This window comes from Streptomyces parvus (assembly GCF_014648875.1).
Lineage (GTDB): Bacteria > Actinomycetota > Actinomycetes > Streptomycetales > Streptomycetaceae > Streptomyces > Streptomyces parvus.
In genome coordinates, this window is sequence record NZ_BMRY01000016.1 from 56,797 (window position 1) to 112,790 (window position 55,994).

Sequence of the window (55,994 nt, forward strand, 5' to 3'; positions counted from 1 at the left end):
CCTCAGCGGCGGACCGGCCGAGGAGGGCAACGCGCTGGGCCCGCTGGTGGGCCAGCTGGTCGTCGCGACGAACGTGTTCCGGCGCACCGCCGACGGCTGGAAGCTCTGGTCCCACCACGGGTCGCCGGTCCTCACGGAGTCCGACGAGGACGACGACGAGGAATCCCCCTCCTGAAGAATCCCCCTCGTGAGGAATCCCGCCGCCCGAGGAATCCCCTTCCCGAGGGGGAAACACCCTCCCGAGTGGGTACGGGACCGATAGGGATTCGAACCGATCACCAAGGGGTAGGGGCGGCTACCAGCCCGGTGAGGCGCTGTCCATGGCCCCCACGGGCGAGCACTGTCGGTGCTCGCAGGTAGATTCGAAAGCAGGCACCTCGCCGCCCGCACGCGGCCGGGTGCCTCTCGACCAACGACAGCAGGAGTGATTCGCGTGGATCGTGTCGCGCTGCGCGGCCTCAAGGCCCGTGGGCACCACGGCGTCTTCCCCCGGGAGCGGGAAGAGGGCCAGACCTTCATCGTCGACCTGGTGCTCGGCCTCGACACCCGCCCCGCGGCAGCCACCGACGACCTGGCCCGCACCGTGCACTACGGCGTGGTGGCCGAGGAGGTCGTCGACGTGGTGACGGGCGAACCGGTGGATCTGATCGAGACGCTCGCCGAGCGCATCGCCCAGCAGTGCCTGAAGCACGAAGGCGTCCAAGAGGTCGAGGTCGTGGTGCACAAGCCGGACGCGCCGATCACCGTCCCCTTCGACGACGTGACCATCACCATCACCCGGAGCCGAGCATGACCGCATTTTCGACCGAGGGGCAGAGCGACCCGACCGTACAGCCGGTTCCGACCGCCGTCGTCCGGCAGGTGGACGCCGCCGACATCACCCTCTCCAACCCCAAGATGGCCGTGATCTCCCTCGGCTCCAACCTGGGCAACCGCCTGGAGACCCTCCAGGGGGCCGTCGACGCCCTGGAGGACACCCCGGGCCTGCGGGTCAAGGCCGTCTCCCCGGTGTACGAGACGGAGCCCTGGGGCGTCGAGGCGAACTCGCAGCCCTCCTACTTCAACGCGGTCATCCTCGTGAAGACGACGCTGCCGCCCGCCTCGCTGCTGGAGCGCGGCCAGGCCGTCGAGGAGGCCTTCGACCGGGTCCGCGAGGAGCGCTGGGGGCCGCGCACGATCGACGTCGACATCGTGTCGTACGCCGACGTCCTCTCCGACGACCCGGTGCTCACGCTCCCCCACCCGCGCGCCCACGAGCGGGCCTTCGTCCTCGCCCCCTGGCACGACATGGACCCCGAGGCCCAGCTGCCCGGCGCCGGACCGGTGGCCCAGCTCCTCGCGCAGGTCGGCCGCGACAGCGTGCTGCCCCGCGCCGACCTGGAACTGCGTCTGCCGGAGTAATCGTTAGGCTCGACGGACGGTGGTCCGGCGCACGGCCGGACCGGGCACAGGCGGCGCGAAGGGCGGCTCACGCGGTGAAGCAACTACGGCTCGGGGTACTGGCGGGCCTCTTCGCCGCCGCCGGTGTCCTCTCCTGGGGCGGGGCCCGTCTCTGGGACTCCTTCGGCACTCTGCCGAGCGTCCCGCTGGCCGCGTCGATCGTGCTCGCCGTGATCGCGGTGATCCTCCTCGCGACCGCCCTCTCCACCCGCACCCGCCTCCGCGCCCAGCGCGAACGCCGCCCCGGCGCCAAGGGCGTCGAGCCCCTGTTCGCGGCCCGCGCGGTCGTCTTCGGCCAGGCGAGCGCCCTGGTGGCCGCCCTGGTCGCCGGCATGTACGGCGGCACGGGCGTCTTCCTCCTGAGCTACCTCGACATCCCGCCCCGCCGCGACCAGGCCATCTACGCGGGCGCGGCGGTGATCGCCGGCATCGGCGTCATCGCCGCCGCCCTCTTCCTGGAACGCGTCTGCCGCCTCCCGGAGGACGGCAACGACCACGACGGCACGGGCACGGCGGCGGCGTAACGCACGACGAGGGCCCGGCTGCCGCCGCTTCCACGGCAGCCGGGCCGGTCATGCCGCCACGCGGACCAGATGTCCGTTGACCAGGAACGTGGGATGCGGCTGGAGCCGGTATCCGTACAGGGTGAACGGCTTGCCGGGCGCGGGACGGGGTCGCACGGACTCGACGGTCACCCAGCTCGACTCCACGGGGTCGGCGTCGTGATGCTCCGGCCGGAAGGTCCCGCGGGCCGCCCAGCGGTCCACCACGACCAGGTGCGACGCGAGGCCGTTCCTCGCGGGGGTGAACCGTGCGCCGATGATCCCGGCGAGGTCGACGAGGAACGGCACATTGGCGCTGACCGGGGTCCGGCCGGCCCAGTGCTTGGCACGGCACCCGTCACCGTCCGCGTACCCGTCGAGGAAACCGTCGAAGACCTCACGGTCCCGCAGCACGACCCGCGGAAACGCCTGTCTCATGTGGTGCGCGTCGCCACCGGCGTACTGGCGCAGGGCGTCGGCGAGGTAGGAGGACACCACCCGGACCCGGAAGCCCGGTACGTCCCGCCCCAGATACCCGGAGGGCCGGACGACGGGCTGAAGCCGTGCTTCCAGGCCGGTCGCCTCCGTGAGGCACCTCGCGTAGCGGGTGGCGAACGCCTCGTCGTTCACGACGAGCGACACGTAGTTCTTGCCCACCGTGCCGTCGCCACAGGTGGCCCCCACGAAATAGCCGAACGCGTGTCCCATGCGGAACGTGAGCCGTTCACGGCAGAGCTTGCGCGCGTGGGTCCACTCGATGGTTCTGCCCGCCGCGTCCTCGGCACGGATCCAGCCACCCGGTGTGGCCAGGAGAAGATCCCCGGAGACCGTGAAGGCCGCATGACTCGTGGCGACCTCCACGGCCGTTCTGACCTTGACGGCCGTCACGTCCGTGACCGTCGTCCGTACCGCGCGGTGCCCGTGCAGCGTCCACAGCCTGGTGCCGACAGCGATCTCCCGGGCCCGGAGACGCCCTCCCACCGCGTTCACGGTCTGCCTGCTCGGTAACCCGTCGCTCATGCGGCGCTCCTCGGCCTGTCCACCCTCACAGGCCGAGGAGCGTATCGGGCACCACTGACAGGGCTAGCGCGCCAGTATGAGGCTCATCGCCTCGGCGCGGGTCGAGGCATCGCGCAGCTGTCCGCGTACGGCCGACGTCGTGGTCTTCGCCCCGGGCTTGCGGATGCCCCGCACCGACATGCACATGTGCTCGGCCTCGATCACCACGATCGCGCCCCGCGCCTCCAGGATCCGCATGAGCGAGTCCGCCACCTGCGTGGTGAGCCGTTCCTGCACCTGGGGCCTGCGGGCGAAGACGTCCACCAGCCGGGCCAGCTTCGACAGGCCGGTGATCTTGCCGGAGTCGGCCGGTATGTAGCCGACGTGCGCGACGCCGTGGAAGGGCAGGAGGTGGTGCTCGCAGAGAGACATGATCTCGATGTCCTTCACCAGGACCATCTCGTCGTGCCCGAGATCGAACGTCGTGGTGAGCACGTCCTCGGGTTCCTGCCGCAGACCGGCCAGAATCTCCTTGTACGCCCGCGCCACCCGCCCCGGCGTCTCCCGCAGGCCCTCGCGGTCCGGGTCCTCTCCGACGGCGAGCAGCAGTTCGCGTACGGCCGCCTCGGCCCGCTTCTCGTCGAATTCGCCGATCGAACCCTGGCCGTCCAGCGTCACCGGGTCGGTCATCTGTGCCTCGTTCCTCTGTGCCGTTCCGTGCGCGGGTTCGCGATCGGACATCGCTGGCATACGGAAAAGCCGCGCCCCCACAGGCTAGAACCTGGGGGGCGCGGCATGCATTCCGGAACCGGTGCGGTGGCCCGTGACGGGCGTCTCACCTGCTGTGGAGCGCGGACTAGCTGTTGTTCTCCGGACGGTCCTCGGGGATCGCCTCGGTGGACGGGGCGATGTCCTTGGTCAGGTCCGCCGTCGGGGCGATCTCCGGCGGGGTGGCCGAGCCGTTGGCGCTGCCGTTGGTGAGGGCGAGCTCCTTGGGCGAGAGGACCGGGGGCCGCGTCGACGGGGTGCGCCGGGCGGATCCGGTCCAGGCCGGGCGGGCCGGGCGCTTGACGATCGGGGCGAAGATCTCGGCGATCTCGTCCTTGCCCAGCGTCTCCTTCTCCAGCAGTTCGAGCACCAGGGCGTCGAGGATGTCGCGGTTCTCGACGAGGATCTCCCACGCGTCGTTGTGGGCGGTCTCGATGAGCTTCTTGACCTCCTCGTCGACCAGGGCCGCGACCTCTTCCGAGTAGTCGCGCTGGTGGCCCATCTCGCGGCCCAGGAAGGGCTCCGAGTTGTCGCCGCCGAACTTGATCGCGCCGAGACGCTCCGTCATGCCGTACTGCGTGACCATCGCGCGGGCCGTCGCCGTGGCCTTCTCGATGTCGTTCGCCGCACCGGTGGTCGGGTCGTGGAAGACCAGCTCCTCGGCCGCGCGCCCGCCCAGCATGTACGCCAGCTGGTCGAGCATCTCGTTGCGGGTCGTGGAGTACTTGTCCTCCTCCGGGAGCACCATCGTGTAACCGAGGGCGCGGCCGCGGGAGAGGATCGTGATCTTGTGGACCGGGTCCGACTGGGGGGAGGCCGCCGCGACCAGGGCGTGTCCGCCCTCGTGGTACGCGGTGATCTTCTTCTCCTTCTCGGACATGATCCGGGTCCGCTTCTGCGGGCCCGCCACGACGCGGTCGATCGCCTCGTCGAGGCTCTCGTTGTCGATGAGCTTCTTGTCGCTGCGCGCCGTCAGGAGCGCCGCTTCGTTGAGCACGTTCGACAGGTCGGCGCCGGTGAAGCCGGGCGTGCGCCGGGCGACGGCGCCGAGGTCGACGCCCTCCGCGACGGGCTTGCCCTTCTGGTGCACCTTGAGGATCTCCAGGCGGCCCTGCATGTCGGGGCGGTCGACCGCGATCTGCCGGTCGAAGCGGCCCGGACGCAGGAGCGCCGGGTCGAGGATGTCCGGGCGGTTCGTGGCGGCGATCAGGATGACGCCGCCCTTCACGTCGAACCCGTCCATCTCGACGAGCAGCTGGTTGAGCGTCTGCTCGCGCTCGTCGTGACCGCCGCCCATGCCGGCCCCGCGGTGGCGGCCGACGGCGTCGATCTCGTCGACGAAGACGATCGCCGGGGCGTTCGCCTTGGCCTGCTCGAAGAGGTCACGCACGCGGGAGGCGCCGACACCGACGAACATCTCGACGAAGTCGGAACCGGAGATCGAGTAGAACGGGACGCCCGCCTCGCCGGCGACGGCGCGGGCGAGCAGCGTCTTGCCCGTACCGGGCGGGCCGTAGAGCAGGACGCCCTTGGGGATCTTGGCGCCGACGGCCTGGAACTTCGCCGGCTCCTGGAGGAACTCCTTGATCTCGTGGAGCTCCTCGACGGCCTCGTCGGACCCCGCCACGTCGGCGAAGGTCGTCTTGGGGGTGTCCTTGGTGATCAGCTTGGCCTTGGACTTGCCGAACTGCATGACCTTGGAACCGCCGCCCTGCATCTGGTTCATCAGAAACAGGAAGACGACCACGATGAGGACGAAGGGCAGCAGCGAGAGGAGGATCGAGACGAACGGGGACTGCTTCGACGGCGAGACGGTGTAACCCTTCTCGATGTCACCCGCCTCGAACTTCTGCTGGAGCGTGTCGGCGAGCTCGACGCCCTGGTTGCCGATGTAGCTCGCCTGGAACTTGCTGCCGGACTCGCCCGGCAGCTTCTGGCCGTCCTTCAGCTCGACCTTGAGGATTTGTTCGTCACCGGTGGTCAGCTTGGCCTGCTCCACCTGGTTCTTACTGATCGCCTGGACCACCTTGGCGGTGTCCACCGTCTTGTAGCCGCCCGACGAGCCGACGACCTGCATCAACACGACCACGGCGAGGACGGCCAGCACGATCCACATGACCGGCCCACGGAAGTATCGCTTCACGTCCATCCACACGGAGCGAAGACGCCCCGTCCCTCCTGCCCGTAGGTAAATGCTGCTGTTTGAAAAGAGTGTTCTTCGGACGGTACCTCAGCATGGGCACCCGCGACCGCTGGGTGCAGCGGAGAAACCTGCTTTCGAAGCTCCAACGGCCCGGAGGCGGTGAGGGTTCCCCGGCGGCCTGCCCGGGGGTCAGCCGCCGTAGACGTGCGGGGCCAGCGTGCCGACGAAGGGCAGGTTGCGGTACTTCTCCGCGTAGTCCAGCCCGTAGCCGACGACGAACTCGTTGGGGATGTCGAAACCGATCCACTTCACATCGATCGCGACCTTTGCGGCATCCGGCTTGCGCAGCAGGGTGCAGACCTCCAGCGAGGCCGGCTCCCGGGAGCCCAGGTTGGACAGCAGCCAGGACAGCGTCAGTCCGGAGTCGATGATGTCCTCGACGATCAGGACGTGCTTGCCTTTGATGTCGGTGTCGAGGTCCTTGAGGATCCGCACGACGCCGGAGGACTGGGTGCCCGCCCCGTACGAGGAGACGGCCATCCAGTCCATCGTGACGGGGGTGGACAGCGCACGCGCCAGGTCCGCCATGACCATCACCGCGCCCTTGAGGACGCCGACGATCAGCAGGTCCTTGCCCGCGTACTCCGCGTCGATCTTCGCGGCCAGCTCGACGAGCTTCGCGTCGATCTCTTCCTTGGTGAGGAGCACCGACTGAAGGTCGGTACCCATGTCCTTCTCGTTCACCCACGTCTCTTTCTGTGCTGCCGACGGCCCGTTCCGCCGGTCCGGGTGCGCCCGGGCCGGCGGCGGTTCGTCTGCACTTCAGCCGCTCGCGCGTCAGCTCTGCCGAATGACCAGTCTGCCACCCTGCCGCAGCGCCTCGACGCGGCCGGGCAGGTTGATGGCCCGCTGGCCGCGCCAGCCGGTGATCAGGCGGTCGACTTCTTCGAGGTGCCGGGCGAAGAGGGAGCCGGCGGGCGCCCCGGCCTCGATCAGGGCGCGGCGCAGCACCCGGCGGCGTACCGCGGGGGGCAGGGCGTGGAGCCCCGCGCACTCCAGGCGGCCGGTCTCGTCGCGCACGGTCAGCTCGGCCTCGGCGGCCCAGGTGTCCAGGGCGTCGGCGTCGTCGCGGGAGAGCTGGGCGGTACGGGCGAGGGCTTCGACTACGCCTTTGCCGAGCGCCTTCTCCAGGGCGGGCAGCCCTTCGTGGCGGAGCCGGGAGCGGGTGTAGGCGGGGTCGATGTTGTGCGGGTCGTCCCAGACGGGGATCGACTGGACCAGGCAGGCCTTGCGGGCGGTCTGCCGGTCGAGCTGGAGGAAGGGGCGGCGGTAGCGGCCGGCCGGTCCGGAGGCGGCGGCCATGCCGGAGAGCGAGCGGATGCCGGAGCCGCGGGCGAGGCCGAGGAGGACGGTCTCGGCCTGGTCGTCGCGGGTGTGGCCGAGGAGGACGGCGGCGGCGCCGTGGCGTTCGGCGGCGGCGTCCAGCGCGGCGTAGCGGGCGTCGCGGGCGGCGGCTTCGGGGCCGCCCTCGCGTCCGACGTGCACGGCGACGGCCTCGACGGGGTCGAGGTCCATGGCGGTGAGCCGGGTGACGACCTCGGCGGCGCGGAGGCCGGAGCCCGGCTGGAGGTTGTGGTCGACGGTGATGCCGCCGGCCCGGACGTCGAGCTTGCGGGCCTCGAAGGCGAGCGCGGAGGCGAGCGCCATGGAGTCGGCGCCGCCGGAGCAGGCGACGAGGACGAGCGGGGTGTCGGGCCGTTCGGGGAGGGCGGTCAGGGAGCCGCCCGCGGCGGCGGCCTCGGCGTAGGGGGAGCCGGCGGCGTGTGCGGGGCGCCTGGCCGCTTCGGCGGGCCGGTCGGGGCCGGCGTACCGGTGGAATTCGGTGATGACGTCGTGGAGTACGCGGCGGACCGCCAGGCGTATCGCCGCGACCGCAGGATGGGGACCCATGTCCGGTGCCCTTCGTGGAGTTCGGGAGGAGCGTCGAGCGCCGGAACGCGTGAGTCCCGTCACTCAGAGTGCGTCGATGGTGACAGAGGCAAGCTGTTCATCGAGCATTGCACGCCTTCCCGGGCCTCCATGGTCCCTCGGATGGGTGATTGGGGGGCGAATATCGGTCCCTCGGGACTGCCCGGGGCGTCCGATGGTCAGGATTCGGCCTTACGGTGCACGCGCGCGACCCAGTCGGCGGGCTTGGCGATCTCGGCCTTCGTCGGGAGGGTGTTGGGCGAGGTCCAGACGCGGTTGAAGCCGTCCATGCCGGCCTCGTCGACGACCGACCGTACGAACTTCTCGCCGTCCTTGTACTGGCGGAGCTTGGCGTCGAGGCCGAGGAGCTTGCGCAGGGCCTGGTCGAGGCGGCCGGCGCCCTGGGCGCGGCGCTGCTGGAACTTCTCGCGGATCTCGGAGACGGAGCCGACGACGTCGGGGCCGACGCCGTCCATGACGTAGTCCGCGTGTCCTTCGAGGAGGGACATGACGGCGGTGAGGCGGCCGAGGACCTCGCGCTGGGCGGGGGTCTGGACGATGTCGACGAGGCTGCGGGTGTCGCTCTCGCCCTGTTCGCCCTCGGGGCGGCCGCCGGAGAGGGACTGGGCGGCCTCCCGGAGGCGTTCCAGGAAGGTCATCGGGTCGACGTCGGTCTCGTCGAGGAACGTCTGGATCTCGCCCTGGAGGTGGTCGCGGAGCCAGGGCACGCCGGTGAACTGGGTGCGGTGGGTCTCCTCGTGGAGGGCGACCCAGAGCCGGAAGTCGTGCGGGTCGACGTCCAGCTCGCGTTCGACGTGGACGATGTTGGGGGCGACGAGCAGGAGCCGGCCGCCGCCGTTCGCGGAGGCGGGCAGCTCGCGGGTGGCCGGGGCGAACGTCTCGTACTGGCCGAGCACCCGGGAGGCGAGGAACGAGAGCAGCATGCCCAGCTCGACGCCGGTGACCTTGCCGCCGACCGCGCCGAGGACGGCGCCGCCGGGTCCGCCGGAGCGGCGGCTCTCCATCTTGGCGAGCAGGGGCTGGAGGAGTTCGCGGAATCCGGCGACGTTGGCCTTGATCCAGCCGGGGCGGTCGACGACGAGGACGGGGGTGTCCTCGGGTTCGGTCCCCTCGGGGATCATCCGGGTGAAGAGCCGGACGTGTTCCTCCGAGGCCTTGGCGTGCCGCCGGAGCTCCGCGACGACGGCGCGGGCCTCCTCGCGGCTGATGTCGGGCCCGGGCCGTACGAGCCGGGTCGCGGTCGCCACCGCGAGATTCCAGTCGACCATCTGGGCACCACCGATGCTCGTCATGCGTCAACCGTACGTGAGGCTGTCGTCCCTTGGTGGGGTGTTGCGCCGCTCTTCGGGGACGGCCCCGGGCTCAGCCGCCCGTTCCGGCGAGTGCGGTGGCCAGGGCGTCGAGGGCGGGTTCGGCCTGGCCCGCGTCGATGCTGCCGGAGGCGAGGAAGGCGAAGGCGAGCAGCCGGCCCTGCCGGTCGACGACGGTGCCGGCGAGGGAGTTGACGCCCCGAAGGGTGCCGGTCTTGGCGCGGATCAGGCCGGTGCCCGCCGCGTCCGGCGCGTACCGGCCGCCGAGGGTGCCGCTGAAGCCGGCGATCGGGAGGCCGGTGAGGACCGGGCGGAGTCCGGGGCGGTCGGGGTCGGCGGCGCGGGCGAGGAGCGCGGTGAGGAGGGCGGGGGTGGCCCGGTCCCTGCGGTCCAGGCCGCTGCCGTCGGCGAAGTGGGCGCCGGCCGTCGGGACCTTGAGCTTCTTCAGCTCGTTGGTGACGGCGCGGCGGGCCCCGGCGAACGAGGCGCTCTCGCCCTTGGCGATGGCGGTCTGCCGGGCGAGGGCCTCGGCGATGTCGTTGTCGCTGTTGGTGAGGGTGCGCTCGACGAGGGCGTCGAGCGGGGCGGAGCGGTGGGTGGCGACGGTGCGGGCGTCCTCGGCGGCGCGGGCCTCGCGGGGGGCGCCGGAGACCTTGACGCCGGCCTTCTTCAGCGCGGCGGCGAAGGTGCGGGCGGCGTCGCCCGCGGGGTCCTCGCTGCGCTCGGCGGTGCCGCGGTCCGTGTCGTCGAGGCGGCCCTCGTTGACCATCAGAGCCGTGACGGGCGCGATGTTCTCGTTGGGGCTGATCGGGTGGAGCACGGGGCCGGTGTAGCGGGAGATGTCGTAGGCCAGCCGTACGGAGTCCCGGTCCTCCTCGCGCAGGGCGTCGGCGGTGTCGGCGGCCATCGCGCGCAGGGCCGCCCTGCTGAGCGTGGGGTCGCCGCCGCCGACGAGGGTGACGGTGCGGGAGTCGGGGGACAGCGCGGCGGTCGTGGCGATGCGGTGGTCGGGGCCGAGGACCGAGAGGGCCGCGGTGGCGGTGGCGATCTTGATGGTGGAGGCCGGGGTCATCGGGGTGGTGGCGCCCTGCTCGTACAACTGCTCGCCGGTGGCGGTGTCGATGACGGAGGCGGCGACCTCGTCCCCGAGTCCGGGTTCTCCGATGAGCGGGGCGAGGGTGTCGCGGAGTGCGGCGGCGTCCTGGGGGGCGTCGTGGGTGGTGGTGCCGAGGGCGGGCAGGACGGCCGGGGCGCTGGGGGCCGGGCGGGGGCCGTCGGGCGTCGGGCGGCCGTGATGTGCGCCACCTGTGCGGTCACCGGCGGCTGCGAGTGCCCGCTCGGCCTTACGCTGACCGTTGTCCCAGGGGCCGGCGGCGAGGACGGCGCCGGCGGCGACGACCAGGCCGAGCGCTGCGGAGCCTGCGATCACCTGCCAGGTGTACGTCCCGTTGCGCTTCTTCGTCAGGATCTTCGGCCCGCCCCACGGGTCCGAGGGGCGCATCGACGGTTCTTCCACCTGCTCGGCCACCGCTGACCAGCCCCTTTCGCGAGCACACTTCTGCGTGGGGGACACTTAATCACCAGTCGTATGTGTTGATCATGGAGGAGCCACCCGTGGAGTTCGACGTCACCATCGAGATCCCGAAGGGTTCGCGGAACAAGTACGAGGTGGACCACGAGACCGGTCGGATCCGCCTGGACCGTCGACTCTTCACCTCGACCAGCTACCCGGCCGACTACGGCTTCGTCGAGAACACCCTCGGCGAGGACGGCGACCCGCTGGACGCGCTGGTCATCCTGGACGAGCCGACCTTCCCCGGTTGCCTCATCAAGTGCCGCGCCATCGGCATGTTCCGGATGACCGACGAGGCGGGCGGCGACGACAAGCTGCTCTGCGTCCCGGCATCCGACCCGCGCGTGGAGCACCTGCGGGACATCCACCACGTGTCGGAGTTCGACCGCCTGGAGATCCAGCACTTCTTCGAGGTCTACAAGGACCTGGAGCCGGGTAAGTCCGTCGAGGGCGCCGACTGGGTCGGCCGCGCCGAGGCGGAGGCCGAGATCGAGGCCTCCTACAAGCGCCTTGAGGCGCAGGGCGGCGCGCACTGACGTCCCTCTTCCGGTTCCGTTTGTGAGCCGGACGGCCGTCTTCGAACGGGCGGTACACCTTCGCGGGTGTGCCGCCCGTTTCGCTGTCCGTTTCGCTGTCCGCACTTCCGCGCGTGCGGGGCCCATGCCGGTGGCCATACTGGGCACACGTGCGGCGGGGCGACCCCCAATGACGTGCAGTCGAGCAGGAACGAGGTCGAGTGGTGGCGGAATCGGGCGGTCCTGAGGACCAGAAGCCCCAGTCCGACGAGGCGCGGAGCGCTTTCGCTCCGCCCGCCGGGACGATGCATCCGGTGTCGCCGCCCGAGGAGGACCATCCGACGTCGGAGTTCGCGCTCCCGACCGGGGTGCAGCCGGAACCGAGCGGTCCGGCCGGCCCGGGCGGCGGCCCCGGGGGCGGTTCGAACTCCGACACGCTGAGTTCCGCTTTCACGCCGCCGAGCACGTACCGGGCCCAGCAGTCGCCGCCCGCCTTCACCCCGGCGCAGGGCATTCCGATGGTCAAGCTGACCAAGGAGGCGCCCTGGCAGGACCGGATGCGCACGATGCTGCGGATGCCGGTGACGGAGCGTCCGGCGGCCGAGTCGATCCAGCGCACCGACGACGACACGGGTCCGGCCGTGCCGCGCGTGCTCGACCTGACGCTGCGTATCGGGGAGCTGCTGCTGGCGGGCGGCGAGGGCGCCGAGGACGTCGAGGCGGCGATGTTCGCGGTGACCCGGTCCTACGGCCTGGACCGCAGCGAGCCCACGGTCACCTTCACGCTGCTGTCCATCTCGCACCAGCCGTCGCTGGTCGACGACCCGGTGACGGCGAGCCGTACCGTACGCCGCCGGGGCACCGACTACACGCGTCTTGCGGCGGTGTTCCGGCTGGTCGACGACATCACCAGTACGGACGCCGAGGTGTCGCTGGAGGAGGCCTACCGGCGGCTCGCGGAGATCCGCCGTAACCGTCACCCGTATCCGGGCTGGGTGCTGACGGCGGCCGCCGGGCTGCTGGCCGGTTCGGCCTCCGTGCTGGTCGGCGGTGGGTTCCTGGTGTTCATGGTGGCGGCGGCGGGCGCGATGCTCGGCGACCGGCTGGCGTGGTTGTGCGCCGGGCGCGGGCTGCCGGAGTTCTACCAGTTCACGGTGGCCGCGATGCCGCCCGCCGCGTTGGGGGTGGCGCTGACGCTGACCCATTCGACGGATGTCCGCCCGTCCGCGGTGATCACCGGTGGGCTGTTCGCGCTGCTGCCGGGGCGGGCGCTGGTGGCGGGGGTGCAGGACGGGCTGACCGGTTACTACATCACCGCCTCGGCCCGGCTGCTCGAAGTCATGTACTTCTTCATCGGGATCGTCGCGGGCGTGCTGATCGTCCTCTATCTGGGGCTCCAGCTGGGGGCGCAGCTCAACCCCGAGGCCCGGTTCACGCCGTACGACGAGCCGGTGGTCCAGATCCTGGCGTCGATGGCGCTGAGCCTGGCCTTCGCCGTGCTGCTCCAGCAGGAGCGGTCGACCGTGCTGGCGGTGACCCTGAACGGCGGCGTGGCCTGGATCATCTTCGGGGCGATGGCCCGGACCGGGGGCATCTCGCCGGTCGCGGCGACGGCGGTGGCGGCCGGACTGGTCGGCCTGTTCGGCCAGCTGTTCTCGCGCTACCGGTTCCACTCCTCGCTGCCGTACATCACGGCGGCGATCGGGCCGCTGCTGCCCGGTTCGGCGACGTACTTCGGTCTGCTGGGCGTGGCGCAGAACGAGCTGGTCACCGGGCTCACCTCGCTGTCGACGGCGGTGGCGACGGCGCTGGCCATCGCGATCGGGGTGAATCTGGGGAGCGAGATCTCGCGGCTGTTCATGGGGCTGCCGGGGGCGATCGGCGGGGCGAGCCGCCGGGCGGCGAAGCGGACCAGGGGGTTCTGAGCCCGCGGCCGGGACACCCCCGTACGGACGGACGACGCCCCACCCCGCGGAACTTCCGGGGTGGGGCGTCGTCCTGCTCGTTTACGGAGTCTCGCGTACGAAGGTGGGGTCAGCGCTTGGCGTGCCGGCCGCGCTGGCCGGAGGAGGGGCCGTTGTTGCCGCCGGGGGCGCGGCCGGAGCCGTCGCCCGCCTCGGCCGGGACGGCCTTCTTGCCCTGGCTGCGGGCCCGCAGGACCTCGATCACGATCGGCACCACGGAGATGAGCACGATCAGGATGAGGATCATCTCGATGTGCTCGTGCACGAAGTCGATCTTGCCGAGGAGGGCGCCGAGCACGGTGACGCCGACGCCCCAGAGGATCGCGCCGACGATGTTGTACGTGATGAAGGAGCGGTAGTTCATCCGGCTGACGCCCGCGATGATCGGCGTGAACGTACGCACGATGGGCACGAAGCGCGCCAGGACCAGGGACTTCGGGCCGTGCTTCTCGAAGAACTCGTGGGCCTTCTCCACGTTCTCCTGCTTGAAGAGGCGGGAGTCGGGGCGCTTGAAGAGGGCCGGGCCGACCTTGCGGCCGAAGAGATAGCCCACCTGGTCACCGACGATCGCGGCCACCGCGATCAGCGTGCACACCAGCCACAGCGGGTACTTCAGCTGGCCCGTGGTCACCAGCAGACCCGTGGTGAACAGCAGCGAGTCGCCGGGCAGGAAGAACCCGATCAGGAGGCCGGACTCGGCGAAGACGATGAGGAGCAGGCCGGGGAGCCCGAACGTGTTGAGCAGATAGTCCGGGTCCAGCCAGCTCGGTCCGAGCGCAAGCGTATTCAAGGGTCCGGGCTCCAGGATGAGGGGTGCGATGGCGGCTCTGTGGCCGCCCCAAGCTATCAACGCCCGATGCGTGCCCGTGGTTCCAGTGGCGCACAGTGGGAATGCGCATCCTACGAAGCGGCCCGAAGCTGATCACAGGAGGTGCCACCACTATGGGCATTGAGGAATTCGGCGGCGGCCAGACGGCACAGGCGGATGTGCTGGTCGTCACCACGAACGACGTACCCGGCTACCAGGTGACCCAGGTCATCGGCGAGGTCTTCGGGCTGACCGTCCGGTCGCGTCACCTCGGCAGCCAGATCGGGGCCGGGCTGAAGTCGATGATCGGCGGCGAGCTGAAGGGGCTGACCAAGACGCTGGTCGAGACCCGCAACCAGGCGATGGAGCGGCTCGTGGAGCAGGCCCGGGCCCGGGGCGCCAACGCGGTCCTGATGATGCGGTTCGACGTGACCGAGGCGGCGGACGTGGGCACGGAGGTCTGCGCGTACGGGACGGCAGCGGTGATCAGCAAGGTGTGACGCGGGGCCGGGCGGCGCGGCGTGACGTCCTGCGTGCGGGCCGCCCGGTGTGACGTCCTGCCTGCGGGCCGCCCGGCGTGACGCGGGGCCGGTTGTGACCAACTTAGGGGTTATGCCTGATTTGTCGGCCTAGGGTGGGCCGGTGGCCCCCGAAACCCCCGCGTCCCCGCCCGCTCCCCCACAGCCGCCGCACCCCCCGCACCCGTCGGCCACCCCGGCCCGGCGGCTGCTGCCGCTCGTTCTGCCCGCGATCGCCGTCGGCGTCGTCTGCGCGCTGATCCTGCTCGGGGTGAGCCTGCTGGCGGAGCGGCTCCAGGACGTCCTCTGGGAATCCCTGCCCGACGCGCTCGGGGTGGGGCGGTTCTCCTCGCTGTGGATGGTCGCGATGCTCACCGCGACCGGCCTCGCGGTGGGGCTCGTCCTGCGGGCCGTGCCCGGCCACGGCGGGCCCGATCCGGCCACCACCGGGCTGGTCGACGCCCCGATGCGGCCCGGCATCGTGCCCGGGCTGCTCCTGGTGACCGTTCTGGCGCTGGCGGGCGGGGTGAGCCTCGGGCCCGAGAACCCGATCACCGCCGCCAACATCGCCCTCGCCTTCTGGCTCGGCCGACGGTTCGCGCCCGGCGCTCCGGGCGAGGTGTGGGTGGCGCTCGCGGCGGCCGGGACGATCGGGGCCCTCTTCGGCACCCCGGTCGCCGCCGCGCTGGTCCTCTCCGAGGTGCTGGCCTCGCAGCCGGGCCCCGGGGCGTTCTGGGACCGGCTGTTCGCCCCGCTCGCGGCCGGTACGGCGGGCGCGCTGACCATGTCGTTGATCGCGGCGCCCAGCTTCGACCTGTCCCTCCCCGCGTACACCGGTCCGCACTGGGGCGATCTGCTCTCCGCCCTGCTGATCGCCTCGTCGGGCGCGCTCCTCGGGCTGCTCGCGGTGTACGCGTTCCCGGTGGCGCACAGGGTGTTCGCGGCGCTGCGGCACCCGGTGCTCGCCCTGACGGTGGGCGGTCTCGTGCTGGGGCTGCTGGGCGCGCTGGGCGGGCATCTCACCCTGTTCAAGGGGCTCGACGAGGTGAAGACGCTCGCCGGGGACCCGGACGGGTGGTCGGCCGGGGAGTTCGCGGGGATGGCGATCGTGAAGATGGCCGCCCTCGTGATCGCGGCCACGTGCGGCTTCCGGGGAGGGCGGATCTTCCCGGCGGTCTTCGCGGGGACGGCGCTCGGGCTGTGCGCCCATGCGCTGGTCGACGCGGTCCCGCCGTCGCTCGCGGTGTCCTGCGCGGTGCTGGGCGTGCTGCTCGCCGTCACCCGACAGGGCTGGGTGAGTCTGTTCACGGCGGCGGTGCTGGTCGGCGACACGTCCGTGCTGCCGCTGCTGTGCGCGGCGACCCTGCCCGCGTGGCTGCTGGTCACGGGGCGGGCCCAGATGCAGCTGGACGCGGACGGGAAGTCGCTGCGGTGAGCCGGTCAGCGGCGGCGTACCAACCCACTGCGGCGCGCGACAGGCGTACGCGGTCACGGGGAAGGCCCCGTCCGGCGCGCCGGACGCACCGAACCTCCGTATCGTCTGGTTCATACGCTTTGCGTCACCTTGCAACGATCCCACTCGACGGAGGTCCCCCGCATGTCCACGCCCGTCAACGTCGCCGTCGTCTACTACTCCTCCACCGGCACCATCGCCACGATCGCGAAGGCGATGGCCGAGGATGCCGAGCGGGCCGGGGCGCAGGTGCGGCTGCGCCGGGCGGCGGAGCTCGCGCCGCAGGCGGCCATCGACTCCAACCCGGCGTGGGCGGAGAACGCCAGGGCGACCGCGGACATCCCCGAGGTCTCGCCGGACGACCTGGTCTGGGCGGACGCGGTGATCTTCGGTACGCCGACCCGGTTCGGGAACGTCACCGCCCAGCTGAAGCAGTTCCTCGACACGCTCGGCGGGCTGTGGCAGTCGGGGCAGCTCGCCGACAAGGTCTACAGCGGCTTCACCTCCACGGCCACCGCCCACGGCGGCCAGGAGTCCACGCTGCTCGCGCTGTACAACACGATCCACCACTTCGGCGGCATCCTCGTCACCCCCGGGTACACCGACCCCACGAAGTTCGTCGACGGCAACCCGTACGGCACCTCGCACATCGCCGGGCAGGGCGACCTCCCGGTCGGCGAGCAGACGCTCACCGCCACCCGCGTACAGGCCGAGCGGGTCGTGAAGTTCACCCGGGCCATCAAGGCGGGCCTGGCCGCCGGGAACTGACCCCGTCCACGTCACCCGCAGGCACCCGCGCACGCGCACCGACCCCCGACGGCCGAGAGAAGGGCTTCCCCACCATGCCGCTCCACCGCGGTGCCCACCCGGAACAGGACGAGCCCTCCGACGAGCGGCGCAGGCTCGCCCTGAACCCGTTCTTCGGCGAGGCGGACCCGACGGCCGCGATGAACACCGCGCCGCCCCGGCACCGGCTGCCCGAGGGGCCGCTGCCGCCGCTGACGGCGTACCGGCTGGTCCACGACGAGCTGATGCTCGACGGCAACTCCCGGCTCAACCTGGCCACGTTCGTCACGACCTGGATGGAGCCGCAGGCCGGCGTCCTGATGGGCGAGTGCCGGGACAAGAACATGATCGACAAGGACGAGTACCCGCGCACCGCCGAGCTGGAGAAGCGCTGTGTGGCGATGCTCGCCGACCTGTGGAACGCGCCTGATCCGGCGGCGGCCGTGGGGTGTTCGACCACCGGGTCGAGTGAGGCGTGCATGCTCGCGGGGCTCGCCCTGAAGCGGCGCTGGGCCAAGCGGAACGCGGACCGCTACCCGGCGACGGCGCGGCCCAATCTGGTGATGGGCGTCAATGTGCAGGTCTGCTGGGAGAAGTTCTGCAACTTCTGGGAGGTGGAGGCCCGGCAGGTCCCGATGGAGGGCGGGCGCTTCCACATCGACCCGCAGGCCGCCGCCGAGCTCTGCGACGAGAACACCATCGGGGTCGTCGGCATCCTCGGCTCCACCTTCGACGGGTCCTACGAGCCGATCGCCGACCTCTGCGCGGCCCTGGACGCCCTCCAGGAGCGCACAGGACTTGATGTCCCGGTCCATGTGGACGGGGCGTCCGGCGCGATGGTGGCTCCGTTCCTCGACCCGGAGCTGGTGTGGGACTTCCGGCTGCCGAGGGTGGCGTCGATCAACACCTCGGGCCACAAGTACGGCCTGGTCTATCCGGGGGTCGGCTGGGCCCTGTGGCGTACGTCGGACGAGCTGCCGGAGGAGCTGGTCTTCCGGGTCAACTACCTGGGCGGCGACATGCCGACGTTCGCGCTGAACTTCTCGCGGCCCGGGGCGCAGGTGGTCGCGCAGTACTACACGTTCCTGCGCCTCGGGCGCGACGGCTACCGAGCGGTCCAGCAGGCCTCCCGGGACGTGGCCTGCTCCCTGGCCCGCGCTGTGGAGGACCTCGGCGACTTCCGACTCCTCACCCGGGGGGACGAGTTGCCGGTGTTCGCGTTCACGACGACCGCCGAGGTCCGCACGTACGACGTCTTCGACGTGTCGCGCCGGCTGCGGGAGCGCGGCTGGCTGGTGCCCGCGTACACCTTCCCCGCCAACCGGCAGGACCTGTCGGTGCTGCGGGTGGTGTGCCGCAACGGCTTCTCCTCGGACCTGGCCGAGCTGCTGGTCGAGGACCTGAAGCTGTTCCTGCCCGAACTGCGGGCGCAGAAGCACCCGGTGAGCCATGACCGGACGGCCGCTACGGCCTTCCACCACTAGCCTGCCCCGTCCTGTCACAGCTCGGCCGAAACCCGGGCGGGGCGCCTCGGCGCTGCTGTAGGTTCCCTGCCATGTCCACGAGCAGAGACCTGGAGAACCCCGAGTCGCGGTTCTCCGCGATACTCGGAAGCGCCGCGCGGCTTCCGGGCGTTCGGATCGACCGGGCCTCCTATCTGCGCAGGGCTCTGGCCCGCCACTGCACCGACGCGGAGGTCCGGAGGGCGATCGAGCTGAGCCCCGCGGCGGCCGGCATCCCCCTGGAGGTCCTGGACCGGATTGCCAACGAGTCCATCAACTACGAGACCGCCAAGGTGAGCGCCTTCTCCGCGGCGACGGGCATGCCCGGCATCCTGGCGCTTCCCGCCACGGTGCCGGCCGACCTGGCGCAGTACACCGGCCATGTGCTGCGCATCGCCCAGAAGCTCGCCTACCTCTACAGCTGGCCCGATCTCTTCTCCGAGGACGCCGACCTCGATGACGCGACCAGGAGTGTCCTCACGCTCTTCGTCGGTGTGATGTTCGGCACCCAGTCGGCGAACACCGCGGTCGGCAAGGTGGCGACCATGATGTCGCGCGAGGTCGCCAGGAAGCTGCCGCAGAAGGCGCTCACCCAAGGGGTCGTCTACCCCGTGGTCAAGAAGGTCGCGGGCTACCTCGGCGTCCAGATGACGAAGCAGACCTTCGCGAAGTCCGTCTCGAAGGCCATCCCGGTCGTCGGAGCCGTGGTCTCCGGCGGGCTCACCCTCGCGACCTTCCGTCCCATGGCGAAGCGGCTGAAGAACCACCTCTCCGGTCTGGACCTGGCAGAGCCGGCGCCCGGCGTGGTGATCGGGGAGGTCGTCACGGTCCACGACTCCCCGCTCCACGATCCGGGCCGGACCGCCTGACGCACGGACCCCGACCCGCCGCTACCGGCTGAGCCGCGCGAACTTCCGTACGGCCAGCGGGAAGAACACCGCGATGATGGCCACCGGCCAGAGCACCGCGAGGAGTTCGGCGTGCTCCGCCGCCCACGAGCCGGTCGCGCCGCCGGGGTTGCCGAACAACTCCCGTACGGCGGTGGCGGTCGCGGACATCGGGTTCCACTCGACCACCGCGCCCAGCCAGCCCGGCATCGACGCGGGGGTGGCGAAGACGTTGGAGAGGAAGCCGACCGGCCAGACCAGGATCTGGACCGCCGTGACCATCTCCGGCCTGCCCGCCACCATGGCGAGGTGGATGCCGACCCACAGCATCGCGAACCGCAGCAGGAGCAGCAGCCCCACCGCCCCGAGCGCGGCCGCGGCCCCGTTGTGCCAGCGCCAGCCGACCGCGTAACCGACCCCGGTCATCACGGCGAGCGAGAGAACCGACTGGAGCATGTCCGCGGCGCTGCGGCCCACCAGTACCGCGCCGGGGACCATCGGCATCGAGCGGAAACGGTCGATGACGCCCTTGCCGAGGTCCTGGGTGACCGCGAGCATCGTCGCCTCCAGCCCGAAGGCCATCGTCAGCGCGAGCATCCCGGGGACCAGGTACTCGGTGGGGTCGCCGGACACGCCCCGGCCGCCGCCCACCAGATAGGTGAACATCAGCAGCAGCATCACCGGGAACACCAGGTTGACGAGGACCGCCACGGGCTGCCGGGCCCAGTGCGCCAGTTCGCGGCGGGTCATCGTCCAGGAGTCGGCCAGCGCCCAGCCCAGCCGGGAGGCCGCCCCGTCCGGTCCGGGGGCCGCCGTCGTCGTCGCCGCACTCATGCCGCCACCTCCGCCTTCTCCGCCACCTGCGCGGTGGCCGGTTGCCCGGTCAGGGAGAGAAACACCTCGTCCAGGGTCGGGCGGCGCACCGCGATGTCCTCCGCCTCGATGCCCGCCTCGTCCAGCACCCGCACCGTCCGGGTCAGGGCCGCCATCCGGTCCGGGGCCGGCGCGCCGATCCGCCGCCGGTCGGGGTCGAGCGTCAGGTCCTCGCCGCCGAGCAGCGCCGCCGCCTCCGCCAGCCGGGAAGCGTCGCGCAGGACGATGTCGATCCGGTCGCCGCCGACGCGGGCCTTGAGCTCGTCGGGGGTGCCCTCGGCGACCGCCCGGCCGTGGTCGATGAGGGAGATCCGGTCGGCCAGCTGGTCCGCCTCCTCCAGATACTGGGTGGTCAGCAGCACCGTGGTGCCGCCGCCGACCAGGGACCGCACCGCGTCCCACACCTCGGTGCGCCCGCGCGGGTCGAGGCCGGTCGTCGGCTCGTCCAGGAACAGCACGTCCGGATCGGTGATCAGCGACGCGGCCAGGTCCAGCCGTCTGCGCATGCCGCCGCTGTACTGCTTGACCGCCTTGCGGCCGGTGTCCGCCAGGCCGAACCGCTCAAGGAGTTCGTCCGCCCGGCTGCCCGCCCGGCGTGCGCCCAGGTGGTACAGCCGCCCGAACATCTCCAGGTTCTGCCGCCCGCCGAGCTGTTCGTCCACCGCCGCGTGCTGCCCGAGCAGCCCGATCCTGCGCCGCACCTCGCCCGCCCGCTCGCGGACGTCGAGGCCGGCCACGGTGACCCGGCCCGCGTCGTGGCGCAGCAGCGTCGACACGATCCGTACGGCAGTGGTCTTGCCCGCCCCGTTGGGGCCGAGCACCCCGTGGACGGTGCCGCTGCCGACGACCAGGTCCAGTCCGTCCAGGGCGCGTTTCTCCCCGTACCGCTTGTGCACTCCGTCCATGACGATCGCTTCCGTCACGTTCCCCGCCGCCCTTCCACGCCTTCGCAACCCTCGTAGTCAAACTTGACTAGCAGCTCGAAGGTAAACCCAGGACCGGCATTCGTCAAACTTGATTAGTCGTTGTCCCCGGGGTCGGGCACACCGGTGGCGTACGGGTTCTCCTCACCCTCGGCGAGGACCCCGACGAACGGGTCACCCTCGCCCGCGAAGGTGTACGCGCCGCCCTCGATGCGGGCGATCAGGCCCCGGGTCCACTCCGCGCCGCTGTCCGCCGAGTGCACCCACAGGTTCATGATCTCGCCGATGTGACCGAGGGATTCAGGCCCTTCCTCGGGGGTGTAGTACTCGGTGACCGCGTCCCGCCACTCCCGGATGCCCTCGATCCGCTCCTTGAGCAGGGCGACCGCCTCCTCGCGGGGCAGGTCGACGATGAAGCCGACCGCCGCCGAGAGGACGTCCATGTTCCGGTCGTACGAGCGGATGGCGTCCCGGAGCAGGGCGCGGTACTCGTCGAGGCCCGCCTCCGTGACCTCGTACTCGGTGCGCGGCGGGCCGCCGGCCGTGGACGGGGCCGTCTCGTGCGCGAGGAGCAGTCCTTGCTTCGCCATCTGCTTCAGGGCGTGGTAGATCGACCCGGGCTTGGCGTTGGACCACTCGTGCGCGCCCCAGTACTCCAGGTCGTTGCGGACCTGATAGCCGTGCGCGCGGCCGTGCATGCGCACCGCGCCGAGGACCAGCAGCCGGATCGCGGACATGACACTCCTTCGTATTCAACTTTGACTAGGGTAGCCCCGCCCGCTTGCGTCCGGGCGGCAGGTGTGCCCTCGCATCCGGACGGCGGGGGCCAGCAGGGCCGCGACCAGGCATCCCGCCGCCAGAGCGGCCCACACCACGTCGTAGCTGCCGAACGCGTCCCGGGCGGTGGCACCGAGGAACGCCGATGCACCCGCGCCCAGTTGGTGGGCGGCGTTCGTCCAGCCGAAGACGACGGGCCCGTCCTCCCCGTACACCCGGCGGGCCAGCTCGATCACGGGCGGCACGGTCGCGACGTCGACGAGCCCGTAGACCGCCGTGAACAGGAGCATCGGCACGGTGACCGTCGAGGCGAACACCAGGGGCAGGGCGAGGAGGGTGAGCGCGCGGACGGCGAAGCAGACGGTCAGCACGCGGAGCGGGTCGAACCGGTCGGTCAGCCAGCCGGCCGGCAGCGCGCCGAGGGCGGAGAAGATCCCGATCAGGGACAGCAGCGAGGCCGCCGCCGTGGCCCGCATGCCGTGATCGTGCGCGGCGGGCGCCCAGTTGGACCACATGATGCCGTTGGTGGACGCCCCGCAGAGCGCGAACACCCCGGCCAGCAGCCAGAAAGGGCCGGTGCGCGCCGCCCCCAGGAGCACCTTCAGCGTGCGCGCCGCCGCTCCGGCGGCAGGGGGCGGCTTCGCCACGAACTCCGTTGCCCCGTACGGCATCACGCCCGCCTCGGCCGGGTGGTCGCGCAGCAGCAGGAACACCAGGGCGGCCACCGCCAGGGCCACCAGCGCCAGCGTCACCACCGGCGGACGCCAGCCGTGGTGGTCGACGGACCGGGCGAGGAGCGGGAGGAACAGCAGCTGGCCCAGGTGGCTCGCGGAGCTGAGCGCGCCCGTCACCAGCGAGCGCCGCCGGTCGAACCAGCGGGCGGTGAGCCCGGCGGCGAACGTCATGGTCAGGCAGCCGCTGCCGAGGCCGATCAGCACACCCCAGTACGCGACGAGTTGCCAGGGCCGCGTCATCACCCCGGTCAGCAGTGCCCCGGACGCGACCAGCAGCAATGCCCCCATGACCACCCGGCGGGCCCCGATCCGGTCCATCAGCGCCGCCGCGAACGGGGCGGTGAGGCCGAAGAGCACCATGTTCACCGAGGCGGCGAGCGCGATCTGCCCGCGCTCCCAGCCGTACTCCTGGTGCAGCGGCGTCACCAGCAGGCCGGGCACGGTGGTGAACGCTCCCGCCGTGACGATGGCCGCGCCCGCGACGGCGGCCATCAGCCATGCGCGGTGGATACGGGCGGACGGGGTCGTGGTCGAAGTCGAGGTCGATGAGGCCATGGAGTCAGCGTCGCGAGCGGGCCCCGCCCTCACGAGTGTCCCGATGGACCAGGTGCGCAAGGATATGGCCATGACGGTCTTCACCCACCCCGGCCGGCACCGCGTCGCCGTGCTCGCCCGCGCGGTCCTGCTCCCCATCGAGCTGGGCATCGTCCACCAGCTCTTCGGCCAGGCCCGGCAGGGGGCGTCGGCCGACGGCGAGCCGTTGTACGAGGTCGCCACCTGCTCCCCCGCGCCCGGCGACGTGCGGACGGACGGCGATTTCACCGTGGCCGTCGCGCACGGGCCCGAGGCGCTGGCCGAGGCCGACACGGTGATCGTCCTGTCGTCGTACGAGGACTACGTCCAGGAGACGCCCGCGCTACCGGCCCCGCTGGCGGAGGCCCTCGCGCTGATCCGGCCCGGGGTCCGGGTGGCGTCGATCTGCACCGGTGCGTTCGTGCTGGCCTCGGCCGGGCTCCTCGACGGGCACACGGCCACCACGCACTGGCGGTACACGGAGCTGTTCGCCCGGCTCTTCCCCCGGGTCGGGCTGGACCCGGACGTGCTCTACACCGACGGGGGGTCCGTCCTGACCTCGGCGGGGTGTGCCGCCGGGATCGACCTGTGCCTGCACATGATCCGGTGCGACCACGGGACGGCCGTCGCGAACGACGTGGCCCGGCGCACGGTCGTACCGCCCCACCGCGAGGGCGGCCAGGTGCAGTACATCCGGCGGCCGGTGCCCGGGCGGTCGGCCCCGGGGACCTCGGCCGCCCGCGACTGGGCGCTGCGGCGGCTCCAGGACCCGATCACGCTGGGGCAGTTGGCGGCCCGCGAGTCGATGAGCGTTCGGCACTTCACCCGGCGGTTCCGGGACGAGGTCGGCCTGACGCCCATGGCCTGGCTGACCCGGCAACGTATCGAACTGGCACGGGAGTTGCTGGAGGAGTCGGACACGCCCGTGGAGCAGGTGGCCGCGCGCACCGGGCTCGGTACGGCGGCCAATCTGCGCCGGCACTTCCATGCGGCGCTGGGCGTCTCGCCGAGCGCCTACCGCACCACGTTCCGGGGACCCGCGACGCCTACCCCGTGACGTACCGTCAGTACGGGAAGACCGAGCGGCCGTGCTGGATCGACATCCACCGCTGTGTGGTGAACGCCTCCACCACGGCTTCGCCGTTCAGCCGCCCCACTCCGGACGTCTTCTCGCCGCCGAACGCGACCAGCGGATCGTCCTGCACGGTGGAGTCGTTGACGTGGAACATCCCGCTGACGATGCGCTGGGCGAACTTCACACCGCGCTCCGCGTCCCGGGTGTGGACCGCGCCGCTGAGGCCGTAGGGGCCCTCGTTGACGATCCGGACGGCCTCCTCCTCGCCGTCGAACGTCATCAGCAGGGCCACCGGGCCGAGGATCTCCTGCTGAAGCAGCGGGGAGTCCTCCGCGAGGCCCGTGAGGACGGTCGGCCCGACGACGTTGCCGACGGTCCGGCCCCGGACGAGGGCCGTCGCACCGTCCGCGATCGCGCGGTCCACGAGGGCGTCCAGCGCGTCGGCCTGGAAGGCGTTGATGACCGGCCCGATCCGGGTCTCCGGGTCCCTCGGGTCGCCGGCCCGGAGTGCGGCCACCTCGGCGGTGAACTTCCCGGTGAACTCCTCGGCCACCGAACGGTCCACCAGGATCCGGTTGGCCGCCATGCTGACCTGCCCCTGGTGCAGGAAGCGGCTGAAGACGGCGGACCGGACCGCGTAGTCGATGTCGGCGTCCTCCAGCACCACCAGGGCGCTGTTTCCGCTCAGTTCGAGGATGGTCCGCTTGAAGGCGCCGGCCGCCGTGGCGGCGATGTGCCGGCCGACCCGGTCGGATCCGGTGAACGAGATCACCCTGGGCACGGGGTGCTCGATGAACGCGTCGCCTATCTCGGCGCTGTCGGTGACCACCACGTTGAGCAGCCCGGCCGGAAGTCCGGCGTCCTCGAATATCTTCGCGATCAGACCGCCGCCGACGACCGGGGCGTTCTGATGGGGTTTCACGACGACCGCGTTGCCGAGCGCCAGTGCGGGTGCGACGGACTTCATCGTCACCAGGAAAGGGAAGTTGAAGGCGCTGATGACCCCGACGACGCCGACGGGCAGCCGGTAGAGCCGGTTCTCCCGGCCGTCCCCCACGGCGGGCAGCAGGCGTCCGGTGGGGCGCAGCGCCTGGCGGATCGCCTCGCGCAGGAACTCGGTGGCGCTGTCGACCTCGTACCGTGCGCGCGGCCGGGTGCCGCCCAGCTCGTCGATGATCGCCTCGGTGATCTCCTCGGCGCGCTCGCCGGTGATACGGAGCGCGCGTTCGAGGACGGCGCGCCGCTCGTACGGGTTGACCGAGGCCCATTCCTGCTGCGCCCGCTCGGCGGCCCGGTAGGCGCGGTCGACCTCCAGCGCGGTGGCCACGGTGACGGCGGCGAGTTTCTCACCGTTGTAGGGATTGAAATCGATGATGTCCCACGAGCCGCTGCCGGTCAGCCACTCGCCGTCGATGTACTGGTGGGCCAGTTCATGGAAGAAGGACATGCAATCCCTTACTGCAGGCGTTCGCAGACTCCTGATGCGACGTCATCGTAACGAGAAATTACGTCAGTTGGAGTAGTCCGCGCAGAAGATCCCGGCTCTCTTCCGGGGACGGGCTCTCCTGGGCGAGAGCCGCCATCGCCTTTTCGTAGTGCGCGACTTCTTCGGGCTTGTCCAGATAGAGCGCACTCGTCAGCTGCTCCAAATAGACGATGTCCGACAGATCGGATTCAGGAAAGCGCAGCATCGTGAATGCGCCACTCTCGCCCGCATGGCCGCCGTGGCTGAAGGGCATGACTTGAAGCGTGATGTTCGGCTGCTCCGACATATCGATCAGATGCCGCAACTGGGCACGCATGACCTCGCGTTCTCCGTACGGGCGGCGCAGCGCCGCCTCGTCGAGCACGGCGTGGAACGTCGGGGCGCGCTCCGAGACGAGGACCTTCTGGCGCTCCAGGCGCAGGGCGACGCGGCGGTCGATCTCGGCGGGCGAGGCTCCGCGCATCCCGCGCGCGACGACGGCGTGGGCGTACGCCTCGGTCTGCAGCAGTCCGTGCACGAACTGGACTTCGTAGATGCGGATGAGGGACGCGGCGCCCTCCAGGCCGACGTACGTCTGGAACCAGCCGGGCAGCACGTCGCCGTAACTGTGCCACCAGCCCGCCACATTGGCCTCGCGGGCCAGGCCGAGGAGGGAGTCCCGCTCCGCCTCGTCCGCCACTCCGTAGAGCGTGAGGAGGTCCTCGACGTCCCTGGCCTTGAAGCTCACCCGTCCCAACTCCATGCGGCTGATCTTCGATTCGGAGGCCCGGATCGAGTAGCCGGCCGCCTCACGGGTGATACCGCGCGACTCTCGCAGTCTCCTGAGCTGAGAGCCCAGGAGGATGCGCCGCACCACCGATCCACTCGACTCGCCTGCCGACACTGGTCCGACCCTCCCCATCGCCTTCCCTGGCACCCGGAGCCCCCCGAACCCCGACTGCCGGATTCTGCCACCAAAACGCTTCAGCCCGTACTCATTCGATTACGGAAATGGGAAGACGTCCGGAAAGCTCCGAAACTGACCTCGGGAAGAAATGCCCCGCAACCACCACGGTATCGGGCAGGTCCGGCGCGTGCACGTGCATCTGCCCTTGCATCTGCTGTGCGCATTCGGAACCATGGTCCCCGCGCACCTGCGTGCTCGTGTTGTGCCGCTGTACCCCCCGCAGTACCGCTACAGGCAGTGCCGCTACAGCCGCGAATCCCGGGAGTGCCTCGTATGGGGACGAATGGATCGACGATGCTCGAGCCGTTACGGCAGGGGCTTCCCCCCACCGACCCCTCAGGGGTTGCCGGATCGGCCTCGTGCGCTCTGCCCGCGCGTTACGAAGCGGTCGGCGGGGCACGGAAGTTCACCCGGACCACGCTGGAGCGGTGGGAGCTGGGCGACCGGTTCGACGATGTCGCCCTGGTGGTGTCCGAACTCGTCACCAACGCCCTGCGCCACGCGCTGCCCGGCGACCCTCCGCGGGAGTTCCCGGACCCGCCGGTGCGGCTGCATCTGATGCGGTGGACCTCGCGGCTGGTGTGCGCGGTGCGCGATCCCAGCCGGGAGAGCCCGGTGGCGGGCGAGGCGGCGGATTCCGCCGAATCGGGCCGCGGACTGTTCCTGGTGGAATGCGTCAGCGACAGCTGGGGCTGGCACCCCTCTCCCGTACCGCTCGGAGAGCTGCCTTCGGGACCGCTGTACGGCAAGGTCGTCTGGGCCCTTTTCCGGCTGCCGGAAAAGGCGGAGTAGGGCTCGCACGAGCCCCGGTCCGGTCCCTCGTGGACCGGACCCGGCGTCAGGCGCCTGCCGCGAGGTGGTCGAACTCGCCGTCCTTGACGCCCAGCAGCAACGCCTCGATCTCCGCGGGCGTATAGACGAGGGCGGGCCCGTCGGGGTGACGGGAGTTCCGCATCGCCACATTCCCTCCGGGCAGCCGCGCGAACTCCACGCAGGATCCCTGGGAGTTGCTGTGCCTGCTCTTCTGCCAGACGACTCCGCGAAGCTCTGTGGCCGCCATGCCGTTGTACACGTGGTGCACAGGACGCTCCCCGAGTTGCAAGGTGCAAGTGTCAACTAGCTCGGATCATAGCTCTGTTCATATGCCAATGCATGAGCAGATGCACGTGCACACGGGGTGTTCCTTTGATTACAAGACGAACGGCGCGCCTATTTCGCTCCCGCTTACCGGAGTTGACCGATGCGGACCTTGGTAACGTGGCGCGGTCTTTCGACCGGAAAACAGCAAGGGGGAACTCCACGTGACCAGGTCTCTACGCACCGGCGCGATCGCGGTGGCCGCGCTGGCCGCCTCGTTCGCGCTGACCGCCTGCGGCAGCGACGACGCGAAGAAGGATTCCGGCGCGGACGCGCCGGCGAGCGCGACGCCCGGCGCCGGTGGCGGCGAGGGCTCCGGGGAGTCCGGCGGGGGCTCCGTCGACGCCGCGGCGCTGGAGGGCACCTGGGTGGGGCTCACGGACGGAAAGAACGTCACCGTGTCCATCGCCGCCCGCAAGGTCGCCCTCGTCGCCGACAAGTCCGTGTGCCAGGGCGATGTGAAGGACATGGGCGGCGAGCCGATGCTCGCGCTGAAGTGCACCGACGGCGGCACCGAGCGCACGATGGGCGCGATCGACTCCGTCGACGGTTCGAAGCTGGTCGTCTCGTGGGACGGCGGCGCCAAGGACACCCTCGCCAAGGCGGAGGCGGGCAAGCTGCCGAGCGGCATGCCCTCGCTCCCCGACCTGGGGGACCTGCCGGAGGTGCCCGCGCCGTAAGGCACGCGCCTCGGAGCCCCGCGCCGTAAGGCAGCCGTCCGACTCGCCGGGGGCGCTCAGCTGTCGGCGAGGACGCTGCTGACGCGGGTGGAGCCGCCGCGCTCGTCCAGGGCGCGGGTGAACTCCTCCAGCGCGTCCAGGAGCAGTGCCGCGCCCCGGCGCACCACCGGGTCGCCGACCGGTGTCGTGCCGTCGTCCGCCGGGGTGGGCATGTCCCAGTGAGCCACCGCGTCCACCACCGGCTGCCAGTCGGGCAGCCGCCGCTCCCGTACGGCCTTGGCACCCTTCTCGGTGGCCCGGCGCAGCGCCTCGGCCAACTGGGCGGCGCCGGGCACCGGGTCGGCGGACCGGGCCGGCAGGTGGGCCTCCAGGACCATCGCGGACCGGCCCAGCTGGGCCAGCGCGTGCTGGGCGTCGGTGGCGGCGGCCCGGGAGATGCCCCGGTGGCGTACGGGTTCGTGCTGGGCGGTCGCCAGCGCCTCCTGCCACGCGACACGGGCCTCCCGGGTGGCGATCAGCGCGTCCCGGACGTCCTCGTCGTCCCGGGAGGCGGGGTCGGCGTACCGGTCGACGACCGTGGCGGCGTACCGGCCGTCCGCCACCAGCCACTCGGCCAGCCGGTTGCGCAGCCGCGGGGTCTCCCAGGCCGGGTAGAGGGCGTACGCGGCCATCGCGAGGAGTCCGCCGACGAGGGTCAGCACGATGCGTTCGGTGACGGTCTGGGACCAGTCGTCCCCGGCCATGCCGAGCAGGAAGACGACGTACGCGGCCACGCAGACCTGGCCGACCGCGTAGCCGGTGCCCATCAGCAGGTACATCAGCCCAGCGCAGATCACCGCGAGGAGCGCGGAGAGCCGGGCGTCGGGGTGGGCGGTCTGCACGATCGCGGTGGCGAGCCCGACCCCGACCAGGGTGCCGCCGAAGCGTCCGGCGGAGCGGGCGTACGTCTGCGAGAAGTCGGGCCGCATCACCATGACGGCGGTCATCGGGGCCCAGTAGCCGTGGCCGAGCGGGACCGCCTCGCCCACGAAGTAGCCGGAGACGGCGACCACCGCGACCCGGATCGCGTGGCGCAGGACCGGCGAGCCGTGGTGCATCTCGCGGCGCATCGCGGCCAGCACCACCGGGACCAGCTTCAGCAGCGAGGGCCGGTGCCGGGTGTCCGGGGCGAGGTCGGTGGGGATCCCGCTGTCGGTGCCGGTGCCCTCCGCGATCTCCAGGACGTCGTCGAGCAGGGCCGAGAGCCGGTCGGCGGCGCGGCGGGCGGGGCCGACGAGGATCACGTCGTTGTCCGGGGTCTTCAGGACGCCCAGGTCGGTGGCGGAGAGGTGGACGGGTTCGCCGTACCGGACGGCCCGCGCTGCGGCGTCCAGGACCGATCCGGCCGCGCCCAGCAGCTCGTTCACCCAGAGCCGCTCCAGGCCGTCGCCGGGCACCCCCATCGCCGGGTCCGCCAGCGAGGCCAGCACCGGGCGCAGCCGCTCGGCCACCCCACGGGCCCCGCGCAGCTCGGCGGGGCGGCGGCGGGCCTCGCGCGGGGTGACGGCGGCGGCGCTGCGGGCGGTCATCAGGGGCAGCGGGTCGAAGGGGGCGACCGGGTCGTGGCGCAGCCGGCGGGCGTAGTCGGCCTCGGCGGCCAGGGCGTCGGCGAGCGCGTCGCGCTGGGCGCCCCATCTGCGGACCGGGAAGAGGACGATCAGCGCGGCCTGCACGAGGCCGCCGACGGCGATCATCCCCGCGTGGGCGGCGGCGTCCACGACCGAGGTGGGCAGGGTGATCGTCACCAGCATGATCGCGACGTTGGACGCGGCGATGATGCCCGCCGTGGGGCCCGCGGCCCAGGCGAGCCCGGCGAGGAACGTCCAGAGGCCGAGCAGACAGAGGAAGAGCACGACGTGCGCGCCGCTGACGTACCCGACGAACGTCGAGACGGCGAGGCTCGCCCCGGAGACCAGGGCGAGGACGGGGCGCGGGCGCCAGCTGCGCTGGAAGGTGGCGATGGCGGCCTGGAACGCGCCGAACGCGGAGCTCGCCGCGATCTCCGGACCGAACAGCACGAGGCCGGCGCCGATGACGAGGGCGAGTCCGGCCGCACCGCGCAGCGCGATGAGGGGTTCCAGTCTCTGCCGCTCGATCTCCAGCCCCGAGCGGGCGGTCTCCTTCAGCGCCCGGAGCCAGCTCATGGGCCGAGCCTAACGGGGCAATCACGGACAAGCCCGACTTACGCCGTGATTTCCCCGTCGGGTCGATGGGACGCGCCGCCTCGCGCACCGCCCACGCGGGCCCGGTCGGCGGCCTCGGTGCCGTGCGTCCAGCCCGCCAGGTCGGAGACCCCGCGCAGCCGGGTGGTCGTGGTCCTCGGGAACATCCGCTCGGCGGTGTCGGCGACCGCGACGTCCCGGGCGGCGAGGACGGGAAGCAGCCCGCCGCCTGCTCCTGCCGTGCCGGTCCCGGTGTCCGCCTCCGCCGTGATCCGCTCGGCGTCGGCGGCCAGCCGGCGGCCGAGGCGCTGGGCGTACCCCATCCAGAACGCCTGCCGGAAGGTCTTGGTCCGCTTACGGCCTCCGGCGCGCTGTCCGGCCTCCGCCCGGGTCATCGCCGTCGTCCCCTGGACGAGCAGCGAGGTGAACAGCAGCTCGACCGCCTCCAGGTCCGCATCGAAGCCGACGACCGTGGAGAAGCCGAGGTCCTCGTTCCACACGGCCCGGCAGCGGTTCGCGGAGGCCACGGCGTCCAGCAGGACCGCCTTGGCGCTCTCGTACGGGGGCTCCACCCCGATCCGGCAGGCCCCCGGGGTCTCGCGGCTCCGCGTCCGGGCGGCGAGGAGGGCCTCGTCGATGGTGTGCCGGGCCATCAGCTCCTGCGCCTTGGTGGTCAGCGCCTCGGCCTCCTCCGGGAAGCCGGTCGCCTCCGCCTTCGCCAGCAGCGCCCGGATCCGGGTGAGCATGCGGGGCTCGTCGGCGGCGGGCGGCCGGTGCAGCTGGTCGGTGGCGGCGCCGGGCGGCGGTCCCACGGGCTCGATGGCGGGCAGCCGCAGCAGCACCCGGTAGAGCTCCAGCAGATCGGCGGCGTAGGAGAAGCGGTCGGGCCGGTTGCGGGGCACGGACTCCGGCAGCCCGGCGAGCTGCCGGGTCCACCCGGGCGGCAGCTCCGCGTACCGGGCGGTCTCGGCGGCGATCAGGGTCCCGGCCAGCGCCGCCCGCCGCTCGTCCAGCTCCCGGCGGACGAACCGGACCAGGTCGGCGGGGTGCCAGCCCCGCTCCCACGCCCGGCGCACGAACTCCTCACCGCGCCGGTGCGCCTCGTCGTCGGCGTCCGGGGCGGCGGCGAGCAGGGACGCACCGGTGTCCAGGGCGGCGTCGCCCTCCGCGTAGAGGGCCGCCGCGCACGCCCGGTCGATCACGGATTCCATCCCGCCAAGGGTAGGCGCGCGGCTCCCGGGCGTTGTCAGTGGCGGGTGCCAGACTCGCACCCATGACCGAACGGTGGGCGGTGGCGGCCGCGGACGGGGGCGGGGCGCTGCTCGCGCCGCTCGCCGGCGACGGCACGCCCGCCGGTCCGGTCGTCGCCGAGCCCGACCTCGTCGAAGCGGTCCGCTCCCGCCCCGACGTGGTGCGCTGGGTGTGGCGGTCGACCGCCGCGGTCTACCCGCGGCTGCTCGCCGCCGGGGTCCGGGTCGAGCGGTGCTACGACATCGAGTGCGCCGAGCTGCTGCTCCTCGGCCACGCCGGGCGGCTGGGCGAGCCCCGGTCGGCCGCCGCCGCGCTGGCCCGCCTCGACAGCGGGCCGGTTCCGCCCGATCCGCCCGCCCGGTCCGCCGAACCGGGCGCGCAGTCCTCCCTCTTCGAACCGTCGTCGGGGACCGGTGTGCCGTTCGAGGGGCTCCTGCGGGTCTACGCGGACCAGCTGCGCCGCCATGACGCGGCGGAGCACCCGGACCGGATGCGGCTGCTGACCGCGTCGGAGTCGGCGGGGATGCTCGTGGCCGCCGAGATGCACCGGGCCGGGCTGCCCTGGCGCGCCGACGTCCACCGGGAGCTGCTGAACGGGCTGCTGGGCGAGCGGTACGCGGGCGGCGGCGAGCCCCGCAGACTCGCCGAGCTGGCGGACGAGGTGTCGGCGGCGTTCGGCAGGAGAGTCCGCCCGGATCTGCCCGCCGATGTGGTGAAGGCGTTCGCGCAGGCCGGGATCCGGGTGAAGTCGACCCGGCGGTGGGAGCTGGAGGAGCTGGACCATCCGGCGGTCGAGCCGCTGATCGCGTACAAGAAGCTGTACCGGATCTGGACCGCGCACGGCTGGTCCTGGCTCCAGGACTGGGTGCGCGAGGGCCGCTTCCGCCCGGAGTACCAGCCGGGCGGTACGGTCAGCGGCCGGTGGACGACCAACGGCGGCGGGGCGCTCCAGATCCCCAAGGTGATCCGGCAGGCCGTGGTCGCCGATCCGGGGTGGCGGCTCGTCGTCGCGGACGCCGACCAGATGGAGCCCCGGGTGCTGGCGGCGATCTCCCGCGACCGGGGGCTGATGGAGGTGGCCGGTCATGACGGCGACCTCTACGAGGCCCTGTCCGACCGGGCGTTCTCCGGCGACCGCGAGCACGCCAAGCTGGCGCTGCTCGGCGCGGTCTACGGCCAGACCTCCGGGGACGGACTGAAGAACCTGGCCGCGCTGCGCCGCCGCTTCCCGCTCGCCGTCGCCTATGTCGACGACGCGGCGCGTGCGGGCGAGGAGGGCCGCGTGGTGCGGACCTGGCTGGGCCGCACCAGCCCGCCGGTCGTCTCGGCGGGCCAGGACGAGGAGGCGGGCATCCCCCAGGAGGACCCGGAGGGCGCCGGTGACGCCGGAGGCCCCGCCGGGTCCGGGGGCGGCACGGCGCGGGCCCGGGGGCGCTTCACCCGTAACTTCGTGGTGCAGGGCAGCGCGGCCGACTGGGCGCTGCTCCTGCTGGCCGGGCTGCGCCGGTCCCTCTTCGAGCAGGGGCTGCGGGCGCAGCTGGTGTTCTTCCAGCACGACGAGGTGATCGTGCACTGCCCGGCCGAGGAGAGCGCCGCCGTCGCCGAGGCGATCCGCGCGGCGGGCGAGCTCGCCGGGCGGACCGCTTTCGGCCGGACGCCGGTGCGGTTCCCCTTCACGGTGGCGGTGGTGGAGCGGTACGCGGACGCGAAGTGACAGCCGGAAGAGTGCCCCGGGCCGCCGCGGACGGCGCCCCCCGGCCTACCGCTGCTGGAGCTTCGGCCACTCGGGGCTGAGGACGAGGGCGATGAGCTGGTCCATGGTGAGCGCGGGCGCCTTGCGGGTGGCGGGGCTCGACTGCTCGCCGGAGTTGAAGGCCGAGACGAGGACCCGCATGCCGTCCGGGCGCATGCTGTCGGCCGTCCACATGACGACCCCCGATCCGCCCTTCTCGCCGGGCTTCTTCGAGGTGGCGAGCAGCGTGCCGTCGGGCAGGGTGGTGGCGTCGCCGTAGAGGTCACCGACGGAGTCCCGCATGTCCTGCTGCACATTGATCTGCACGAGGGACCGGCCCTTGCCGTCGTCGACGACGACCGAGGCGAACTCGTCCCCGCTGTCCGTCTCGTCCGTCACGGTCAGTCCCTCCGGCAGCAGCGCGCGGAAGGTGGGCATCAGCAGCGTGTAGTCGAGCGGCGGCGCCGGAACCCCGGCGTCGTGCGTTCCGCGCGAGGGGGAGCCCGGGTCCGGCGAGGGCTGACCGGTGCCCGCCCCCGCCTTGGGGGTGGCGGTGGCGGACCCCGTCGTCGGCGCGTCCGAAGGCGTGGGGGTGCCCTTCGCGGTCTCCTCGGGCTCGGCCGTCGGCGTGGGCGTGGCGGCGTCGGTGGGGGTCTCCGCCGTGGGCGTCGCCGTCTGCGCGACCGGGGCGCTGCTTGCGACGTTCACCCCGCCGCCGGAGGAGCCCAACTGGCCGGTGGCGAACGTGACTCCGCCGCCGACGAGGGCCAGGGTCAGCACGCTTCCGGCCACGGCGGCGACGCGGCGGCGGCGCACGGTGCGCCGCCCCTGTTCCAGCGCGCCGTCCACCAGGGTGGCCCGGCCGGACAGCTCGAAGGTCTCGCCGGCACGGCGCATTTCCGCACCGAGGCTGCCCTCGAACGGGTGATCGTCTTCGCTGGGCATTTCACTGGGCATGGGGAACCACCACTTCTCGTACAGATATCGGATTGCTCGACAGTTCTGGGGCCGCAGGGGCCGAGGGGAGGGCGCGCGTGTGTCAGCGGGCGGCGAACTCCGCGATGCTGCAGCCCAGTTGCTCCCGCAGCCGCCCGAGCACCCGCACGCAGCGGGTCCGCACGGCGGCCGGGCTGACCCGGAGGGCGGCGGCGGTCTCCTCGATGCTGCGGTCCTCCCAGTACCGCAGGACGACGACCGCGCGGTCCTTGGGCGCCAGTTGGGACAGGGCCCGCATCAGCGTCAACCGCAGCGCCGGGTCGTCGCGGTCGGCCGAAGCGCCCTCGGGCAGTTCGGCCAGCGGGCGTTCGCTCGCGGAGCGGCGCCGCCGATGGGTGAGGAAGGTCCTCACCAGCACGGTCTGCGCGTACGCCGCCGGGTTGTCGATCCGGCGGGCGCGGCCCCACGTCACGTACATCCGGCTCAGCGTCTCCTGCACCAGATCCTCGGCGAGATGCACATCGCCGCTGGTCAACAGGCAGGCCGAGCGGAACAGATGACCGGCCCGGCCGGCCGCGAACACTCTGAACTCGTCGGTACGCGCAGCCTTCATGTTCTCCCCCGTCAGTCCACGTTCCGCCCTTCCTCCTCTACGACGCGACGGGGCCGGGCGAATGTTTCAGGCGCTCCGCGGAGACTTTTTCCCGGCCCCACGCGCAGAAGCGCCCCGTTCACGCGCCGGACGGCGTGAACGGGGCGCGGGCGGTGGTGCGCTCGCTGTCTCTGTCGTCTACCCGCGTTCCCACAACGCGGGGACGTGCGGCGGCTCCCAGCCGGAGACGGCCTGGTGCGCCTGCAGACAGCGGTAGGCGACCCCGCCGTAGGTCACGCGGTCGCCCGCGCGGTAGGAGGTGCCGGCGGCCCAGCTGGTCCCCGGCTCGGTGGGTGGGTCGGTGGGCGGATCGGTCGGACCGGGCGTCTGGGCGACGTCCAGGACGAAGTCGAAGGTGCCCTGGCGCCCGTTGCCCACGTTGCGGACGTTCATCAGCAGCCGGGGGTTGAACAGGGCGTCGGTGTTGTTGCGCGGCTCGTTCGGGAAGTACAGCTGGGTGGTGAGGATGCGGCCGCCGGGCGCCTGCGCCTTCACGTGGATGTGGCGCGTCCGGCCCGGGTAGAGGCCCGGCACGATCGTGGTGAGGCTGAACGAGCCGTCCGCACCGGTGAACTGGTGCCCCCGGAAGTCGAACCGGACCATGTCGTAGGCCCCGTTCGTGTCCGCCTGCCAGAAGTCGAGCAGGGCCCCGGAGACGGGCCGGCAGGCCCGGCCGAAGACGTAGCCGCTCACGGTGAGCGGTACGCCGGGGGTGCCCGCGGTCACCAGGCTGGTGCGGCGGGGCGAGTTGGGCTTGAAGTACGGGCCCTCCATCTGCGGCGGCGTCGTGTCGTCGCCGTCGTCGCACTCCGGGGTGAGGGCCAGGGGCCCGTCCCCGGTGGCGGCGGCGTCCCGGGCGAGCGCGACGCCGCCTCCGGCGAGCAGGGGCGCGGCGCTCGCGACGAGCGCGGCCTTCAGGAGACCTTTGCGGCTGATCCGCCGCCGGTCCCCCGACGCCTCGTCGGACGCGTTCGGCTCGTGGGGGGTTGCGTTGTCCATTTGTGGGGTCATGACGTTTTCCTCGGAGTCCTCGGGGGGCCTCGGCGCGGGGAGGCGGGAGGCGGGGAGGTTCAGGAGGTGCTGTTACGGGGGTGCCGGGCCGGGTCCGGGGCGGCCGGGTCGCGCCGGACCGGGCCCGGGGCGGTCAGATCCGCTGCCAGAGTGCCGGGACGGCCGCGGGGGTCCAGCCGGGCTGGGCCGTGTGGGCCTGGAGGCAGCGGTAGGTCGCTCCGCCGTACGTCACCGTGGCTCCGGCGGCGTACGCGGTGCCGGCCGCCCAGGTGCCGCCCGGCGGGTCGGTCGGCGGGTCGGTCGGCGGCGTGGTGGGCGGGTCGGTGGGCGTACCGCTGGTGACCAGGGTCAGCCCGTACGCCTGGAGCAGCGGGTTGAGCGGCTGGAAGTACGTCGTACCGCCCGACGAGCAGTTGCCCGAGCCGCCGGAGGTGACGCCCTGCGCCTGGTTGCCGGAGATGTACGAGCCGCCGGAGTCGCCGGGCTCGGCGCAGACGCTGGTGCGGGTCACGCCGGAGATGGTGCCCTCCGGGTAGGTGACGCTGGTGTTGAGCTGCTGGATGGTGCCGCAGTGCCAGCCGGTGGTGGAGCCGGAGCGGCAGACCGAGGCGCCGACGACGGCGGCGGTGGAGCCGGCGACGGTGACGTCGCCCCGCCCGTAGCCGTTGACCGTCGGGCGCGGGGTCCAGTTGGCGTTGGTGGCGACCCAGGCGTAGTCGCGGCCGGGGAAGGTGGAGCCCTGGAAGGTGCCCTGGGCCTGCTGGTTGAAGCCGTTGGTGGTGGTGCCGACCCGGCCGCAGTGACCGGCGGTGGCGAAGCCGTTCTGGGTGCCGCGCTTGACGGAGAAGCCGATGGAACAGCGGCCGGAGCCGTTCATGTAGTACGCGTCGCCGCCCCGCAGGTCGGCGAAGGTGCGGGGCTTCTCGGCGGAGCGGGCGACGGTGACGAGGGCGCTGTCGACCCCGGCCGCCTTGAGGAACGCCGTTCCGGCGGCGGTGCTCGCCGCGTTCACGACGACCCGGTTGGCCTCGACGTCGACGTACCAGACGGGCACGTCCTTCGGGGCCTTGCGCAGCGCGACCCTGTCGAGGGCCTCCTTGACCCCTTCGAGCCGGTCCAGGCTGTGGCCGACGACTTCGGCCTTCGCCCCGGCCTCGGTGATCCGGGCGGTCTGGGAGGCGTCGGTGGTGGCGACGGTCAGGGCCGCCTTCGCACCGCTGACCCGGGCTCCGGCGTAGCTGGCGCCGAGGGACTTCTCCAGCCCTGCGGCGACGGCGGCGGCGCGGTACTCGTTGGCTATCCGGCTCCGGGCGTCGTCCGCGTCCAGACCGAGATCGCGCTCCATGGCGGCCAGCAGCCCGGGCGACAGGCTGTCGGCGGAGACCGGCGGGGCGGTGGTGCCCGCGGGGCCGGCGGATGCCACGCCGGTCAGCCCGGCGAGGGCGAGCGCACCCACGGCCACCGTGGCGGTGCCGGCGACGAGGGCGCGTCTGCGGAGCGTGGTTCTCTCCACGTGACTCTCCTTGGTTCAAGGGGGGTCCGGATCCGGCGGGGTTGGTCCGGACCAGGGAATTGCCGAAACCGTAGCGGCGGTGGCGCCCGGCACAGGAGATCCCGTTCACCCCCTCCCTCCGCGTTATGGGGCCGGCCGCCCCCGTGAGACGGGGAGGAGAGCCGTCTCCCCTTCGGCGGGGCGCCCGGGTAGGTTCGCCCTCATGCACACAGGGCAACTTCTGGGCTCGGGACGCACCGCCGACGTGTACGCGCTCGACGGCCCCTGGGTCCTCCGCCGCTACCGGGACCGCACCGACGTCACGGAGGAGCTGGCCGTGATGAGTTACGTCGGCGCCTTCGGCTTCCCGGTGCCGCGCATCGGTCCGCCCGCCGAGGAGGCCCGCCCCACGGACCTGGTGCTCCAGCGGCTGACCGGCCCGACGCTGGCCGAGGCCCTGCTCGCGGGGCGGCTGGGGGCGGCCGAGGCGGGGGCCCTGCTCGCCCGCCTGCTGCGGGAGTTGCACGCGATACCGCCCCGGGTCTCGACGAATCCGGAAGACTGCGTGCTCCATCTGGACCTGCATCCGGAGAACGTGATGCTGACGGCCGAGGGGGCGGTGGTGATCGACTGGTCCAGCGCGGCGGAGGGCCCGCCCGGCCTCGACCGGGCGATGTCGGCGCTGACCCTGGCCCGGATCGCGCTGGACCCGGCGTTCCCGGCCGGTGCCGACGTACGGCCGCTGCTGGCGGCGCTCCTGGCCGAACTCGCCGACGACGGGGGCGCGTCGGCCGCCGATCTGGCGCTGGCCCGGACCCGCCAGCAGGAGAACCCGTATCTGACGGAGGCCGAACGGGGCTGCCTGGACGGGGCGGTGGACCTGGTGCTGGACCATTCCAGCCCCTCCGGCGATTGAGGAGCGGGAGTCCGGGGGCGGAGCCCCCGAGGGGAAGCCTCAGCGCCGCCCGCGCCGCGCGTCCCGCACCCGCCGCAGCCGGTTCACCGTGACGGCGTCCTCCCGCAGCGCCCGCTCGTCCTCGATCAGCGCGTTCAGCAGCTGGTAGTAGCGGACCGGCGAGATCCCGAGCTCCTCGCGGATCGCCCGCTCCTTCGCCCCGGGCCCCGGCCAGGGCCGCCGCTCCAGGGCGAGCAGGGCCCGGTCCCGTACGGACAGTTCGTCCGCCCCGGGCGCGGGCGCGGCCGGGGCGTCGTCGTGATCGTGGTCGGGGGCGGCCGGGGCGTCGTCGTGATCGTGGTCGGGGGCGGTCATATCAGCCAACCTAATACCCGCCCCCGACACTCGCGCCGAAGCCGTTACTCGGCGGATTCCGCCTGCGTCGCCTCGGCGGATATCTCCCCGAGGATGCTCTCGGGGTTGCTGCCCGGCGCGACCGCGCTGCCGATCTTCTTCTTGATCGCGTCGCTGACCGTGGCCCAGGACGTCTTGCCGAACGGGGGCAGGGTCGAGTTGGGCAGCGCGGCCAGGAACTCGTGCAGCTTCTGGTGCTTCTTGTCGGTCTCCATCGCGGCGGAGGCGCTGCCGGTCACCGGGAGGAGGTCGTACTGCTCGGCGAACTCCAGCACGTTCTCGTCGGAGTAGGCGTAGTCCAGGAACGCGCCGATCTCCTTGCGGTGGCCGTTCTCCTTGAAGCCCATCATCCAGTCGGCGACGCCCATGGAGCCCTTGGTCGGGCCGTCGGCGCCGGGCAGCGGCACCATGCCGACCTTGACGCCCTTGGCCTCGGCCTCGTCCATCAGGGTGGGGTGGCCGTTGAGCATGCCGACCTTGCCCGCGGTGAACGCCTCGAACGCCTTCGCCCGGTCCAGCTTGCCCGGCGCGACCGGGCCGGTGAGGCCCTTGCCGACGAGGTTGTCCCGCAGCCAGCGGAACGTGGCGACGTTCTCGGCCGAGTCGATGTCGTACGAGCCGACGTCGTCCGTGTAGCCGCCGTTGCCGCTGAGCAGCCACATCAGGGTCTCGGCCTGGGCCTCCTCCTGGCCGAGCGGCAGGGCGAAGGGGTAGTCGACGCCCTTCGCCTTGAGGGCCGCGGCGTCGCTGCTGATGTCGTCCCAGGTCTCGGGGGCGTCCAGGCCCGCCTGCTCGAACAGCTTCTGGTTGTAGAAGAGCAGCCGGGTGCTGGCGACGAAGGGCAGGCCGTACAGCGTGCCGTCGACCTTGCCCGCGTCGGTGAGCGAGGGCAGGAAGTTCGCCGTGGTGCGGATCGCGAGCGTCTCGTCGGCGGTGTAGAGCTTGCCCGCCTTGGCGTAGTCCGCGTACGCGCCGATCTGGGCGATGTCCGGGGCGTTGCCGGCCTTGACCATCTCGGCGACCTCGCGGTCGACGTCCTTCCAGGAGAGGACGGTGACATCGATCTTGATGCCGGGGTGCTCCTTCTCGAAGCCGGACGCCACCCCGCTCCAGTACTTCTCGGAGCTGTTCTCCGGGCCGGTGCCGTAGTCGGCGGCGACCAGCTTGAGCGTGACGTCGCCCGAACCTGCATCACCGCCGCCGCAGGCAGACAACGTTGCCGTCATTCCCAGCGCGGCCACCGCCGCGGTCAGACCCAAAAAGCGCCGCTGCACAGCCTCGCCCATCCTCGTCGATCGCCTTGCCCACGGACGGTGTGCACGGCGCGGGCCGTCGGCCTCGCGCGGCCGCGGCAGCGCCGCCCTGCCCTGGGCACCGTCCGGATGAACAGCGATTTTCCCCCATTGCCGACGCGAAGGTCTACACCACCGGCGTATCGCTTCGGCAACGTATACGGGCCCTGAGGGCCACAACTGGCTTGCGGGTACTGGAAGTCGGAGACCCCGGCCCGTATCTTGGTCCAGACCTTTGGCTCGGATGACCGTCGACCCAGGGGTCCCATACGTGACGTTCCGGAAGAAAAAGGTCCGTTCTTCACTCGTTCATCATTTTGTATGGGTGCGCAACAAACCACGCTAGTGGACTAGACCTTTTGGGGGTCGGCGGGCGAAACTGTCTCCCGTGAGACATGTCATCGCCCTCGATGTGGGCGGCACCGGAATGAAGGCCGCACTGGTCGGGACCGACGGCACCCTCCTTCACGAGGCGCGGCGGGCCACCGACCGGGAGCGCGGCGCCGAAGCGGTCATCGAGTCGATCCTCGCGTTCGCCGCGGATCTGCGGGCCCACGGCGAGGAGCACCTCGGCGAGAGCGCCGTCGCCGCCGGGGTCGCCGTGCCCGGCATCGTCGACTCCGCCAAGGGCGTCGCGGTGTACGCCGCGAACCTCGGCTGGCGCGACGTACCGCTGCGCGCCCTGCTCTCCGAGCGGCTGGGCGCCATCCCGGTCGCCCTCGGCCACGACGTCCGCACCGGCGGGCTCGCCGAGGGACGCATCGGGGCCGGGCGCGGCACGGACCGCTTCCTGTTCGTCCCGCTCGGCACCGGGATCGCCGGGGCCATCGGCATCGCGGGCGCCATCGAGGCGGGCGCCCACGGGGACGCGGGCGAGATCGGCCACATCGTCGTCCGCCCGGACGGCCCCGACTGCAGCTGCGGCCAGCGCGGCTGTCTGGAGACGCTGGCCTCCGCCGCCGCGGTGAGCCGGGCCTGGGCCGCCGCGTCCGGGGACCCCGGGGCGGACGCCGCGGACTGCGCGAAGGCCGTCGAGTCGGGCGACCCGGCGGCGGTCGAGGTCTGGCGGAACGCGGTCGACGCGCTCGCCGCGGGCCTCGTCACCGCGCTCACCCTCCTCGACCCGGGCACGCTCATCATCGGTGGCGGTCTCGCCGAAGCCGGGGAAACCTTGTTCACACCACTGCGTGCGGCCGTCGAGGAACGGATCACGTTCCAGAAGCTGCCCCACATCGTCCCGGCGGCCCTCGGGGACACCGCCGGATGCCTGGGCGCGGGGCTGCTCGCCTGGGATCTACTCTCCACGGAGGTTTCCGCCTGATGGCCCCTCGCGCAGCAGACAGCACCGTTCTCGCCGGCGCCCGGGTGGTGCTCCCCACCGGCACCGTCGAGGACGGCCGGGTGACCGTCGAGGGAACCCGCATCGCCGCCTCCGCACCCGAGGGCGCCCGGACCGTCGACCTCTCCGGCCACTGGGTGGTCCCCGGCTTCGTGGACATGCACAACCACGGCGGCGGCGGGGCCTCCTTCACCTCCGGCACCGTCGACGAGGTCCTCACCGGCATCCGTACGCACCGCGAGCACGGCACCACCACGATGGTCGCCTCCACCGTCACCGGCGAGATGGACTTCCTCGCCCGGCGCGCGGGCGTCCTGTCCGAACTGGTCGAGCAGGGCGACCTGGCCGGGATCCACTTCGAGGGCCCCTTCATCTCGCCGTGCCGCAAGGGCGCCCACAGCGAGGAGCTGCTGCGCGACCCGGACCCGGCCGAGGTCCGCAAGCTGCTGGACGCCGCGCGCGGCACCGCCCGGATGTTCACCCTCGCCACCGAACTGCCCGGCGGCATCGATTCCGTGCGGCTGCTCGCCGAGCACGGGGTCATCGCCGCCATCGGCCACACGGACGCGACGTACGAGCAGACCGTCGAGGCCATCGACGCGGGCGCGACCGTCGCCACGCACCTGTTCAACGCGATGCCGCCGCTCGCCCACCGCGAACCCGGCCCGATCGCCGCCCTCCTGGAGGACGACCGGATCACCGTCGAGCTGATCAACGACGGTACGCATCTGCACCCGGCCGTGCTGGAGCTGGCCTACCGGCACAAGGGCGCGGGACGGGTCGCGCTGATCACCGACGCGATGGACGCGGCCGGCTTCGGCGACGGCTCCTACGACCTCGGGCCGCTCGCGGTCGAGGTCAAGGACGGCGTCGCCCGGCTGGTCGAGGGCGGCTCGATCGCCGGCTCCACGCTGACCCTGGACACCGCGTTCCGCCGGGCGGTCACCCTGGACGAGATCCCCGTCGAGGACGTCGTCCGGTCCATCTCCGCCAACCCGGCCCGGCTGCTCGGCGTCTACGACCGGGTCGGCTCGCTCGACGCGGGCAAGGACGCCGACCTTGTGGTGCTCGACGAGGACTTCGTCCTCAAGGGCGTCATGCGCCGGGGCGAGTGGATCATCGAGCCGAAGACGGCCTGAGGCCCAGGGCCGTCGGGCCCTGGGCATCCGGGCCCGAGTCCTCCGGGCCGTTGAACACGTAACGAAGCGATGGCGGTCGGCGTCCGGGACTGGGCCGACCGCCATCGCTTTGACATGATCATCGGCATCGCGTGCCGCGAGCGGCAGGCGCGCACCGCTGGGGCCACGCACCGAGGGAGGGACCGGCCGAGATGATCCTGACCGTCACCCTGAACACCGCGCTCGACGTGACGTACACCGTCGACGCGCTCGTCCCGCACGGCAGCCACCGGGTCGGCGAGGTCACCGAACGTCCCGGCGGCAAGGGCCTCAACGTCGCCCGGGTGCTGGGGGCGCTGGGCCACGACGCCGTGGTCACCGGCTTCGTCGGGGGCGCGACCGGGGGCGTCCTGCGTGGCCTGCTCGCCCCGCTCCCGCCGCGCGACGCCCTCGTCGAGGTCGCCGGGAACACCCGCCGCACCCTCGCGATCACCGACCGGTCGACCGGTGACACCACCCAGCTCAACGAACCCGGACCGCAGGTGAGCCCCGCCGAATGGGCCGCCTTCCTGCGGACGTACGAGGAGCTGGTGGCCGGGGCCGACGCGGTCGCGCTCTGCGGCTCGCTGCCGCCCGGCATCCACGTCGGGGCGTACGCCGAACTGGTCCGGATCGCCCGCGCCGCCGCCGTGCCCGTGCTGCTGGACACCAGCGGCGAACCGCTGCGCCGGGGCATCGCCGCCCGCCCCGACCTGGTCAAGCCGAACGCGGAGGAGCTGGCCCGGCTGACCGGCTCCCGCGAACCGCTGCGAGCGGCGGGGGACGCCCGCCGCCGCGGGGCCCACGCCGTGGTCGCCTCGCTCGGCCCGGAGGGGGTGCTCGCGCTCACCCCGGACGGCGTCTGGCGGGCGGCCCCGCCCGCCCCCGTGCGCGGCAACCCGACCGGCGCGGGCGACTCCGCAGTCGCCGGACTGCTCTCCGCCCTGGCCGAGGGCCTGCCCTGGCCGGAGCGCCTGGCCCGGGCGGTGGCCCTGTCCACGGCGACGGTGCTGGCCCCGACGGCCGGAGAGTTCGACGCGACGGCCTACGCGGAACTGCTGCCGCGCGTCACGGTGGAGCCGCACACGCCGGCGTCCTGACCAGCCGCACACGTCGACGCCCTGACCCTCCGCACACGTCGACGCCCTGACCCTCCGCACACGCCGACGCCCTGACCACCGGACCGGTGATCAGGGCGTGAGCGAGGGGACGGACCGGCCGTCAGCCGTTCTTGTTGATGTGGCCGGACTTCAGCTCCAGCTGGTCGAGGTTGGCGTCGCACTGGTCGCCTTCCTCGCAGGACAGCTTGAGGGTGTTGGCGCCCTTGTCGAGCTGGACGTACGCGTAGGTGTTCGTCCAGCCCTTCTCCAGGTCGCCCTCTTCGGCCTGCGCGAAGTTCTTCATGTTGATGGAGCGGGGCTCCTGGTCGTTGACCGTCAGGGTCGTCTTCGCGTCCTTGCCGGGCACGCCGTAGGTCACGTACAGGGTGTACGCCCCGGCCTCGGGCACCTCCACCGACCAGGTGGCCGAGCGGCCGACCTCGTTGAGGTTGATGTAGTTCCCGTTCGCGCTCTTGGCGCCCTTGACCGTGGAGTCCAGGGCCGCCGTGCCGCCCAGCGTCAGCGTCGCCGCGTCCTGCTTGGGCAGCTCGACCGGCTTCTGTGTCTCCTTCGGCTTCTTCTCCGGCTTCTTCGACTCCTCGACCTCGCCGGCGGGGCCCTGCGAGGAGGACGCCTCGTTCTGCTTGTCGTCCTTGTCGCCGTCGTCGCCCGTGAGCAGGGCGGCACCGATGCCGATGAGGACGACCGCGACCACGGCGACCGCCGCGATCAGGAGCGCCTTCGTGTTCGGGCCGCCGCGGCCCGTGCCGCCGCCGTGGCCGCCCTGGGCCGGGGGCTGTCCGTGGGACGCGCCGCCGGGGTAGGTCTCGGGGGCCGCGTACTGCGGGTTCGGCCGGTTGTACTGCTGCGCGGGCTGGCCGTAGGCCTGCTGGGGCGGGTAGCCGTACCCGCCCTGCTGCTGCGGCACCTGCTGCTGGCCGTACTGGCGCTCGCCGACGGCACGCACCTGGTTGTAGGACGTTCTGGGCACGCCCGGCTGCGCGGCCGGACCCGGGTAGCCGTAGCCGCCCTGGCCGGGCGCCTGGGCGCCTGCCGCCTGTCCGTCCGCGTACAGGTAGCCGAACGGATCGTCGTCCTCGGGCTTGCTCGCGCCGTTGTTTCCGGCCGTCATCCCTGGGTCACTCCTCACCATCTCGCCAGCCGTCGCCGACCGGCCGAGCCTACCTCGAACGGAGCAGGCCCCGAATTGCGCTCGATGCCCGGGACGGCCTCCGGGGAACCGGTACGGGGTAGGGGGAGGAACGGGCCGTGAACGTCATCCGGCCCTGCGGTGAACCTTCGACCGGGACCGTTTTTCCACGTACATCCGCTGGTCGGCGGAGCGCAGGACCTCTTCGACGGTCATGCCGCACTCGGCCCAGCCGATGCCGAAACTCGCCCCGACCCGGACCGCGCGACCATCGACCCTTATGGGCGGAATGATGGCATTTCGCAGGCGAACGGCCAGGTCAGCGGCGTCCGCCGCCCCGAGGCCGTCGGCGAGAACGACGAATTCGTCACCTCCGAGCCGGGCGACGGTGTCGCCGTCGCGCACACAGGTGCTCAGCCGCCGGGCGACCTCGATGAGCACGGCGTCGCCGGTGTGGTGCCCGAAGCGGTCGTTGATGGACTTGAAACCGTCGAGGTCGCAGAAGAGGACCGCGAGCCCCTTCGTCCCGTCGTCGTGCTCCGGATCCGGGGCCACCGTGTGCACATGGTGGTCGAAGGGCCCGCCGCCGGGGATCGCATCGCCCTCGTAGCCGTCGGCCTGGTAGCCGTGGGTCAGGGACGACTCGACGTCCCCGTACGCCGCGTCCAGCGCCTCGATCGCGGTCGCGGCCGGGGAGGAGTTCGGCCGCTCGCAGATCCGGGCACTGAGCCGCGATTTGAGCTCGGCACTGTTGGGCAGCCCGGTCAGCGCGTCGTGCGAGGCGCGGTGCGCGAGGTTCAGCTCGTGGCGCTTGCGCTCCTCTATGTCCTCGACATGGGTGAGCAGGAAGCGCGGACCGTCGGCGGTGTCCGCGACGACCGAGTTGCGCAGCGAGACCCAGAGATAGGTGCCGTCCCGGCGGCTGAGGCGCAGCTCGGCCCGGCCGCCCTCGGCGGAGGTGCGCAGCAGGGTGCCGATGTCCTCGGGGTGGACCAGGTCGGCGAAGGAGTAGCGGCGCATGACGGAGGCCGGGCGGCCGAGCAGCCGGCACAGGGCGTCGTTGGTCCGCAGCAGCCTGCCCTGCTGGTCGCCGCCCATCTCGGCGATGGCCATACCGCTGGGGGCGTACTCGAAGGCCTGCCGGAAGGACTCCTCGCTGGCCCGCAGCGCCTGCTGCTCCCGCTCCAGGCGGACCAGGGCGCGCTGCATGTTGGCCCGCAGGCGGGCGTTGCTGATGGCGATGGCGGCCTGGGAGGCGTACATCTGGAGCGCTTCGCGCCCCCATGCGCCGGGGCGGCGTCCGTTGCGCGGCCGGTCGACGGATATGACTCCGAGGAGGTCGCCCCCGCCCGCCGAGGCGTACATCGGGGCGTAGAGCCGGTCGAGCGGGTGCCACTCGTCCTCGAACCGGGGTTCGGGCCCCTCGGTGTGCCACTGCGGTACGTCGTCGTCGAGCAGGACCCAGCCCTCGGTGTGCGGGATGAAACGGAGACCGTCCCAGGCCTCGCCCATGGAGAGCCGGCGGTTCCAGGAGTCGCGGGAGCCGACGCGGCCGGTGATCAGGGCCTCGGCGGCGGCGTTGCCCGCGAAGGCGGCGATGACGAGATCGCCCTCGGGCCGGACCAGGTTGACACAGGCCAGCTCGTAGCCGAGGCTCGCGACGATCCCGTCGGCCACGCTCTGGAGCGTGTCGGCCAGACTCCGCGCCGTGTTGAGATCGGCGACGGCCTGATGCAGCTGCCGCATGGTCGCCAGGCGGACGTACGGCTCCGACTCGGCCTCCATCGCTCGCACCCCCGAGACCTCGACAGCAACTCCAGGTTTCATATCGACGTACTTGTTGCAGTGTCACCGCCACTGAATCACAGTGAGCTGTGCACCCGGTACACAGGGTCAGCAGAAAATGGACTCTGTGACTCAAGTCACAACAGATGACCGGGGGTGCCGGTGACTCACGGCGACGACGATCGTTCGGCGGTCACCGGGAGGGACAGGTTCCCCTTGTGCGCGCCCGCGCACGCCCCCTGCCCCCTGCCCCCTCCCGGGGTCCTAGGACCTGACTGGTCCCCTGGCCCGATGCGGCCGCGCGGCCCCCGCGGTTAGCGTCGGGATGTGCTCAACACGAAGCCCCCCACCCCGCGCCCCGAGACCGTCCCCCATGCTGAGGGAGTGAGCAACGACGAGTTCCGCGCCGCCCTCGCGCGGCTGGCCGCCGGGGTGGTGCTGGTCACCGCCCAGGAGCCGCCCCTCGACGAGGACGGCCGGGGCGAGGACGCGGGCATGACGGCGACCGCCTTCATGTCCGTGTCCCTGGAACCGCCCCTGGTGATGGTGAGCCTGCGCAACGGCTCCCGGATGGACGACCTGCTGGACGAGCAGCCGCTGTGGGCGGTCTCCGTCCTGGCCGAGAGCCAGCGGCACATCGCGGGCCGCTTCGCCATGAAGGGCCGGATCAGCGACCGGCTGCTGTTCGAGGACATCCCGTACGTACGGGGCGAGGTGACACGGGCTCCGCTGATCGGCGGGGCGCTGGCGACGCTGGAGTGCCGGACCGAGCAGCGCGTGGTGGCCGGGGACCACACCCTGGTGATCGGGCGGGTGCTCACGGCGGAGCTGCCGAGCCCGGAGGGCAGTCCGCTGACGTACTTCAAGGGGCGCTACCGCCGGTTGGGCTGACGCCCCGTTCCGGCCGGCCCGGAGCACCCGCCCCTGCCCGTCCGGGACGCCCGGCCGGCGCCTGCCCGTGGCCTCCGGCTACCAGTCGCGGCCGGAGCGCCCGCGCTTGGTGTCACTGCGCTGCTTCTTCTCGCGCAGCCTGCGCTCGTTGATCCCGCGCGGGATCTTCCGCTTGATCCGGGGCTTGGGCGGCGGTGCCGTGGCCTCGGCGAGGAGGGCGGCGAGCCGGGCGGCGGCCGTCTCGCGGTTGCGCCACTGGGAGCGGTGCTCGGAGGCCCGTACGGAGATCACGCCGCCCACCAGCCGGCCCGCGAGCCTCTCCAGCGCCCGCGCCTTCCACACCTCGGGGAGCGCGTCGGTCGCGGCCAGGTCGAAGCGCAGCTCCACCTGGGAGTCGCTGGTGTTGACGTGCTGGCCGCCCGGCCCGGAGGACCGCGAGAAACGCCACATGAGCTCGGCCTCCGGGAGGGAGACCGAGCCGCGGATGACATAGGGCCCGGACATGACACCCATGGTCCCTCCCCCGCACCCCGCCCGTCACCTTCTTTTGCGCTGCCCCGGCCCCGGGAGGGTGTCCCGCCCGGAGGAGTTTCGTAAAGAAAGTAAAGCGAGCAGGAACCTCGTGGTCCGCTGCACGCGTTATGACGGGTGACGGTAGCTTTCGTGATGGCACGAAGCCCGCACACGACGAGGAAAGGGACTTCCCATGGCAGTAAGCCTGTCCAAGGGCGGCAACGTCTCGCTCACCAAGGAGGCACCGGGCCTTACCGCCGTCACGGTCGGCCTCGGCTGGGACGTCCGCACCACCACCGGCACCGACTTCGACCTCGACGCCTCGGCGATCGCGGTCAACGCGGGCGGAAAGGTCGTCTCGGACGGCCACTTCGTCTTCTTCAACAACAAGTCGACGCCGGACCAGACCATCGTGCACACCGGTGACAACGTCACGGGTGAGGGCGAGGGCGACGACGAGCAGATCAACGTCAACCTGGCAGGCCTGCCGGCCGACGTGGACAAGATCGTCTTCCCGGTCTCCATCTACGACGCCGAGACCCGCAGCCAGAACTTCGGCCAGGTCCGCAACGCCTTCATCCGCATCCTCAACCAGGCCGGCGGCGCCGAGATCGCCCGCTACGACCTGAGCGAGGACGCCGCCACCGAGACCGCCATGGTCTTCGGCGAGCTCTACCGCAACGGCGCCGAGTGGAAGTTCCGCGCGGTCGGCCAGGGGTACGCCTCCGGTCTGCGCGGCATCGCCCAGGACTTCGGCGTCAACCTCTGACGCATCGCTCCCGAGCGCGCAGAAGTCTCACCGGAGCCCCCGGCCGCGATCGCGGCCGGGGGCTCCGGCGCGCGTACGTGAGGCCCCGTCAAGCCGCCTGCCCCGCACCGTTGAAACCCGCCACTTCGCCGAATACCGGACAGCGCGGCACCCCATTCGTACAAGAACTGGTCAAAAACTTGTGAGGTAATTGTCAGCACACCGTCAATTTCGCTCATTCGGTGGCACGCTCTCCGCTCGTAGTCCCCCCACAGGACGACCGACGGAGAACACACATGAACCTCCACACGACCCCCCACAACTCCCGCGCCCCGCGCACCACGCGCCGACTCGCAGCACTCGCGGCCGTGGCCGCGATGGTCGTCGCCGGTGTCCAGGCCGGATCCGCCGTCGCCACACCCGACGACGACGCCCGCACCACCGCGGCGAAGCCCGACACGGCCGCCGCCCTCGGCGTGAACCCCGCCGCGCAGCGCGCCACGGCCATCAAGTCGGCCCAGGCGGAGGCCTCCTCGGCGGCCAAGGCCCTGAAGCTCGGCGGCCAGGAGAAGCTGATCGCCCGCGACGTCATCAAGGACGCCCGGGGCACCGTCCACACCCGCTACGAGCGCACCTACGACGGCCTGCCGGTCATCGGCGGCGACCTCGTCACCCACACCACCGCCGCCGGCAAGCTGAAGAGCGTCGACAAGGCGACCGACCGGAAGATAGCCGTGGCGTCGACGACGCCGAAGCTGAAGGCCGCCGCGAGCGCCCGCAAGGTGATCTTCGCGAGCCACGGCGGTGAGCCCGTCCTCGCCTGGGAGACCGTCAAGAAGGGCGTCCAGAAGGACGGCACACCCAGCCGCGTCCACACCATCACCGACGCCACCACCGGAAAGAAGCTCCACAGCTACGAGGCGATCGAGACCGGCACCGGCAACAGCCAGTACAGCGGCGAGGTCGAGATCACCACCACGAAGTCCGACGCGGGCTTCGAGCTGACCGACGGCGAGCGCGGCGGCCACAAGACGTACGACCTGAACCAGGGGTCGTCCGGCACCGGCGACCTCGTCACGGACGACGACGACACCTGGGGCGACGGCACCGGCGACGACCGGCAGACCGCCGCCGTCGACGCCCACTACGGCGCGGCGAAGACCTGGGACTTCTACAAGACGGCCCTCGGGCGGGACGGCATCGCGGGCGACGGCAAGGCCGCCTACTCCCGGGTCCACTACGGCGAGAACTACGTCAACGCCTTCTGGGACGACAGCTGCTTCTGCATGACGTACGGCGACGGCGAGGGCAACAAGAACGCCCTCACCTCGATCGACGTCGCGGCCCACGAGATGACCCACGGCCTCACCTCCGCCACCGCCGACCTGGACTACGCGGGCGAGTCCGGCGGCCTCAACGAGGCGACCAGCGACATCCTCGGCGCCTCGGTGGAGTTCTTCGCCGACAACGCCTCGGACGCCGGGGACTACCTCATCGGCGAGAAGATCGACATCAACGGCGACGGCACCCCGCTGCGCTACATGGACAAGCCCTCCAAGGACGGCAACTCCGCCGACTTCTGGGACGAGAACCTCGGCGACCTGGACGTCCACTACTCCTCCGGCGTCGCCAACCACTTCTTCTACCTGCTCGCCGAGGGCAGCGGAAAGAAGACGATCAACGGCGTCGAGTACGACTCCCCGACCTCCGACGGCTCGACGCTGACGGGCATCGGGCGGGAGAAGGCGTACCAGATCTGGTACAAGGCGCTCTCGGTCTACATGACCTCCACCACCGACTACGCGGGCGCGCGCGTCGCGACCGAGAAGGCGGCGACCGACCTGTTCGGCGCGGACAGCGAGGAGCTGAAGGCGGTCTCGGCCACCTGGACCGGGGTCAACGTCAAGTAACCCTCCACGTCAGGCACGCGGAAGCCGGTCAGCCCTCCCGGGCGGGCCGGCTTCCGCCGTAGAGCCAGGCGTCCCAGAGCCCGGTGAGGTCCCGGCCGGTCCTCTCCTCGACGTACGCGGTGAAGTCGTCGGTGGAGGCGTTGGCGTGCCGGTACTTCTCGGTCCAGCCCCGCACCAGCGCGAAGAACGCCCGGTCGTCGTCGATCGCGAGCCGGACCTGGTGCACGACCATGGCCCCGCGCCCGTAGACCGGCGGGTCGGAGAGGTCGAGGGCGGCGGGCGGATCGGCGGGCGGGAACGCCCAGTTGGCGTCGTCGTCGTACGCCTCGTCGAAGCTCTCCCCGACCGGTACGCCGTCGTGGTCGGCGGCCCAGAGCCACTCCGCGTACGTGGCGAAGCCCTCGTTGAGCCACATGTCCCGCCAGGTCTTCGGGGTGACGGAGTTCCCGAACCACTGGTGGGCCAGCTCGTGGACGAGGAGGCCGGTGTCGGGCGGGCCGGGGAGGACGGGCCGGTTCTGGGTCTCCAGGGCGTACGTCGAGTCGCCCGCACGCTCCACGATCGCCCCGGCGGAGGTGAAGGGATACGGCCCGAACCTGGCCCGCGACCATGCCAGCACCTCGGGGATCCGTGCCAGCACGTCCTCGCTCGCCTCCGCCGACTCGGGGTCCACGGCGGTGAACAGGCGGATGCCCTCGGGGGTGCGCGACTGCTCGGTGGCGAACCGGCCGACGGCCACGGTCGCCAGATAGCTCGCCATCGGCTCGGTGGTCCGCCAGTGGTAGGCGGTGCGGTCGTTCTCCGTACGCCGGGCGACCAGCTGCCCGTTGGAGATCGCCTTCAGCGGATCGGGGACGGTGACCTCGATGTCGTACGCGGCCTTGTCGCTCGGGTGGTGGTTGCCGGGGAACCAGGCCATGGAACCGGTCGGCTCACCGAGGGCGACCGAGCCGTCCGCCGTCCGCAGCCAGCCCTCCTGCTCGCCGTCGGCGTCGGTGACGGCCTGCGGGGAGCCGGAGTAGCGCACGACGGTGGTGAACGTGCGCCCCTCGCGCATCCGGTCGTCGACCGACGCGTCGGGGCGGATCGTCAGCTCCCTGCCCGCCCGGTTCACGGCGGCGGGCTCCCCCTCGACGGTGGCGCTCTCGACATCGAGCCCGACGAGGTCGAGGTGGAAGGCGCTCAGGTGCTGGGTGGCGCGGGCGGTGATGGTGGCCGTGCCGCGCAGTCGGCCGGCGGTGGGGTCGACGTCGAGCTTCAGGCCGTAGTGGGTGACGTCGTAGCCGCCGTTGCCGAGCCCGGGGAAGTACGGGTCGCGCACGCCGACCGCGCCCGGGGTCCCCTCGACACCACCGGTGCAGCCCGAGCCGAGAAGCGCGAGGACCAGGGCGAGGAGAAGAGGTGCGACGGCCGGGGTGCGGGGGTTCACCGGTCGATTTTAGGCGGATTCCGGTGGGGGAAGGAGCCGCCCGCCTCGGGGGAGGAGCGGGCGGCTCCCGGCTCAGAGGACGGCGATACCGAGGGGCCGGTTGCCTGCCGTCAGGCGGACGGGCTCGCTCTTCTCGTCGTCCAGGTCGACGACCGTGATCCCGTTCCAGTAGCCGTCGCGGGTGAAGCCGCCGGTGACGTAGGCGGTGGAGCCGTCCGCCGACACCGCCACGTCCTCGTGCGGACCCTCCAGCGGAACGACCCGCTCCGTGCCGTCGGGGGCGCGGACGGTGAGGGAGGGGGCCTCGTCGTCCGAGCCGATCGGGCCGGTGCCCACCACGAGGAGCGTGCCGTCGGGGGTGAGCGTCGCGCCGTGCTGGTGGGTGTTGGCGGTCATCCGCTCGATCGTCACCTTCCCGTTGCGCGGGTCGAGCACGGCCAGCCGCTCCCCCTCGAAGGGCAGCAACAGCTTGCCGTCGGCGGGCCGTACGACGGCGTAGTGCGGCTTCAGCCAGGAGCCGAGCCCGCCCTCCGTGCCGTACGGGGCGACCTCCATGCGCCGGGTCTTCAGCGTGTCCGCGTCCACCGCCGTCACGTCGAAGGAGTCGTGGTCGGTGGCGTACACCTCGCGGCCGTCCGGTGAGACGTCCACGTCGAAGGGGCGCATGCCGACCGGCGCGGTGCCGGTGACCTCGCGGGTCGCGGTGTCGATGACCTCGACCGCGCCGTCCTCGCCGGGCACGTTGACCCCGACGTAGACGTGCTTTCCGTCCGGGGCCAGTGCGATGCCCATGCCGCCGCCCCGGTACTCGCCGGTGGTGACGGGGCCGGACTCCGTCGCGTACGGGATCAGCGCGAGCCGGGTGCGCTGCTCGGTGTCGACGACCGCGACGCCCTCGGCGGTGGCGACCCAGGCCCGCCCGTCCTCGCCGACGACGAGTCCGTAGGGCGCGGTGCCGACCTTCACGGACGCGATGGGCGCCCCGCCCTCCCCGGCACCGCCCCGGCCGGGGTCGACGAAGGTCACGGTGTCGCTGCCGAAGTCGGCGACGAGGAGGGTGCCGTCGGGGGTGCGGCCCTCGGGGGCACGGGAGGGGTCGGGGGTCGCCACGGAGCCGGTCGAGGCGGACGGTGCGTCCGGGGCGCCCAGGTCCGCTTCCGTGGTGCCGGTGGCGCACCCGGCGAGCAGGGCGGCGGCGATCAGGGCGAGGCCGGGGCGGCGGAGGGCGTTCATGGGTGTTCCTTCCGCTGGGGCTTCCGCTCAAGGCTTCCGCCGGGGCTTTGCTGCGAGCGGGTGCGACTACCGGGCGAGCGAGGCGACGCCCGCCCGGGCGAACTTCTCGTCGAGGTCGCCGCTGGGCGCGCCGGCCACGCCGATGCCCGCCACCGGGGCGCCCTTGACCTGGACCGGGGCGCCGCCGCCGAGGAACAGGGTGCCGGGGATGTCCTTCAGGTTCGGGGCCTGCTCCAGGCGCTTGACCAGCTCGGAGGTGGGGGCGTTCCAGGAGACGGCGGTGTACGCCTTCTTCACCGCGGACTCGGGGGACTGCGGGCCCGCGCCGTCGCCGCGCAGGGAGACGATGGTGTTGCCGTTGCGGTCGACGACCGCGACGGAGATCCGCTGGTTCTCCTTCTTCGCCGCGTCCAGCGTGGCCTGCGCGGCCTTGGTGGCGGCGGCGACGGTCAGGTGCGTCGTCTGCTGGAGGTTGCGGTTGTTCGTGTCGGCCTTGACGGCGGCGGCGGGGGCGGCCGCCGGGGAGGAGGCGCTCGCGGACATCGCGCCGAACGTGCCGGCCCCGAGGGCGGCGACGACGACGGCGCCGGTGACGACACGGGTGCGCAGCGACAGCTTCTTCATGGTGGCTCCTTGGTGATCCGGGTCGGCCCGGTGGCGTGCGGTGCGGGGCGGACCGGTGGTGTGCGGGGCGGGGCGGCCCGGAGTGGTCCGGGCGTTTCGCTCTGGTATCGATCCTCCCGGCGGATCCGGCCCCGTACGGTCGACGTACCGGCTGGAAGCGGCGGGCGGGACGGTCGACGCCCCCGTCAGCCGATCGGTTGATGCGGGGGTGGCCGGATCGGGTCACCATGGAGGGGTTTGTGCAGGTCAGCGACGGAACGTGAGGCACGTGGTGGAGCACCGCAGCGGTTCGCCGGACGCGGAGGCGGCCGAGGCCGAGGCCCCCGGGGCCGCCGTGTCCGACCCCGACGCGCGGGTCGCTGGGACCGACCAGGTCGCCGTGTCCGACCCCGACGCGCGGGTCGCTGGGGCCGACCCCGACGCGCGCTGGCTCGCGCTCCTCATGCACGCCGCGTTCTTCCTGCTGCTCGGCGCCTCGCTGACCCGGTTCCTGATGCGGCACCCCGGTGAGGCCCGCACCCCGTGGATCATCGCCCTGTCGATCACCCTGGCGGTGCTGTATCTCCTCGGCCCCGTCCTCGGCTCGCGCCCCACACCGCGCCGGCTCACCTGGCTCGGGGTGCTCGTCGTCGTCTGGATGGTGCTGGTCGTGCTGGCGCCGAGCTTCGCGTGGTGCGCGGTGCCGCTGTTCTACACCGGGCTGCGGATCCTGCCGCCGCGCGCGGCGCTCGCGCTGGTCGCCCTGCTCACCGTGTTCGTCGTGGCCGCGCAACTGCGCCTGTCCGACGGGTTCGACCCGAACCTGGTGCTCGCCCCGCCCGCGGTCGCCGCCGTGGCGACCGCGGTCTTCGTCCATATGCAGCGCCAGGCGGTACGCCAGCGGGAACTGGCAGCACGCCAGGGCGAGCTGATCGACGACCTGCTGCGGACACGGCGCGAACTGGCCGCCACCGAACGGCGCGAGGGGACCCTCGCCGAGCGCCAGCGGCTCTCCATGGAGATCCACGACACCCTGGCGCAGGGTCTGTCCAGCCAGCAGATGCTGCTCCAGGCCGCCGACCGCACCTGGAGCGCCGACCCGGAAGCCGCCCGCCGCCATGTCCGTACGGCCACGGGCATCGCCGAACGCAACCTCGCCGAGGCCCGCCGCTTCGTCCACGACCTGGCCCCCGCCGACCTGGCGGAGGGCGGCGGCCTGGAGGCGGCCCTGCACGCGCTGGCGGCCCGCGAGAGCGCCCAGGCGGAGGGCGCGCTCACCGTCCACTGCCATGTGGAGGGCACCCCGCACGCCCCGCTGCCGGACCGGGTGCAGTCCGCCCTGCTGCGCATCGCCCAGGGGGCCCTGGCCAATGTGCGGGAGCACTCCGGGGCGACCGCCGCCGGGCTGACCCTGACCCACCTCGACGACCGGGTGGTCCTGGACATCGGCGACAACGGCCGGGGCTTCACCGCCGAGCCCGAGGGCGTACGGGGGGCCCGCACCGTACGCGGCCACGGGCTTCCGGCGATGCGGGCCCGGGTGCGGCAGCTCGGCGGAGCGCTCACCATCGAGTCGGCGCCGGGCGAGGGCACCGTGCTCTCCGCAGAGGTTCCGCTCACCACCACGGAGGACCCCACATGACCGAGGCATCCCCGTCCCCCGCCCCCGTACGCATCCTGCTCTGCGACGACCACGTGGTCGTACGGGCCGGGCTGCTCGCGCTCCTCGGCAGCGAACCGGACATCGAGGTCGTCGGCGAGGCGGGCAGCGGCGAGGAGGCCGTGGTGCTCGCCGCGCGCCTGGAGCCGGACGTCGTCCTCATGGACCTGCAACTCGGCGAGGGCATCGACGGCGTCGA

General features: G+C 72.2%; 53 protein-coding genes (2 of these 53 only partly in view). 24 read left to right on the plus strand and 29 right to left on the minus strand.

The window, feature by feature from the left end:
• From IE140_RS33235 to IE140_RS33250, 4 genes are all read left to right on the plus strand, one after another.
• On the plus strand, window positions 1-175 hold the 3' end of the coding sequence (locus IE140_RS33235) for a nuclear transport factor 2 family protein (protein WP_032766455.1). The gene continues 299 nt to the left of window position 1, outside the view; the window shows 175 of its 474 coding nt (coding positions 300-474); the start codon falls outside the window, past its left edge; it ends in the stop codon at window positions 173-175.
• A gap of 258 nt (window positions 176-433) precedes the next feature.
• Complete coding sequence (gene folB, locus IE140_RS33240) at window positions 434-793, plus strand: dihydroneopterin aldolase (RefSeq protein WP_003968268.1); 360 nt, start codon at window positions 434-436, stop codon at window positions 791-793.
• Window positions 790-1,401, plus strand: a complete 612-nt coding sequence (gene folK / locus IE140_RS33245) for a 2-amino-4-hydroxy-6-hydroxymethyldihydropteridine diphosphokinase (protein WP_093445355.1) — start codon at window positions 790-792, stop codon at window positions 1,399-1,401. The genes folB and folK overlap by 4 nt, the downstream gene beginning before the upstream one ends.
• 74 nt (window positions 1,402-1,475) lie before the next feature.
• The gene (locus IE140_RS33250; protein WP_030720723.1) at window positions 1,476-1,964 is read left to right on the plus strand and encodes a DUF3180 domain-containing protein; all 489 of its coding nucleotides are present in this window, start codon (window positions 1,476-1,478) and stop codon (window positions 1,962-1,964) included.
• 48 nt (window positions 1,965-2,012) lie between these two features.
• On the opposite strand, the gene IE140_RS33255 is transcribed toward IE140_RS33250, so the two are convergent.
• The 7 genes from IE140_RS33255 to dacB all read right to left on the minus strand — a co-directional run bounded on the left by IE140_RS33255 (window position 2,013) and on the right by dacB (window position 10,692).
• Window positions 2,013-3,002, minus strand: a complete 990-nt coding sequence (locus IE140_RS33255; RefSeq protein ID WP_229827006.1) for a hypothetical protein — start codon at window positions 3,000-3,002, stop codon at window positions 2,013-2,015.
• Window positions 3,003-3,065: 63 nt separating this feature from the next.
• A complete protein-coding gene (gene folE / locus IE140_RS33260) occupies window positions 3,066-3,671 on the minus strand; it encodes a GTP cyclohydrolase I FolE (protein WP_030581782.1) in 606 nt (201 codons plus the stop codon).
• Between the two features lie 166 nt (window positions 3,672-3,837).
• Window positions 3,838-5,898 carry an ATP-dependent zinc metalloprotease FtsH gene (gene ftsH / locus IE140_RS33265; RefSeq protein WP_093445354.1) on the minus strand — a complete coding sequence of 687 codons (2,061 nt, stop codon included), beginning with the start codon at window positions 5,896-5,898 and terminating at the stop codon, window positions 3,838-3,840.
• A 183-nt stretch (window positions 5,899-6,081) separates the two neighbouring features.
• Window positions 6,082-6,621 (minus strand): hypoxanthine phosphoribosyltransferase, encoded by a 540-nt coding sequence (hpt, locus tag IE140_RS33270; RefSeq protein ID WP_003968263.1) that lies wholly within the window; start codon window positions 6,619-6,621, stop codon window positions 6,082-6,084.
• A gap of 108 nt (window positions 6,622-6,729) precedes the next feature.
• Complete coding sequence (gene tilS, locus IE140_RS33275; RefSeq protein ID WP_093445353.1) at window positions 6,730-7,842, minus strand: tRNA lysidine(34) synthetase TilS; 1,113 nt, start codon at window positions 7,840-7,842, stop codon at window positions 6,730-6,732.
• A gap of 197 nt (window positions 7,843-8,039) precedes the next feature.
• A complete protein-coding gene (locus IE140_RS33280) occupies window positions 8,040-9,173 on the minus strand; it encodes an Rv3626c family coenzyme F420 biosynthesis-associated protein (RefSeq protein WP_150196299.1) in 1,134 nt (377 codons plus the stop codon).
• Window positions 9,174-9,243: 70 nt separating this feature from the next.
• Complete coding sequence (dacB, locus tag IE140_RS33285) at window positions 9,244-10,692, minus strand: D-alanyl-D-alanine carboxypeptidase/D-alanyl-D-alanine endopeptidase (RefSeq protein ID WP_189460980.1); 1,449 nt, start codon at window positions 10,690-10,692, stop codon at window positions 9,244-9,246.
• Window positions 10,693-10,805: 113 nt separating this feature from the next.
• Here dacB and IE140_RS33290 point away from each other — a divergent pair, with 113 nt between their 5' ends.
• On the plus strand, window positions 10,806-11,300 hold the full coding sequence (locus IE140_RS33290) for an inorganic diphosphatase (RefSeq protein WP_003968257.1): 495 nt from the start codon (window positions 10,806-10,808) through the stop codon (window positions 11,298-11,300).
• Between the two features lie 200 nt (window positions 11,301-11,500).
• On the plus strand, window positions 11,501-13,204 hold the full coding sequence (locus IE140_RS33295; protein WP_093445352.1) for a threonine/serine exporter family protein: 1,704 nt from the start codon (window positions 11,501-11,503) through the stop codon (window positions 13,202-13,204).
• Window positions 13,205-13,313: 109 nt separating this feature from the next.
• Here the strand turns inward: IE140_RS33295 and IE140_RS33300 are convergent, their stop codons facing one another.
• On the minus strand, window positions 13,314-14,033 hold the full coding sequence (locus IE140_RS33300) for a DedA family protein (RefSeq protein ID WP_093445351.1): 720 nt from the start codon (window positions 14,031-14,033) through the stop codon (window positions 13,314-13,316).
• A 152-nt stretch (window positions 14,034-14,185) separates the two neighbouring features.
• On the opposite strand from IE140_RS33300, the gene IE140_RS33305 reads away from it, so the two are divergent.
• The 5 genes from IE140_RS33305 (at window position 14,186) to IE140_RS33325 (ending at window position 19,179) form a co-directional block, all read left to right on the plus strand.
• Window positions 14,186-14,551: a YbjQ family protein gene (locus tag IE140_RS33305; RefSeq protein WP_019762066.1), complete on the plus strand. Its 366-nt coding sequence runs from the start codon at window positions 14,186-14,188 to the stop codon at window positions 14,549-14,551.
• Between the two features lie 142 nt (window positions 14,552-14,693).
• Entirely contained in the window at window positions 14,694-16,004 is a 1,311-nt protein-coding gene (locus IE140_RS33310) for an ion channel protein (protein ID WP_150194921.1), read from the plus strand.
• A 162-nt stretch (window positions 16,005-16,166) separates the two neighbouring features.
• Window positions 16,167-16,790 (plus strand): NAD(P)H:quinone oxidoreductase, encoded by a 624-nt coding sequence (gene wrbA / locus IE140_RS33315; RefSeq protein WP_032766441.1) that lies wholly within the window; start codon window positions 16,167-16,169, stop codon window positions 16,788-16,790.
• A 74-nt stretch (window positions 16,791-16,864) separates the two neighbouring features.
• Window positions 16,865-18,292, plus strand: a complete 1,428-nt coding sequence (gene gad / locus IE140_RS33320; protein WP_109179099.1) for a glutamate decarboxylase — start codon at window positions 16,865-16,867, stop codon at window positions 18,290-18,292.
• 71 nt (window positions 18,293-18,363) lie between these two features.
• A complete protein-coding gene (locus IE140_RS33325) occupies window positions 18,364-19,179 on the plus strand; it encodes a hypothetical protein (RefSeq protein ID WP_109179100.1) in 816 nt (271 codons plus the stop codon).
• 21 nt (window positions 19,180-19,200) lie between these two features.
• On the opposite strand, the gene IE140_RS33330 is transcribed toward IE140_RS33325, so the two are convergent.
• From IE140_RS33330 to IE140_RS33345, 4 genes are all read right to left on the minus strand, one after another.
• Complete coding sequence (locus IE140_RS33330; RefSeq protein WP_150194919.1) at window positions 19,201-20,031, minus strand: ABC transporter permease; 831 nt, start codon at window positions 20,029-20,031, stop codon at window positions 19,201-19,203.
• A complete protein-coding gene (locus tag IE140_RS33335) occupies window positions 20,028-20,993 on the minus strand; it encodes an ATP-binding cassette domain-containing protein (protein WP_150194916.1) in 966 nt (321 codons plus the stop codon). Before IE140_RS33335 ends, IE140_RS33330 begins: the two co-directional genes overlap by 4 nt.
• 95 nt (window positions 20,994-21,088) lie before the next feature.
• Entirely contained in the window at window positions 21,089-21,730 is a 642-nt protein-coding gene (locus IE140_RS33340) for a PadR family transcriptional regulator (protein WP_150194914.1), read from the minus strand.
• Window positions 21,731-21,745: 15 nt separating this feature from the next.
• The gene (locus IE140_RS33345; protein WP_229827008.1) at window positions 21,746-23,059 is read right to left on the minus strand and encodes an MFS transporter; all 1,314 of its coding nucleotides are present in this window, start codon (window positions 23,057-23,059) and stop codon (window positions 21,746-21,748) included.
• A 64-nt stretch (window positions 23,060-23,123) separates the two neighbouring features.
• Between IE140_RS33345 and IE140_RS33350 the strand changes: the two genes are divergently transcribed.
• Window positions 23,124-24,134 carry a GlxA family transcriptional regulator gene (locus IE140_RS33350; protein WP_229827010.1) on the plus strand — a complete coding sequence of 337 codons (1,011 nt, stop codon included), beginning with the start codon at window positions 23,124-23,126 and terminating at the stop codon, window positions 24,132-24,134.
• A gap of 7 nt (window positions 24,135-24,141) precedes the next feature.
• Here the strand turns inward: IE140_RS33350 and IE140_RS33355 are convergent, their stop codons facing one another.
• Together IE140_RS33355 and IE140_RS33360 are read right to left on the minus strand one after the other, a co-directional pair.
• Window positions 24,142-25,599: an aldehyde dehydrogenase family protein gene (locus IE140_RS33355; protein ID WP_093445342.1), complete on the minus strand. Its 1,458-nt coding sequence runs from the start codon at window positions 25,597-25,599 to the stop codon at window positions 24,142-24,144.
• Window positions 25,600-25,657: 58 nt separating this feature from the next.
• Entirely contained in the window at window positions 25,658-26,521 is an 864-nt protein-coding gene (locus IE140_RS33360; RefSeq protein WP_093445341.1) for a Sco1979 family transcriptional regulator, read from the minus strand.
• A 357-nt stretch (window positions 26,522-26,878) separates the two neighbouring features.
• Between IE140_RS33360 and IE140_RS33365 the strand changes: the two genes are divergently transcribed.
• Window positions 26,879-27,376, plus strand: coding sequence for an ATP-binding protein (locus IE140_RS33365; protein ID WP_150194912.1), 498 nt, complete (start codon window positions 26,879-26,881; stop codon window positions 27,374-27,376).
• 46 nt (window positions 27,377-27,422) lie between these two features.
• On the opposite strand, the gene IE140_RS33370 is transcribed toward IE140_RS33365, so the two are convergent.
• Entirely contained in the window at window positions 27,423-27,665 is a 243-nt protein-coding gene (locus IE140_RS33370) for a DUF397 domain-containing protein (RefSeq protein ID WP_003968242.1), read from the minus strand.
• A 220-nt stretch (window positions 27,666-27,885) separates the two neighbouring features.
• Between IE140_RS33370 and IE140_RS33375 the strand changes: the two genes are divergently transcribed.
• Entirely contained in the window at window positions 27,886-28,401 is a 516-nt protein-coding gene (locus IE140_RS33375; RefSeq protein ID WP_109179108.1) for a hypothetical protein, read from the plus strand.
• A 56-nt stretch (window positions 28,402-28,457) separates the two neighbouring features.
• Here the strand turns inward: IE140_RS33375 and IE140_RS33380 are convergent, their stop codons facing one another.
• On the minus strand, window positions 28,458-30,584 hold the full coding sequence (locus IE140_RS33380) for an FUSC family protein (RefSeq protein WP_150194910.1): 2,127 nt from the start codon (window positions 30,582-30,584) through the stop codon (window positions 28,458-28,460).
• A gap of 38 nt (window positions 30,585-30,622) precedes the next feature.
• A complete protein-coding gene (locus IE140_RS33385) occupies window positions 30,623-31,813 on the minus strand; it encodes a DUF2786 domain-containing protein (RefSeq protein WP_150194908.1) in 1,191 nt (396 codons plus the stop codon).
• 62 nt (window positions 31,814-31,875) lie between these two features.
• Between IE140_RS33385 and IE140_RS33390 the strand changes: the two genes are divergently transcribed.
• Window positions 31,876-33,567, plus strand: a complete 1,692-nt coding sequence (locus IE140_RS33390; RefSeq protein WP_150194906.1) for a bifunctional 3'-5' exonuclease/DNA polymerase — start codon at window positions 31,876-31,878, stop codon at window positions 33,565-33,567.
• Window positions 33,568-33,612: 45 nt separating this feature from the next.
• On the opposite strand, the gene IE140_RS33395 is transcribed toward IE140_RS33390, so the two are convergent.
• From IE140_RS33395 to IE140_RS33410, 4 genes are all read right to left on the minus strand, one after another.
• A complete protein-coding gene (locus IE140_RS33395; protein WP_189460972.1) occupies window positions 33,613-34,530 on the minus strand; it encodes a RodZ family helix-turn-helix domain-containing protein in 918 nt (305 codons plus the stop codon).
• Window positions 34,531-34,624: 94 nt separating this feature from the next.
• Window positions 34,625-35,134: a SigE family RNA polymerase sigma factor gene (locus IE140_RS33400; protein ID WP_150194902.1), complete on the minus strand. Its 510-nt coding sequence runs from the start codon at window positions 35,132-35,134 to the stop codon at window positions 34,625-34,627.
• A 177-nt stretch (window positions 35,135-35,311) separates the two neighbouring features.
• Window positions 35,312-36,172 carry a dioxygenase family protein gene (locus IE140_RS33405; protein ID WP_150194900.1) on the minus strand — a complete coding sequence of 287 codons (861 nt, stop codon included), beginning with the start codon at window positions 36,170-36,172 and terminating at the stop codon, window positions 35,312-35,314.
• A 145-nt stretch (window positions 36,173-36,317) separates the two neighbouring features.
• Window positions 36,318-37,697, minus strand: coding sequence for an alpha-lytic protease prodomain-containing protein (locus IE140_RS33410; RefSeq protein WP_128808030.1), 1,380 nt, complete (start codon window positions 37,695-37,697; stop codon window positions 36,318-36,320).
• Between the two features lie 202 nt (window positions 37,698-37,899).
• Here IE140_RS33410 and IE140_RS33415 point away from each other — a divergent pair, with 202 nt between their 5' ends.
• Window positions 37,900-38,592: a phosphotransferase gene (locus tag IE140_RS33415; RefSeq protein ID WP_150194898.1), complete on the plus strand. Its 693-nt coding sequence runs from the start codon at window positions 37,900-37,902 to the stop codon at window positions 38,590-38,592.
• Between the two features lie 39 nt (window positions 38,593-38,631).
• Here the strand turns inward: IE140_RS33415 and IE140_RS33420 are convergent, their stop codons facing one another.
• A complete protein-coding gene (locus tag IE140_RS33420) occupies window positions 38,632-38,946 on the minus strand; it encodes a DUF3263 domain-containing protein (protein WP_150194896.1) in 315 nt (104 codons plus the stop codon).
• A gap of 44 nt (window positions 38,947-38,990) precedes the next feature.
• The gene (locus tag IE140_RS33425; RefSeq protein WP_150194893.1) at window positions 38,991-40,271 is read right to left on the minus strand and encodes an ABC transporter substrate-binding protein; all 1,281 of its coding nucleotides are present in this window, start codon (window positions 40,269-40,271) and stop codon (window positions 38,991-38,993) included.
• 433 nt (window positions 40,272-40,704) lie between these two features.
• Here IE140_RS33425 and IE140_RS33430 point away from each other — a divergent pair, with 433 nt between their 5' ends.
• From IE140_RS33430 to IE140_RS33440, 3 genes are all read left to right on the plus strand, one after another.
• Window positions 40,705-41,598 (plus strand): ROK family protein, encoded by an 894-nt coding sequence (locus IE140_RS33430; RefSeq protein WP_229827012.1) that lies wholly within the window; start codon window positions 40,705-40,707, stop codon window positions 41,596-41,598.
• Window positions 41,598-42,755: an N-acetylglucosamine-6-phosphate deacetylase gene (nagA, locus tag IE140_RS33435; protein WP_032781221.1), complete on the plus strand. Its 1,158-nt coding sequence runs from the start codon at window positions 41,598-41,600 to the stop codon at window positions 42,753-42,755. Before IE140_RS33430 ends, nagA begins: the two co-directional genes overlap by 1 nt.
• A gap of 191 nt (window positions 42,756-42,946) precedes the next feature.
• A complete protein-coding gene (locus IE140_RS33440; protein WP_150194891.1) occupies window positions 42,947-43,873 on the plus strand; it encodes a 1-phosphofructokinase family hexose kinase in 927 nt (308 codons plus the stop codon).
• A 121-nt stretch (window positions 43,874-43,994) separates the two neighbouring features.
• Here the strand turns inward: IE140_RS33440 and IE140_RS33445 are convergent, their stop codons facing one another.
• Both IE140_RS33445 and cdgB read right to left on the minus strand, forming a co-directional pair.
• Entirely contained in the window at window positions 43,995-45,005 is a 1,011-nt protein-coding gene (locus IE140_RS33445) for a carbohydrate-binding protein (RefSeq protein WP_150194889.1), read from the minus strand.
• A gap of 144 nt (window positions 45,006-45,149) precedes the next feature.
• Window positions 45,150-46,808 carry a diguanylate cyclase CdgB gene (cdgB, locus tag IE140_RS33450; RefSeq protein ID WP_010071212.1) on the minus strand — a complete coding sequence of 553 codons (1,659 nt, stop codon included), beginning with the start codon at window positions 46,806-46,808 and terminating at the stop codon, window positions 45,150-45,152.
• 384 nt (window positions 46,809-47,192) lie between these two features.
• Here cdgB and IE140_RS33455 point away from each other — a divergent pair, with 384 nt between their 5' ends.
• Window positions 47,193-47,699, plus strand: coding sequence for a flavin reductase family protein (locus IE140_RS33455; protein WP_032766403.1), 507 nt, complete (start codon window positions 47,193-47,195; stop codon window positions 47,697-47,699).
• Window positions 47,700-47,777: 78 nt separating this feature from the next.
• Here the strand turns inward: IE140_RS33455 and arfB are convergent, their stop codons facing one another.
• Window positions 47,778-48,212 (minus strand): alternative ribosome rescue aminoacyl-tRNA hydrolase ArfB, encoded by a 435-nt coding sequence (gene arfB, locus IE140_RS33460; RefSeq protein WP_093445325.1) that lies wholly within the window; start codon window positions 48,210-48,212, stop codon window positions 47,778-47,780.
• A gap of 193 nt (window positions 48,213-48,405) precedes the next feature.
• Here arfB and IE140_RS33465 point away from each other — a divergent pair, with 193 nt between their 5' ends.
• Window positions 48,406-48,981: a TerD family protein gene (locus IE140_RS33465; protein ID WP_006125579.1), complete on the plus strand. Its 576-nt coding sequence runs from the start codon at window positions 48,406-48,408 to the stop codon at window positions 48,979-48,981.
• Between the two features lie 275 nt (window positions 48,982-49,256).
• On the plus strand, window positions 49,257-50,870 hold the full coding sequence (locus IE140_RS33470) for a M4 family metallopeptidase (RefSeq protein WP_093445324.1): 1,614 nt from the start codon (window positions 49,257-49,259) through the stop codon (window positions 50,868-50,870).
• Window positions 50,871-50,898: 28 nt separating this feature from the next.
• Here the strand turns inward: IE140_RS33470 and IE140_RS33475 are convergent, their stop codons facing one another.
• From IE140_RS33475 to IE140_RS33485, 3 genes are all read right to left on the minus strand, one after another.
• Window positions 50,899-52,299 (minus strand): M1 family metallopeptidase, encoded by a 1,401-nt coding sequence (locus IE140_RS33475; protein WP_150197421.1) that lies wholly within the window; start codon window positions 52,297-52,299, stop codon window positions 50,899-50,901.
• 72 nt (window positions 52,300-52,371) lie between these two features.
• Window positions 52,372-53,532, minus strand: coding sequence for a YncE family protein (locus tag IE140_RS33480; protein ID WP_189460974.1), 1,161 nt, complete (start codon window positions 53,530-53,532; stop codon window positions 52,372-52,374).
• A gap of 66 nt (window positions 53,533-53,598) precedes the next feature.
• The gene (locus IE140_RS33485) at window positions 53,599-54,156 is read right to left on the minus strand and encodes a GlcG/HbpS family heme-binding protein (protein ID WP_032781232.1); all 558 of its coding nucleotides are present in this window, start codon (window positions 54,154-54,156) and stop codon (window positions 53,599-53,601) included.
• A gap of 379 nt (window positions 54,157-54,535) precedes the next feature.
• Here IE140_RS33485 and IE140_RS33490 point away from each other — a divergent pair, with 379 nt between their 5' ends.
• Together IE140_RS33490 and IE140_RS33495 are read left to right on the plus strand one after the other, a co-directional pair.
• Window positions 54,536-55,777, plus strand: a complete 1,242-nt coding sequence (locus tag IE140_RS33490; RefSeq protein WP_373296214.1) for a sensor histidine kinase — start codon at window positions 54,536-54,538, stop codon at window positions 55,775-55,777.
• Window positions 55,774-55,994, plus strand: the start of a protein-coding gene (locus IE140_RS33495) for a response regulator (RefSeq protein WP_150197423.1). 424 nt of this gene lie beyond the right edge of the window; 221 of the gene's 645 nt are visible here — the first part of the coding sequence; the start codon lies at window positions 55,774-55,776; its stop codon lies off the right edge, out of view. The genes IE140_RS33490 and IE140_RS33495 overlap by 4 nt, the downstream gene beginning before the upstream one ends.

Bases quoted from the DNA above. Each gene is read 5' to 3' on its own strand.
- folK (WP_093445355.1), top strand. From the start codon at position 790: ATGACCGCATTTTCGACCGAGGGGCAGAGCGACCCGACCGTACAGCCG.
- IE140_RS33255 (WP_229827006.1), bottom strand. From the start codon at position 3,002: ATGAGCGACGGGTTACCGAGCAGGCAGACCGTGAACGCGGTGGGAGGG.
- folE (WP_030581782.1), bottom strand. From the start codon at position 3,671: ATGACCGACCCGGTGACGCTGGACGGCCAGGGTTCGATCGGCGAATTC.
- ftsH (WP_093445354.1), bottom strand. From the start codon at position 5,898: ATGGACGTGAAGCGATACTTCCGTGGGCCGGTCATGTGGATCGTGCTG.
- hpt (WP_003968263.1), bottom strand. From the start codon at position 6,621: ATGGGTACCGACCTTCAGTCGGTGCTCCTCACCAAGGAAGAGATCGAC.
- tilS (WP_093445353.1), bottom strand. From the start codon at position 7,842: ATGGGTCCCCATCCTGCGGTCGCGGCGATACGCCTGGCGGTCCGCCGC.
- IE140_RS33280 (WP_150196299.1), bottom strand. From the start codon at position 9,173: ATGACGAGCATCGGTGGTGCCCAGATGGTCGACTGGAATCTCGCGGTG.
- dacB (WP_189460980.1), bottom strand. From the start codon at position 10,692: ATGCGCCCCTCGGACCCGTGGGGCGGGCCGAAGATCCTGACGAAGAAG.
- IE140_RS33305 (WP_019762066.1), top strand. From the start codon at position 14,186: ATGGGCATTGAGGAATTCGGCGGCGGCCAGACGGCACAGGCGGATGTG.
- wrbA (WP_032766441.1), top strand. From the start codon at position 16,167: ATGTCCACGCCCGTCAACGTCGCCGTCGTCTACTACTCCTCCACCGGC.
- gad (WP_109179099.1), top strand. From the start codon at position 16,865: ATGCCGCTCCACCGCGGTGCCCACCCGGAACAGGACGAGCCCTCCGAC.
- IE140_RS33325 (WP_109179100.1), top strand. From the start codon at position 18,364: ATGTCCACGAGCAGAGACCTGGAGAACCCCGAGTCGCGGTTCTCCGCG.
- IE140_RS33330 (WP_150194919.1), bottom strand. From the start codon at position 20,031: ATGAGTGCGGCGACGACGACGGCGGCCCCCGGACCGGACGGGGCGGCC.
- IE140_RS33340 (WP_150194914.1), bottom strand. From the start codon at position 21,730: ATGTCCGCGATCCGGCTGCTGGTCCTCGGCGCGGTGCGCATGCACGGC.
- IE140_RS33345 (WP_229827008.1), bottom strand. From the start codon at position 23,059: ATGGCCTCATCGACCTCGACTTCGACCACGACCCCGTCCGCCCGTATC.
- IE140_RS33350 (WP_229827010.1), top strand. From the start codon at position 23,124: ATGGCCATGACGGTCTTCACCCACCCCGGCCGGCACCGCGTCGCCGTG.
- IE140_RS33355 (WP_093445342.1), bottom strand. From the start codon at position 25,599: ATGTCCTTCTTCCATGAACTGGCCCACCAGTACATCGACGGCGAGTGG.
- IE140_RS33365 (WP_150194912.1), top strand. From the start codon at position 26,879: ATGCTCGAGCCGTTACGGCAGGGGCTTCCCCCCACCGACCCCTCAGGG.
- IE140_RS33380 (WP_150194910.1), bottom strand. From the start codon at position 30,584: ATGAGCTGGCTCCGGGCGCTGAAGGAGACCGCCCGCTCGGGGCTGGAG.
- IE140_RS33385 (WP_150194908.1), bottom strand. From the start codon at position 31,813: ATGGAATCCGTGATCGACCGGGCGTGCGCGGCGGCCCTCTACGCGGAG.
- IE140_RS33390 (WP_150194906.1), top strand. From the start codon at position 31,876: ATGACCGAACGGTGGGCGGTGGCGGCCGCGGACGGGGGCGGGGCGCTG.
- IE140_RS33395 (WP_189460972.1), bottom strand. From the start codon at position 34,530: ATGCCCAGCGAAGACGATCACCCGTTCGAGGGCAGCCTCGGTGCGGAA.
- IE140_RS33400 (WP_150194902.1), bottom strand. From the start codon at position 35,134: ATGAAGGCTGCGCGTACCGACGAGTTCAGAGTGTTCGCGGCCGGCCGG.
- IE140_RS33405 (WP_150194900.1), bottom strand. From the start codon at position 36,172: ATGGACAACGCAACCCCCCACGAGCCGAACGCGTCCGACGAGGCGTCG.
- IE140_RS33415 (WP_150194898.1), top strand. From the start codon at position 37,900: ATGCACACAGGGCAACTTCTGGGCTCGGGACGCACCGCCGACGTGTAC.
- IE140_RS33420 (WP_150194896.1), bottom strand. From the start codon at position 38,946: ATGACCGCCCCCGACCACGATCACGACGACGCCCCGGCCGCCCCCGAC.
- IE140_RS33425 (WP_150194893.1), bottom strand. From the start codon at position 40,271: ATGGGCGAGGCTGTGCAGCGGCGCTTTTTGGGTCTGACCGCGGCGGTG.
- IE140_RS33430 (WP_229827012.1), top strand. From the start codon at position 40,705: ATGAAGGCCGCACTGGTCGGGACCGACGGCACCCTCCTTCACGAGGCG.
- nagA (WP_032781221.1), top strand. From the start codon at position 41,598: ATGGCCCCTCGCGCAGCAGACAGCACCGTTCTCGCCGGCGCCCGGGTG.
- IE140_RS33440 (WP_150194891.1), top strand. From the start codon at position 42,947: ATGATCCTGACCGTCACCCTGAACACCGCGCTCGACGTGACGTACACC.
- IE140_RS33445 (WP_150194889.1), bottom strand. From the start codon at position 45,005: ATGACGGCCGGAAACAACGGCGCGAGCAAGCCCGAGGACGACGATCCG.
- cdgB (WP_010071212.1), bottom strand. From the start codon at position 46,808: ATGGAGGCCGAGTCGGAGCCGTACGTCCGCCTGGCGACCATGCGGCAG.
- arfB (WP_093445325.1), bottom strand. From the start codon at position 48,212: ATGGGTGTCATGTCCGGGCCCTATGTCATCCGCGGCTCGGTCTCCCTC.
- IE140_RS33465 (WP_006125579.1), top strand. From the start codon at position 48,406: ATGGCAGTAAGCCTGTCCAAGGGCGGCAACGTCTCGCTCACCAAGGAG.
- IE140_RS33470 (WP_093445324.1), top strand. From the start codon at position 49,257: ATGAACCTCCACACGACCCCCCACAACTCCCGCGCCCCGCGCACCACG.
- IE140_RS33480 (WP_189460974.1), bottom strand. From the start codon at position 53,532: ATGAACGCCCTCCGCCGCCCCGGCCTCGCCCTGATCGCCGCCGCCCTG.
- IE140_RS33485 (WP_032781232.1), bottom strand. From the start codon at position 54,156: ATGAAGAAGCTGTCGCTGCGCACCCGTGTCGTCACCGGCGCCGTCGTC.